This is a genomic window from Bifidobacterium catulorum (genome assembly GCF_003129925.1).
Lineage (GTDB): Bacteria > Actinomycetota > Actinomycetes > Actinomycetales > Bifidobacteriaceae > Galliscardovia > Galliscardovia catulorum.
The window spans coordinates 230685-282033 of sequence record NZ_QFFN01000001.1 but is presented as its reverse complement, the minus strand read 5'-3'; the positions used below and the strand labels follow the sequence as shown (position 1 = coordinate 282033).

Annotated in this window: 44 protein-coding genes, 1 tRNA gene and 1 pseudogene (1 of these 46 running past the window's edge); 27 read left to right on the top strand and 19 right to left on the bottom strand. The window is 63.9% G+C overall.

Annotation, left to right across the window (positions count from 1 at the left end):
• Window positions 1–212: 212 nt before the first annotated feature.
• Window positions 213–974 (top strand): L,D-transpeptidase, encoded by a 762-nt coding sequence (locus DF200_RS01195; RefSeq protein ID WP_146191973.1) that lies wholly within the window; start codon window positions 213–215, stop codon window positions 972–974.
• 31 nt (window positions 975–1005) lie between these two features.
• Here DF200_RS01195 and DF200_RS01190 read toward each other — a convergent pair whose 3' ends face one another.
• Window positions 1006–3063: an ATP-binding cassette domain-containing protein gene (locus DF200_RS01190; protein WP_158275738.1), complete on the bottom strand. Its 2058-nt coding sequence runs from the start codon at window positions 3061–3063 to the stop codon at window positions 1006–1008.
• A gap of 297 nt (window positions 3064–3360) precedes the next feature.
• Between DF200_RS01190 and DF200_RS01185 the strand changes: the two genes are divergently transcribed.
• From DF200_RS01185 to DF200_RS01135, 11 genes and pseudogenes are all read left to right on the top strand, one after another.
• The gene (locus tag DF200_RS01185; protein WP_109136454.1) at window positions 3361–6564 is read left to right on the top strand and encodes a UPF0182 family membrane protein; all 3204 of its coding nucleotides are present in this window, start codon (window positions 3361–3363) and stop codon (window positions 6562–6564) included.
• 134 nt (window positions 6565–6698) lie between these two features.
• Window positions 6699–7247 carry a GNAT family N-acetyltransferase gene (locus DF200_RS01180; RefSeq protein WP_241520071.1) on the top strand — a complete coding sequence of 183 codons (549 nt, stop codon included), beginning with the start codon at window positions 6699–6701 and terminating at the stop codon, window positions 7245–7247.
• A 3-nt stretch (window positions 7248–7250) separates the two neighbouring features.
• A complete protein-coding gene (gene pth / locus DF200_RS01175) occupies window positions 7251–7850 on the top strand; it encodes an aminoacyl-tRNA hydrolase (RefSeq protein WP_109136453.1) in 600 nt (199 codons plus the stop codon).
• A 133-nt stretch (window positions 7851–7983) separates the two neighbouring features.
• Window positions 7984–11403 (top strand): annotated as a pseudogene (gene mfd, locus DF200_RS01170) (transcription-repair coupling factor); the annotation flags it as partial.
• Window positions 11404–11841: 438 nt separating this feature from the next.
• Window positions 11842–12867 (top strand): anthranilate synthase component I family protein, encoded by a 1026-nt coding sequence (locus DF200_RS01165; protein WP_241520069.1) that lies wholly within the window; start codon window positions 11842–11844, stop codon window positions 12865–12867.
• Complete coding sequence (locus tag DF200_RS01160; protein ID WP_241520068.1) at window positions 12860–13699, top strand: aminotransferase class IV; 840 nt, start codon at window positions 12860–12862, stop codon at window positions 13697–13699. The genes DF200_RS01165 and DF200_RS01160 overlap by 8 nt, the downstream gene beginning before the upstream one ends.
• Before the next feature lie 146 nt (window positions 13700–13845).
• The gene (gene eno, locus DF200_RS01155; RefSeq protein WP_109136452.1) at window positions 13846–15144 is read left to right on the top strand and encodes a phosphopyruvate hydratase; all 1299 of its coding nucleotides are present in this window, start codon (window positions 13846–13848) and stop codon (window positions 15142–15144) included.
• Window positions 15145–15243: 99 nt separating this feature from the next.
• The gene (locus DF200_RS01150) at window positions 15244–15891 is read left to right on the top strand and encodes an FtsB family cell division protein (protein ID WP_109136481.1); all 648 of its coding nucleotides are present in this window, start codon (window positions 15244–15246) and stop codon (window positions 15889–15891) included.
• Window positions 15888–16505 carry a DUF501 domain-containing protein gene (locus DF200_RS01145; RefSeq protein ID WP_109136451.1) on the top strand — a complete coding sequence of 206 codons (618 nt, stop codon included), beginning with the start codon at window positions 15888–15890 and terminating at the stop codon, window positions 16503–16505. Before DF200_RS01150 ends, DF200_RS01145 begins: the two co-directional genes overlap by 4 nt.
• Window positions 16502–17515, top strand: coding sequence for a Ppx/GppA phosphatase family protein (locus DF200_RS01140; RefSeq protein ID WP_109136450.1), 1014 nt, complete (start codon window positions 16502–16504; stop codon window positions 17513–17515). The genes DF200_RS01145 and DF200_RS01140 overlap by 4 nt, the downstream gene beginning before the upstream one ends.
• A gap of 55 nt (window positions 17516–17570) precedes the next feature.
• Window positions 17571–17650: transfer RNA gene (locus DF200_RS01135), tRNA-Leu, on the top strand.
• 643 nt (window positions 17651–18293) lie between these two features.
• On the opposite strand, the gene DF200_RS01130 is transcribed toward DF200_RS01135, so the two are convergent.
• The 7 genes from DF200_RS01130 to DF200_RS11060 all read right to left on the bottom strand — a co-directional run bounded on the left by DF200_RS01130 (window position 18294) and on the right by DF200_RS11060 (window position 23710).
• Window positions 18294–18692, bottom strand: a complete 399-nt coding sequence (locus DF200_RS01130) for a hypothetical protein (protein ID WP_109136449.1) — start codon at window positions 18690–18692, stop codon at window positions 18294–18296.
• A gap of 91 nt (window positions 18693–18783) precedes the next feature.
• Window positions 18784–19032 carry a hypothetical protein gene (locus DF200_RS01125; RefSeq protein WP_109136448.1) on the bottom strand — a complete coding sequence of 83 codons (249 nt, stop codon included), beginning with the start codon at window positions 19030–19032 and terminating at the stop codon, window positions 18784–18786.
• Entirely contained in the window at window positions 19029–20249 is a 1221-nt protein-coding gene (locus tag DF200_RS01120; protein ID WP_439098301.1) for a VG15 protein, read from the bottom strand. Before DF200_RS01120 ends, DF200_RS01125 begins: the two co-directional genes overlap by 4 nt.
• On the bottom strand, window positions 20176–20463 hold the full coding sequence (locus DF200_RS01115; protein WP_146191972.1) for a hypothetical protein: 288 nt from the start codon (window positions 20461–20463) through the stop codon (window positions 20176–20178). The genes DF200_RS01120 and DF200_RS01115 overlap by 74 nt, the downstream gene beginning before the upstream one ends.
• Complete coding sequence (locus DF200_RS01110) at window positions 20448–21896, bottom strand: phage portal protein (RefSeq protein ID WP_109136445.1); 1449 nt, start codon at window positions 21894–21896, stop codon at window positions 20448–20450. The genes DF200_RS01115 and DF200_RS01110 overlap by 16 nt, the downstream gene beginning before the upstream one ends.
• Complete coding sequence (locus tag DF200_RS01105) at window positions 21878–22402, bottom strand: guided entry of tail-anchored proteins factor 1 (RefSeq protein WP_109136444.1); 525 nt, start codon at window positions 22400–22402, stop codon at window positions 21878–21880. Before DF200_RS01105 ends, DF200_RS01110 begins: the two co-directional genes overlap by 19 nt.
• A gap of 360 nt (window positions 22403–22762) precedes the next feature.
• The gene (locus DF200_RS11060; RefSeq protein ID WP_241520067.1) at window positions 22763–23710 is read right to left on the bottom strand and encodes a VG15 protein; all 948 of its coding nucleotides are present in this window, start codon (window positions 23708–23710) and stop codon (window positions 22763–22765) included.
• 68 nt (window positions 23711–23778) lie between these two features.
• Between DF200_RS11060 and DF200_RS11055 the strand changes: the two genes are divergently transcribed.
• The 4 genes from DF200_RS11055 (at window position 23779) to DF200_RS01075 (ending at window position 25872) form a co-directional block, all read left to right on the top strand.
• Window positions 23779–24111: a hypothetical protein gene (locus DF200_RS11055; protein WP_241520066.1), complete on the top strand. Its 333-nt coding sequence runs from the start codon at window positions 23779–23781 to the stop codon at window positions 24109–24111.
• A gap of 76 nt (window positions 24112–24187) precedes the next feature.
• The gene (locus DF200_RS01085) at window positions 24188–24787 is read left to right on the top strand and encodes a 4-hydroxybenzoate polyprenyltransferase (protein WP_146191971.1); all 600 of its coding nucleotides are present in this window, start codon (window positions 24188–24190) and stop codon (window positions 24785–24787) included.
• Between the two features lie 129 nt (window positions 24788–24916).
• Window positions 24917–25327, top strand: coding sequence for an FKBP-type peptidyl-prolyl cis-trans isomerase (locus DF200_RS01080; protein WP_109136441.1), 411 nt, complete (start codon window positions 24917–24919; stop codon window positions 25325–25327).
• Between the two features lie 56 nt (window positions 25328–25383).
• Window positions 25384–25872 carry a GreA/GreB family elongation factor gene (locus DF200_RS01075; protein WP_109136440.1) on the top strand — a complete coding sequence of 163 codons (489 nt, stop codon included), beginning with the start codon at window positions 25384–25386 and terminating at the stop codon, window positions 25870–25872.
• Between the two features lie 85 nt (window positions 25873–25957).
• On the opposite strand, the gene trhA is transcribed toward DF200_RS01075, so the two are convergent.
• The gene (gene trhA / locus DF200_RS01070) at window positions 25958–26854 is read right to left on the bottom strand and encodes a PAQR family membrane homeostasis protein TrhA (protein WP_109136439.1); all 897 of its coding nucleotides are present in this window, start codon (window positions 26852–26854) and stop codon (window positions 25958–25960) included.
• A gap of 172 nt (window positions 26855–27026) precedes the next feature.
• Here trhA and DF200_RS01065 point away from each other — a divergent pair, with 172 nt between their 5' ends.
• Window positions 27027–28511 carry a sensor histidine kinase gene (locus DF200_RS01065; RefSeq protein ID WP_109136438.1) on the top strand — a complete coding sequence of 495 codons (1485 nt, stop codon included), beginning with the start codon at window positions 27027–27029 and terminating at the stop codon, window positions 28509–28511.
• A gap of 139 nt (window positions 28512–28650) precedes the next feature.
• Here the strand turns inward: DF200_RS01065 and DF200_RS01060 are convergent, their stop codons facing one another.
• The 3 genes from DF200_RS01060 to DF200_RS01050 form a co-directional block, all read right to left on the bottom strand.
• Window positions 28651–28929: a WhiB family transcriptional regulator gene (locus DF200_RS01060; protein WP_093961469.1), complete on the bottom strand. Its 279-nt coding sequence runs from the start codon at window positions 28927–28929 to the stop codon at window positions 28651–28653.
• 66 nt (window positions 28930–28995) lie between these two features.
• Window positions 28996–30879: an FtsK/SpoIIIE domain-containing protein gene (locus DF200_RS01055; protein ID WP_241520065.1), complete on the bottom strand. Its 1884-nt coding sequence runs from the start codon at window positions 30877–30879 to the stop codon at window positions 28996–28998.
• Window positions 30880–30971: 92 nt separating this feature from the next.
• On the bottom strand, window positions 30972–32222 hold the full coding sequence (locus DF200_RS01050; RefSeq protein ID WP_109136437.1) for an LCP family protein: 1251 nt from the start codon (window positions 32220–32222) through the stop codon (window positions 30972–30974).
• 384 nt (window positions 32223–32606) lie between these two features.
• On the opposite strand from DF200_RS01050, the gene DF200_RS01045 reads away from it, so the two are divergent.
• From DF200_RS01045 to DF200_RS01035, 3 genes are all read left to right on the top strand, one after another.
• Entirely contained in the window at window positions 32607–32933 is a 327-nt protein-coding gene (locus tag DF200_RS01045) for a WhiB family transcriptional regulator (protein ID WP_109136478.1), read from the top strand.
• A 123-nt stretch (window positions 32934–33056) separates the two neighbouring features.
• A complete protein-coding gene (locus DF200_RS01040; protein WP_146191970.1) occupies window positions 33057–36104 on the top strand; it encodes a glycosyltransferase family 2 protein in 3048 nt (1015 codons plus the stop codon).
• Window positions 36101–37648: a DUF5719 family protein gene (locus tag DF200_RS01035; protein WP_109136435.1), complete on the top strand. Its 1548-nt coding sequence runs from the start codon at window positions 36101–36103 to the stop codon at window positions 37646–37648. Before DF200_RS01040 ends, DF200_RS01035 begins: the two co-directional genes overlap by 4 nt.
• Window positions 37649–37701: 53 nt before the next feature.
• On the opposite strand, the gene DF200_RS01030 is transcribed toward DF200_RS01035, so the two are convergent.
• The gene (locus tag DF200_RS01030; protein ID WP_109136434.1) at window positions 37702–38172 is read right to left on the bottom strand and encodes a metallopeptidase family protein; all 471 of its coding nucleotides are present in this window, start codon (window positions 38170–38172) and stop codon (window positions 37702–37704) included.
• A 177-nt stretch (window positions 38173–38349) separates the two neighbouring features.
• Between DF200_RS01030 and DF200_RS01025 the strand changes: the two genes are divergently transcribed.
• Together DF200_RS01025 and DF200_RS10750 are read left to right on the top strand one after the other, a co-directional pair.
• Window positions 38350–39168, top strand: a complete 819-nt coding sequence (locus tag DF200_RS01025; RefSeq protein ID WP_109136433.1) for an HAD-IIB family hydrolase — start codon at window positions 38350–38352, stop codon at window positions 39166–39168.
• Window positions 39169–39714: 546 nt separating this feature from the next.
• A complete protein-coding gene (locus DF200_RS10750) occupies window positions 39715–40008 on the top strand; it encodes a ComF family protein (protein WP_158275737.1) in 294 nt (97 codons plus the stop codon).
• Here the strand turns inward: DF200_RS10750 and DF200_RS01015 are convergent.
• The 3 genes from DF200_RS01015 to glgB form a co-directional block, all read right to left on the bottom strand.
• Window positions 39995–41071 carry a sensor histidine kinase gene (locus DF200_RS01015; RefSeq protein WP_241520064.1) on the bottom strand — a complete coding sequence of 359 codons (1077 nt, stop codon included), beginning with the start codon at window positions 41069–41071 and terminating at the stop codon, window positions 39995–39997. The genes DF200_RS10750 and DF200_RS01015 overlap by 14 nt on opposite strands.
• 3 nt (window positions 41072–41074) lie before the next feature.
• Complete coding sequence (locus tag DF200_RS01010; protein ID WP_109136431.1) at window positions 41075–41794, bottom strand: response regulator transcription factor; 720 nt, start codon at window positions 41792–41794, stop codon at window positions 41075–41077.
• A gap of 130 nt (window positions 41795–41924) precedes the next feature.
• Entirely contained in the window at window positions 41925–44174 is a 2250-nt protein-coding gene (gene glgB, locus DF200_RS01005) for a 1,4-alpha-glucan branching protein GlgB (RefSeq protein ID WP_109136430.1), read from the bottom strand.
• 193 nt (window positions 44175–44367) lie between these two features.
• On the opposite strand from glgB, the gene DF200_RS01000 reads away from it, so the two are divergent.
• On the top strand, window positions 44368–44991 hold the full coding sequence (locus DF200_RS01000) for a CarD family transcriptional regulator (protein ID WP_109136429.1): 624 nt from the start codon (window positions 44368–44370) through the stop codon (window positions 44989–44991).
• A 40-nt stretch (window positions 44992–45031) separates the two neighbouring features.
• The gene (gene ispF / locus DF200_RS00995; protein ID WP_109136428.1) at window positions 45032–45535 is read left to right on the top strand and encodes a 2-C-methyl-D-erythritol 2,4-cyclodiphosphate synthase; all 504 of its coding nucleotides are present in this window, start codon (window positions 45032–45034) and stop codon (window positions 45533–45535) included.
• A 5-nt stretch (window positions 45536–45540) separates the two neighbouring features.
• Here the strand turns inward: ispF and DF200_RS00990 are convergent, their stop codons facing one another.
• From DF200_RS00990 to DF200_RS00980, 3 genes are all read right to left on the bottom strand, one after another.
• A complete protein-coding gene (locus DF200_RS00990; RefSeq protein ID WP_109136427.1) occupies window positions 45541–46368 on the bottom strand; it encodes a metal ABC transporter permease in 828 nt (275 codons plus the stop codon).
• Window positions 46365–47246, bottom strand: a complete 882-nt coding sequence (locus DF200_RS00985; protein ID WP_109136426.1) for an ATP-binding cassette domain-containing protein — start codon at window positions 47244–47246, stop codon at window positions 46365–46367. Before DF200_RS00985 ends, DF200_RS00990 begins: the two co-directional genes overlap by 4 nt.
• Before the next feature lie 150 nt (window positions 47247–47396).
• On the bottom strand, window positions 47397–48365 hold the full coding sequence (locus DF200_RS00980) for a metal ABC transporter solute-binding protein, Zn/Mn family (protein ID WP_146191969.1): 969 nt from the start codon (window positions 48363–48365) through the stop codon (window positions 47397–47399).
• A gap of 150 nt (window positions 48366–48515) precedes the next feature.
• Here DF200_RS00980 and DF200_RS00975 point away from each other — a divergent pair, with 150 nt between their 5' ends.
• The 3 genes from DF200_RS00975 to coaE form a co-directional block, all read left to right on the top strand.
• The gene (locus tag DF200_RS00975; protein WP_109136424.1) at window positions 48516–49391 is read left to right on the top strand and encodes a bifunctional methylenetetrahydrofolate dehydrogenase/methenyltetrahydrofolate cyclohydrolase; all 876 of its coding nucleotides are present in this window, start codon (window positions 48516–48518) and stop codon (window positions 49389–49391) included.
• Window positions 49392–49573: 182 nt separating this feature from the next.
• Window positions 49574–51055, top strand: coding sequence for a 30S ribosomal protein S1 (rpsA, locus tag DF200_RS00970; RefSeq protein ID WP_109136423.1), 1482 nt, complete (start codon window positions 49574–49576; stop codon window positions 51053–51055).
• Between the two features lie 145 nt (window positions 51056–51200).
• Window positions 51201–51349, top strand: partial view of a dephospho-CoA kinase gene (gene coaE / locus DF200_RS00965; protein WP_109136422.1) — the start only. 508 nt of this gene lie beyond the right edge of the window; the window shows 149 of its 657 coding nt (coding positions 1–149); it begins with the start codon at window positions 51201–51203; its stop codon lies off the right edge, out of view.

The following is a 51349-nucleotide window of genomic DNA, read 5'->3' as shown; positions in this document are numbered from 1 at the left end:
AGGACCGGTACCGTTCGCGCTCATTTCCGATGAGGCACCACTAACCATTACGCGCTCAAAAAACATGAGTCACGTCGCTGGCGGGGACGCCATGTTATTCGGTGTTACCCTTGGAACCAGAGGATCATGGATGAGGGTCATGCGAGACCCCGTGTCTGGCCCATGGTTTGGATTCGCGCGTACCGCGCTCAGGGGATGCATGAGGTGATGAGATGATGATGCCGGGATTCGATCGTTTTCGTGCCAGCCATGCCGGGGAGACGAGGGGAGAGGCCCGGTTCCGGTCGTTGGGCAGCGTCCCGGGACTGGTGCTTTCGTTCCTCCGCCTGTTCGACAGGACGACGAGGATTCTCATCGTCGCCTGCCTGTCGGTCACCGTGGTGTCCCTGTGCGTGCTCATACCCCAGGGACCAGCCCCGCTGATGGGCGATCCGGACGGCGCCTCCCCGGCGGTCGCCGCCGCGGACGTCCGGGAGACGCCTGCGGCATCCACGAAGCGCGCCGAGGCCGTGCCTGCCCCCGGAAAGTCCCCGAGGACCACGTCGGCGCTGGACTGGCGATCGCCCACGGGCGGGCTGCATATCGATCTGGCCAAGGTGAAGGACCTGCATCTTGTGGTCTCCCTCGACCACCAGCGAGTCTACGTGATGAGCGGGCGTCGCGTCGTCTATACGATGGTCTGCTCCACCGGGATGGATGGTTCGACGCCAAGAGGCGACTACAGGATACAGAACCGCGGCGATGACTTCTTCAACGAGCACGAGAACATGGGCGCCAAGTACTGGGTCTCATGGGCGAACTACGGCGAATACCTGTTCCATACCGTGCCCACCGACCGCAGCGGCCGGTACATCGCGTCGGAGGCGGAGAAACTCGGACGTCCCGCATCGCATGGATGCGTGAGGCTCAGCGTCTCCGACGCGCAATGGCTGTACAGGCAGTTGCCGGAAGGCACCCCGGTTTCGATTCGATGATGCCCGGTCCCGACGGTGCCTGTCGATGCGCCTAGCCGCGTTGCGACTGCCGCATGCCCATGCGGATGCGCAACGCCACGGTGAGCGCCACCAGCATGACGCCGAGCACCGCCATGTCGACGCACCACTGGTGGGCGGAATGCGTCCACAGGGGATCGTCCTCGGCGGTGAGCACCGCCCATTTCAGGTCGACCGTCGACGCGGCGGCGGCGAACCCCCACCGTGCGGGGAACAGATAGGACGCCTGTTCGAGGCCGGCCCGATCCGTCACCGGAATCATGCCGCCCGAGAACACCAGCTGGGTCATGACCACGATCACCAGCAGGGGCATCGTCTGCTCGTTCGATCTGACCAGCGAGCTGCCCACGGCGCCGAGCATGGAGCACACCCACGCGGTGGCCCACACCACCAGCATCAATTCGATGACGCTGTGGCTCTTCCATATCGCCCCGTATTTCGGCATGTCCTTGCCGAACGCGACCACGGTCACCAGCAGCACGGACTGCAGCAGCGTCTCCATGCACAGCACGATGAGCTTCGATGCCGTATACGACGTCGGGGACAGTCCGACGGCGCGTTCGCGATAATAGATCGGGCGTTCGGAGACGATGTCGCGCACGGACAACGCGGCGCCCATGAAGCATGCGCCGAGAATCATCAGCACGAGCAGCTGGCTGGGTTCGGTGGGGGAGTCCTTCACGTCGGCGAGGCCGAGTCCATGGTCCCCGGGCACCACCAGAGAGAGCGCGCCGAGGATGAGCGGGAGCAGCAGCAGGAACACGAGCAGCCCCGGATCGGCCGCCACGAGATGAAGCTGGCGGACCACCAGCGTGGCCGTCTGGCTGAACCTGCGTGGCTTCGGGGGCTTCTCGCCGGTATGCGCATCCATCTTCGCTCCGGGAACGACCGGCGCCGTTCCGAACGTGTGCGTGGGGTGCTCGGCGACGTCGTTGAAGATGTCCGCCCATTGACGGCCCTTGAACGTCTCGTCCATCTGCTCGACCGAGCCGTAGAATGCGGGGCGTCCGCCGGGGGCGAGCATGAGCACGTTGTCGCATACGTCGCGGATGTACGACAGGGAGTGGGTGACGACCACGACCACGCGACCCGCGTCGGCCAGCTTGCGCAGCATGGTCATCACACGCAGATCCAGGGCCGGGTCCAGCCCCGATGTGGGCTCGTCGAGCACCAGCAGCTCCGGCTCGGTGAGCAGCTCGATGGCCGTCGACACGCGTTTGCGCTGGCCTCCGGAGAGCCTGTCGATGCGGGTGCCGCGATGGCGGGTGAGTTCAAGCTCGTCAAGCACCTTGTCGATCACCTTGGCCCGTTCCTCGGGCGAGGACCCGGGGAGCCGCAGCCTGGCGGCGTATCCGAGGGCGTCGTCGACCTTCAGCTTGTCGTGCACCACGTCGTCCTGCGGCACGAATCCGATTCGCGTGCGCAGCAGGGCGATGTCGCGTTGCACGTCATGGCCGTCGAAGACGACATGGCCCTCGGTTGGGGATTCCAATCCGGCGAGGATCTTCACGAACGTGGATTTGCCGGCGCCCGAGGGGCCGATGACTGCCGTGAGCGAGCCGACGTCGAAGTTCGCGTCGATGCCTTCGAGCAGGCGCTTCGCGTTGGCTCCCCTGCCGACGGTCAGCCCGATGCCCTCGCAGGAGACGCATTTCGTGCTCATGAACGATTTGCGCGACTGCAGCACCGATCCCCGGACGATGAGGTCGGTGTTGCCCAGGGTGACGATGTCGCCTTCCTGCAGCCAGACCTTGCCGACGCGCCGGCCGTTGACGTAGGTGCCGTTGGCGCTGCGCAGATCCGTCAGCTCGATGCCGTCCTTCGTGGCCTCCACCTTGCAGTGGCGGCGTGACACGAGCATGTCGCTGAGCACGATGGCGCACGCCGGGTCGCGTCCTATGAGTCCCCCGACGTTGCTGCGCGGGTCGAACAGGCCCTTGACGGTGTGCGGCATGGCCACGGATGCACGGTCGGCCACGACGCCGCTTCGGCGGCGCAGCATGGTCGTGCCCACTCCGGCGTTTCCAGTGGCCGGCGCCCCGCCGGTGGCGGACGCGGCCGCTCCACTCACGGCGGAGGGCTTGTCGGGGGCGCCGGGTATGCGGGGCGGCAGCGAGGGGACCCCGGATGGCCTCTCCGGTATGTCGAGGGTGCCTGCGTGGCCATCGCCTCCCTTCGTGCGAGGAGGCCGCGGCAAAGGGATGTCTGGTTTGTCGGGGGATTTGATCATGACGCTCTGGTTCCTTGCGGTGTCTTCAGCTCTTCCACATAATTCATTATCGGCCGGCATGTGACTTCCGTGTGTCGTCGCCCCGCTCTCCCACGGCGTATTCCGCCCCGGAGGGCGGTCGTACGGTAGGCTGGAGCCATGTCCCTATTTGATATGTTTGGTATTCCCGACCCCTTCGACCCCCGTGGCGGCCGCGGCCGGAACGGCAGGAACGCCGATGACGAGCCCGTCATCCTCGACGTCACCGCCGACGGTGACGCCGGGCGCCGAGACAAGGCGTCCGGCCATGGCGCCCCGCCCGGATCTCCCCGTATACCTCGCGCGGCGAAGCCCTCGCCCGCGCCGGGGGCGGGCCGCGGCAACAAGATCTTCATCGGCGTGGTGCTCACGCTGGTCATCGTCGTCGGTCTGGTGTTCGCTCTCTCGCGGTTCATCACCGAGGTCATGTGGTACACGCAGCTCGGTTTCGCCAGCGTGATCTGGACGACCTACGCGGTGCGCATCGGGCTGTGGCTCGCATACGCGCTAGTGGTGGCGCTCGTCGCCTACCTTGCCGCCATCCTGGCCATCCGGGCGAGGCCCGACTTCGAGGACGGCACCAAGATTCGCTTCCGCAACGGCGTCATGGAGATGGATGCCGGCGTCAGCTCCAAGCTCGCGCGCCGCGTCGCGTTCGGCGTCGCGCTCGTCGTCGGACTGGTGTTCGGGTTCCAGTTCAACGCCAACTGGTCGGAGATACTGCTGCTGTTCCACAACCAGCCCTTCGGCACGAAGGACGCCCAGTTCGGTCTGGACAACGGCTTCTATGTGTTCGTGCTCCCGGGGCTGCGTCTGGTGCTGTCCGCGGTGTTCACCATGCTGCTCATGGGGCTGGTGTTCTCCGTCGTCGCCCATCTGCTCATGGGAGGCATCCGATTCACCATGCCGACCGGCGGACGCTCCATATTCGACATCACCAAACGCGCCCGCCGCCAGGTGGCGGTCTGGCTCATCCTCTTCTTCCTCATCTGGGCGGTGCGCATCGCCGTGGGCGTGTTCGCCACGCTGACCCAGGAAGGCGACCGCATCACCGGCGCCGCATACTCCTCCGTCCATGCCACCATCCCCGTCACCTTCGCCATGGCGGTCGTGGTGGCCGTGCTCGGCATCGTGCTCGGGGTGTGGATGATGACCACCAGGACCCTGAGCAACGACACCCCGGCGGTGTCCGCCGGAGAGGCGCTGAGGGCATGGCGAGTCCTGGTCGTCGCCGTCGCCGTCGCCTTGGTGGCCTCCCTGGTGCTCACCGTGGTGTATCCGACGCTGCTGCAGCGGTTCAAGGTCAACCCGAACGCGCAGGAGCTGGAGTCCACGTACATCCAGCGCAACATCGACGCCACGACCGCCGCCTACGGGCTCGACAAGGTCAAGACGCAGAACTACGACGCCACTACCGCAGGCAAGTCCGGCGCGCTCGAATCCGACGCCGAGACCACGGCGCAGATCCGACTGCTCGACCCGCAGGTCGTGGCCCCGACGTTCCGCCAGCTGCAGCAGTCCAAGCAGTACTACACCTTCGCGGACACACTCGCCGTCGACAAGTACGAGATAGACGGCACCAGCCAGGACACGGTCATCGGCGTGCGCGACATCAACCTCGCCGGCAACGACAACCGGAACTGGGTCAACGACCACACCGTGTACACGCACGGCTACGGCGTCGTCGCCGCCTACGGCAACAAGGTCACCTCCGACGGGCAGCCGCAGTTCTTCGAACAGGGCATCCCCACGCAGGGCAAGCTCACCGAGTCACAGCACTACGAGCCGCGCATCTACTTCTCCCCGAACTCGCCCGACTACTCGATCGTCGGCGCGCCCAAGGGCACGGGCGCATGGGAGTTCGACTACCCGACGGGCTCGCAGGGAGCCACGACCACGTTCCAGGGGAACGGAGGCCCCGCCGTCGGCAACCTGTTCGCCCGCATCCTCTACGCCATCCGCTTCGGTTCCGACCAGATTCTCTTCTCCGACCGCGTGACCTCGGATTCGCAGATCCTCTACGACCGCGACCCGCAGACGCGCGTGGCGAAGGTCGCCCCCTATCTGACGCTCGACGGGCGCGTGTACCCCGCCGTCGTCGACGGGAGGGTCAAGTGGATCGTCGACGGATACACCACCTCCGACGCCTACCCCTACTCCCAGAAGACCGATCTCGGCTCGGCCACGACCGACTCGCTGACCGTCAGCTCCCAGACCGTCAAGGGGCTGGGAAGCCAGCAGGCCAACTACATCCGCAACTCGGTGAAGGCCACGGTCGACGCCTACGACGGCTCGGTCGACCTGTACGCGTGGGACGCCGACGACCCGGTGCTCAAGGCGTGGCAGGGCATCTTCCCGAACCAGTACAAGCCCATATCCGAGATCTCCGGCGACCTCATGAGCCACATGCGCTATCCGGAGAGCCTGTTCAAGGTGCAGCGCTCCCTGCTGAGCAGGTACCACGTCTCCAGCGCCAGCCAGTTCTTCTCCGGAGAGGATTTCTGGCAGACGCCGACCGACCCGACCGAGTCCCAGCAGGAGCAGAAGGAGGACATCAAGCAGCCTCCCTACTATCTGACCATGCAGACGCCGGGGACCAAGGAGCCGACGTTCTCGCTGACCTCCACGTACATCCCGGCCGGCGGACAGACCAGGGAGATCCTCACGGGATTCCTCTCCGTCGACTCCGATGCGGGCAACAGAAAGGGCGTGGTGGGGCCGAACTACGGCACCCTGAGGCTGCTGGAGCTGCCGAAGGACACCAACGTTCCCGGTCCGGGCCAGGCCCAGAACAACTTCAACTCCAACGCCGACGTGTCCAAGGAGCTCAACCTGCTCGAATCCGGCAGCACGAACGTGGAGCGTGGCAATCTGCTGACGCTTCCCATCGGCGGAGGCCTCGTCTACGTACAGCCGGTCTACATCAAGTCCAGCGGTGCCACCAGCTATCCGCTCCTCAAGAAGGTGCTGGTGGCGTTCGGCGACCAGGTCGGGTTCGCCGACACGCTCGACGAGGCCCTTGACCAGGTGTTCGGCGGCGACTCCGGCGCCTCCGCCGGGGATGCCGACAAGACCGGCCAAAGCCGGCAGACCTCCGGGGACGTCTCCAAGAAAACGGAAGACACATCCTCCACGAGCGGGAAGAAGACCGGCGGCGCCACGATGACGCCCGAGATGAAGCAGGCGCTGCAGGACGCGTCCCAGGCCATGAAGGACTCCGACTCCGCCATGAAGAACGGGGACTGGAGCGCCTACGGCAAAGCGCAGAAGCAGCTGCAGGACGCGCTGAACAAGGCCATGTCGCTCAGCGCCGACCAGCAGTAGCGCCTTCCGCACGGAACGGCCGATGCCAACGAGGGGGAGGATCCGGATCATTCGCGGATTCCTCCCCCTCACGCATACCGGGACGGAACGGGGCCGCGTCCGTATGGCGTCGTGCCGCGGTATACACTATTGCCGTGCAGTTATTGAAAGAAACCTATTCCACGACGTATTCCAACGGGCGGACCATCGTGATTCGGGACGCCGGGGACGAAGATCTGGACGACATCACCCGCATCTACAACATGGCCGTCGTCGTCGGAGGAAGCACGGCGGACCTCACGCCGCGAAACCTCGACCAACGGCGCGAATGGGTGTATTCGCACAACCCGCGGGACCAGTATCCCGTGGTCGTCGTCGAAGTGGACGGAAAGGTGGCCGGATTCGCGTCGCTGTCACGGTATCATGCGCGCGCAGGGTACTCCGACATCACGGAATTCAGCTACTACGTGGACAAGGCGTTCGCACGTCAGGGCCTCGGCAGCATGCTGGTCGAATGGCTCATCGAGGCGGCCACCCGCATCGGATTCCGCATCGCCGTATGCGTGGTGTTCGCCGACAACGCGGGGTCGACCGCGCTCATGCACCGATTCGGATTCGAGCGATACGGCTATCTGCCGAAGGCGTGCTGCAACGGAGACAGGCTGCTCGACGTGGCCTACTGGTACAAGGAATTGGGGAACTGACCGATGGCATCTGATTTCTGGCTTATCGTGGGATTGGGCAATCCCGGCGCGAAATACGAAGGTACCCGGCACAACATGGGATTCATGTGCGCCGACGTGCTCGCCGAACGCTGGTCGGTCGGCCTGTCCGACCACAAGGGGCTGGCGAAGCTCGGCAAGGGCGTCATGTCTCTTGGCGGGCAGCGCGTCAAGTTCTTCCTGGCCAAGCCGCTGACCTACATGAACGAGTCGGGCAACGCCGTCGCGTCCATCAGCGCATACTACGACATCCCCGCCGAACGCGTCGTCGTCATCCACGACGACATGGACCTCGACTTCGGCCGCATCAAGGTGAAGGCGGGAGGCTCCGCCGGCGGCCACAACGGCATCAAATCCATCGACCGGTCCCTAGGCACCAACAAGTATGCGCGCGTGCGCCTCGGGGTCGGACACGCCAGAAGGGGACCCAACGCGCACGACAACACCATCAACTGGGTTCTCGGAGGATTCTCCCCGCAGCAGCGCAAACAGCTCGACGAATTCCTCGCGGACGGCGCCGACGCGGCCGAGACCATCATCGTCGACGGCCTGAGCAAGGCCCAGGAGCGGTTCAATGGCCGATGAGCGGGAATCTCGCATGCCGGCGCGGGTCGCCGGCACCCTGCACGGCCGGCTGGCACGACTCGCCGGGGCCGCCGGCGTCCGGCGTCGGAGGGGCGGCGCGCCGCACAGCGGCGGAGGCTCCCGCCTGACCATCGGCGCGCCGGCCGGCATCCGGCCCGCGCTTGCCGTCGCCCTGGCCGAAAACGCACCGGACTCGACCGTGGTGATGGTGGTCCCCTCCGGCCGTGACGCCGAGGAACGCGTGCGGTCCCTGCGTTCATGGTACGGCGGCGACCCCGGCGACATCGCCATGCTGCAGGCGTGGGAGACGCTTCCCCACGAACGGCTCTCCCCGCGCTCCGACACCGTGGCAGGCCGGATGGCGGTCTTCCGCCGCCTCGCCCATCCCGAACCCGGCTCGCCGATGTTCGGTCCCGTCCGCATCCTCGTCATGCCGGTCCGCTCGCTGATACAGCCAGTGGTGCGGGGACTCGGGGACGTGGAGCCGCTCGTCTTCTCCTCCGGTGCGGAGATCTCCCTCGACGACGCGGTGCGCAGACTGGTGCGGAACGCCTACACGCGCGCCGAGCTGGTCATGGACCGCGGCGAGTTCGCCGTACGCGGCGGCATCCTGGACGTGTTCCCTCCCACGGCGGCGCATCCCGTGCGCATCGAGTTCTTCGGAGACGAGATCGACTCCATCAGGGAGTTCCACGCCTCCGACCAGCGCACCTACGGCGACGCCATCGGCACCGTCTGGGCGACACCCTGCCGGGAGCTCCAGCTGACCGACGAGGTGCGTGAACGCGCCGGACGGTTGGCCGACCGGATACCCAACGCGCACGACATGCTGGAATCCATCGCGCAGGGCATTCCCGTCGAAGGCATGGAATCGCTCATGCCCGCGCTCGTCGACGACCTTGTGCCGGTCGCCTCCATGCTGCCGAAACACTCCCTGGTGTTGCTGGACGAGCCCGAACGGCTGCGCCGGGTCAGCGAGGACCTCAACAGGACCGCGGACGAATTCCTCGCGGCCAGCTGGCATGTGGCGGCGTCGGGCCACGGCGAGGGCGCGCCCATCAGCTTCGACGGGGCGAGCTTCCTCGACTACGGACGGACCACGGGCTCCCTGGAATCCGGCTGCGACGCCGTGTGGAGGATCACCGGCTTCGGCGTGGACGACTCGATCGACGGCCATGTACAGCTCGGCGCCGTCGCCCCCGAGGAATACCGCGGCGTGGAGGACAAAGCGGCCAAAGGCATCCAGGGGCTGGTGTCCGCGGGACTGTCCGTGACGGTCACCGCGGCGGCCAACGGCACACTGTCGCGACTGCGCCGGGCGCTGTCGCAGATAGGCGTCTCCGACATACGGTATGTCCCGTCCTGTGCTTCGGACGGATTCGTCGACAAGGCCTCCGGCGTCGCATTGCTCACCGAACGGGACCTGACCGGAAAATCCGGCGTCGCCGTCCACACAAAGACGCCGAAACGCCGGCGCAGGGCCATCGACCTGGTGGAGCTCAAGGCCGGCGACTACATCGTCCACGACCAGCACGGCATCGGACGATTCGTCGAGATGCGGCAACGCGTCATCGGATCAGGCCCCGCGAAATCCCAGAGAGAATACCTGGTCGTCGAATACGCCCCGTCGAAACGAGGGGCACCGCCGGACAAGCTGTTTATCCCCACCGACCAGCTCGACAAGATCAGCAAATACGTGGGGGCCGACGTACCGAAGCTCAACAAGCTCGGCGGGTCCGACTGGGCCGCCACCAAGGCCAAGGCGCGCAAACACGTCAAACAGATCGCGCAGGACCTGGTCAAACTGTATTCCGCGCGGCAGCAGGCCAAAGGCTTCGCCTTCAGCCCCGACACCCCATGGCAGCACGAGCTGGAGGACGCCTTCCCCTACCAGGAGACCGCCGACCAGCTCACCACCATCGACGAGGTCAAGGCCGACATGGAGAAGCCCGTGCCGATGGACCGCCTCATCTGCGGAGACGTGGGCTTCGGCAAGACCGAAATCGCCCTGCGCGCGGCATTCAAGGCGGTGCAGGACTCCAAACAGGTGGCCGTGCTCGTGCCCACCACCCTGCTCGTGCAGCAGCATTACGAGACCTTCACTGAACGATTCGAAGGATTCCCCGTCAACGTGGCCGCCATGAGCCGCTTCCAGACGGCCAAGCAGATCAAGGAGACGACGGAAGGCCTCGCCGCAGGCACGGTCGACGTGGTGATCGGCACCCACAAACTGCTCAACCCGAAGATCAGGTTCAAGGACCTCGGACTCGTCATCATCGACGAGGAGCAGCGATTCGGCGTCGAACACAAGGAGACACTCAAGGCGCTGCGCACGAACGTCGACGTGCTCAGCCTTTCCGCCACCCCGATTCCACGAACCCTGGAAATGGCGGTCACCGGCATCAGGGAGATGTCCACGCTCGCCACGCCCCCCGAGGACCGTCTCCCCGTGCTCACCTATGTGGGCGCCTACGAGGACGCCCAGGTCAAGGCGGCCATCCGTCGGGAGATGCTCCGCGGAGGCCAGGTCTTCTACGTCCACAACCGTGTGGGCGACATCGAACGCGTCTCGGCGAAGATCAGGGAACTGGTGCCCGAGGCCCGCATCGGCGTGGCCCACGGGAAAATGGGGGAGAAGCAACTCGACTCCGTGATCCGGGACTTCTGGCACCGTGACATCGACGTGCTGCTGTGCACCACCATCATCGAAACCGGGCTGGATATCTCCAACGCCAACACGCTCATCGTCGACCACGCCGACAAATTCGGCCTCTCCCAGCTGCACCAGCTGCGGGGCAGGGTCGGCCGCGGCAGGGAACGCGCCTACGCGTACTTCCTCTACGACCCCTCCAAGACGATGACCCAGACCGCGCACGACCGGCTCGCCACCATCGCGCAGAACACCGCGCTCGGCTCCGGATACGACGTCGCCATGAAGGACCTCGAACTGCGAGGCACCGGCAACCTGCTCGGCGGCGAACAATCCGGCCACATCGAAGGCGTCGGATTCGACCTGTACGTGCGCATGGTCTCCGAAGCCGTGGCCGAATACAAGGAACCACAACGCACCGAACCCGTGTCCGTCACCATCGACCTGCCCGTCGACGCCTCCATACCCGAACCATACATCGACTCCGACAAACTCCGCCTCGAAGCCTACCGCAAAATGGCCGCAGCCCGGGACGAACACGATCTGAGAGAACTGCGGGACGAACTCACCGACCGGTACGGCAACCCGCCCAAGGAACTCGACACCCTGTTCGACGTGGCACGCCTCCGCGCACGCGCACGCTCACTGGGACTCAGCGAGATCGTGGCGCAGGGACGCAGCGTGCGCGTCGGCAAGATCGACCCGCCGGAATCCGTGGCCATGCGCCTCGAACGCATCTACAAAGGAATCCAATACCGTCCCGTCACCCACACCTATCTGATCCCCGCACCATTCCAAGGAACCATGGGGTCGGGCGCAATGGACTCGGACCGGATCGTCGACTGGACCAACCGGCTGCTCGACGACCTGGAATGGAAACACACACCCGGAAAACGACCATGACACACCACCTGACCACTGTGACCGAACTACGGCCATACCGTGCGCTCGCCGACGTCGCCGCAGCCTTTGACGCCGCCGGCGAGCCCATGATCCTCCTCGATTCGCAGACGGACGGACAATACTCCATACTCGGCGTCAATCCGTTCCGGCAACTGCTGCAATACGGCGACGCCGTCCACGAGTCACAATACGGCCCCAACGCGTGGAGGCACAAGGTCCATCCCCACGCAGACGCCCTGGACACCATCCGCTCATGGTCGGCGCAATCCCGCCGCCACGACGACGCCTCCGCACACGACGCATGCCGAACGGGGAACGAAGCCAGCCCCTCCGAATCACCCCCATTCACATCCGGCGTCATGGGGTTCCTCTCCTACAACGACTGCCTGAGACGCCACGGAATCCGGCCGCGTCACACCACAGGGGGGGGGACGGACCATGCCCGACGCCGCATGGTGGGACTTCGACGACGTCCTCATCGAGGACCGCCGCGACCACAGAACGCTGCTCGTCTCCCACCACCGGCGCGGCGGGCACGGAAGCATCCCCGCGATATGGCGCTCGCCGGCATCCACCGGCTCCGTCTGGACGAGCCGTCCCGACGAAGCCGTCTGGACGTGCGACCACGACAGGACATCCTACGTCCGTGGAGTGGAACACCTGCGAGACCATATGCGCGACGGCGACGCCTATGTGGCCAACTATTCGTTGCGCATGACTGTGACGAGCCCGACCACGCCACTCGAACTGTTCCTCCGCCTCGCACGGAGCAATCCGGCCCCGTTCGCCGGATACGTGAACGGAGGCGACTGGCAGATTGTCAGCTCCTCTCCCGAACGGTTCCTTCGCTGCCGCGACGGGCACGTCGTCACCGAGCCCATCAAAGGGACCAGACCCCGGGGCGCGGACCCGGCCCGGGACCGCCGGAATCGAACCGAGCTCGAACGATCCGGCAAGGACCACGGTGAACTGCTCATGGTCACCGATCTCGAACGCAACGACCTCAGCCGCGTCTGTATTCCCGGGACGCTGACCACTCCGGCCTTCGCGGAGATCCACAGCTTCGCCCACGTCCACCATCTCATCTCCACCGTCGAGGCCGATCTCTCCCCGAGGCATATGGTCGAGGACGCCATCGAGGCGATGTCCCCGGGAGGATCCATCACAGGCGCGCCGAAACTACGCGTCATGCAGCTCATCGACCGATACGAGCGGTCGGCGAGGGGCGCGTACACCGGCTCCCTCGGATACGTCGGCTTCGGCGGCGACTGCGACCTCAACATCCTCATACGGTCGGCGACCCATGCCGGCCCCTCCGACATGGGAGGGGAATACATCATCGGTGCCGGCGGCGGCATCACCATCGAATCCGACCCCGACGCCGAATACGACGAGGCGATGCAGAAGGCCGAGGCCCTCCTCGACGCCCTCGGATGCGACACGAAAGGCCGATGGCATGATTGACATGACGAAGCCTGACGGGCACGGCAACAGCGCTCCCGTCTTTCCCGGTGGGACCCCGGGAGAGGGTTACCAGTTCGGGCTCGGTGCGTTCGAGACCATCGCGGTCCGGAACGGACGCGCCGTCATGCTCGACAGACACATCGAGCGTCTCCATCGCGGATGCAGAGCGGTCGGCGCGCCCGAACCGGACGACAGGGACATCCTCGACCGCATCGACGGACGGTTGCGGCTCCTTCGGGACAAAGCCCCCGCGCTATGGGCGTCCTGCGCGCTGAAGGTCATCGCCTCGGACGGCGTCCTGACGCTGACGCATCGACCCAATCCCTACGACGCATGGCCGGACTGCCGGACGCTCAGACTCGGATGGTGCCGTGCATGGCGCAACGAGCGCTCCCCGCTCACCTTCCACAAGACCCTCAACCAGGGCGACAACATCCTCGAGACACGACGCGCCAAGGCAGCGGGTCTTGACGGCGCCGTATTCACGAACACGAGGGGCGAGATCTGCGAGACCACCAACGCCAACCTGTTCTTCGTCCGCGATGGGGCCATATACACACCGGCCGACGAATGCGGTCTGCTGCCCGGGACGGTACGGCATTGGGTGTGCGAACGACGGACGGTGGCCAGGACCCGCATAGAGGCTTCCGGCGTTCGCGGGGCAGCCTCCGACGGCGACGTCCCGCCCGCTCCGGAGCGGTGGGACGAGGTATTCGCCACCAACGCGCTGATGGGCGTTCGCCCGGTGACGGGCATCGGACCCGTCGGGTTTTCCGTCGGTCCGGTCTCGCGTCGGCTCATGGAGGAGTACGCGCGCTTCGCAAACGAATGATGTGAGCGCAAACATGAACAAACCGGTCACGGGGGATGAAATTGTCGGTTCTCTGGCGACACTTGCACGGCAAATCTGGGCGTCGTCCATAAAAGGCATTATTCTTATACTCTGTCAGCACAACACATTTGTCTTAAGGAGAAGTTGTGGCAGCAATTGAAAGCGTGTACGCACGCCAGATCCTTGATTCCCGTGGCAACCCGACCGTTGAGGTCGTCCTCGACACCGAGGACGGTGCCCAGGGTCTGGGCCTCGTTCCCTCCGGCGCCTCCACTGGCGAGGCCGAGGCTTGGGAGCGTCGTGACGGCGACAAGTCCGTCTACGGCGGCAAGGGCGTTCTCAACGCGGTCAAGGCCGTGAACGAGGTCATCGCTCCGAAGGTCATCGGCATGGATGCCTCCGATCAGCGCGCCCTCGACGATGTCATGATCGAACTCGACGGCACCCCGAACAAGGGCAAGCTCGGCGCCAACGCCATCCTCGGCGTCTCCTTGGCCGCCCTGTACGCCTCCGCGGAGTCCGCGGACCTGCCGCTGTACCGCTACATCGGCGGCACCAACGGCCACATCCTGCCGGTCCCGAACATGAACATCATGAACGGCGGCGCCCACGCCGACTTCGCCACCGACATCCAGGAGTACATGATCTCCCCGTACGGCTTCGACACCTACTCCGAGGCCCTGCAGGCCGGCGTCGAGGTCTACCACACCCTCAAGAACGTCCTGAAGAAGGAAGGCCTGAACACCGGCCTCGGCGACGAGGGCGGCTTCGCTCCGAAGATGAAGTCCAACAAGGACTCCCTGAACTACATCATGGACGCCATCTCCGCCGCCGGCTACGAGCCCGGCAAGCAGATCGGCATCTCCCTCGACGTCGCCTCCTCCGAGTTCTACAACAAGGAGACCGGCAAGTACCACTTCGAGGGTGACGACCGCGACGCCGAGTACATGCTCGACTTCTACGAGAAGCTCGTCGACGAGTACCCGATTGTCTCCATCGAGGACCCGTACCAGGAAGAGGGCTGGGAAGACTGGGCGAAGATCACCGCCAAGCTCGGCGACCGTCTGCAGTTCGTCGGCGACGACCTTCTCGTCACCAACCCGAAGCGCCTGCAGAAGGGCATCGATCTGGGCGCCGCCAACTCCCTGCTGGTCAAGCTCAACCAGATCGGCTCCGTCACCGAGACCCTCGACGCCATCGAGCTGGCCACCGCGAACGGCTTCACCTCCATGGTCTCCCACCGTTCCGGCGAGACCCCGGACACCACCATCGCCGACCTCGCCGTCGCCAAGAACACCCGTCAGATCAAGACCGGTGCCCCGGCCCGTGGCGAGCGCGTCGCCAAGTACAACCGCCTGCTTGAGATCGAGGAGGAGCTCGGCTCCACCGCTCAGTACGCCGGCTACAGCGCCTTCAAGGCCTGCAAGAAGTACATCGCCAAGTGAGCCCTTCCGGCGTCCGCCGGATGATGCCCGTTTGAACAAGCGGTGACGATACCCGTCATGTTCGCGATCAAGTCGAATGTGGCGGGTATTTTCATGTCTATGGGTACAAGGGATGCGAACGGCAAAGGCACCAAGAGAGCCAAGGGCGAGAGAGTCCGGAAGGGCGCTTCCGGTGCGGGAAAACCCTCGCGAAGGTCTGCGGGCTCCACGGTTCCCGCAAGATCGCGTCGTGCGTCCGTCGCCCCCATCACGTTCTTCGTTGCGTTGATCATCGTGGTGCTCGGCTCCATCCAGCTGATCTCCACGTTCCATACATATGCGTTGAACCTCGCTGAGCTTAATGCGTTGCGTAATCAGGAATCCCAGCTCATCGCAAAAAAAGCGAAGCTCGACAACGACATCGAACGGTGGGACGATGACGCCTATGTCACCGCCCAGGCGCGTGAACGTCTGGGATTCGTGTTCCCGGGGGAGCGGTCGGTGAGGATACTGCATCCGGAGGCCGTCACGGGCAAGACCACCGATGCCGAGAATCAGGGCGGGTCTTCTCCATCGAGCGAGCAGACGCTGCCCTGGTACAGGGATATGTTCTCCGCCTTCGGCAAGGCCGACAAGCGTCCTGCCGCGGCATCCGAAGACGGTTCTTCCCGCAGTGGCAAGACTGACGGCAACAGCGCGGAAGACAGCAATGGCGGCACCGCGGAAAACGGCGGCACCGCAAATACAGATACAAAGGAAGGTCAATGACCAACGACGACGATATCCGACTGATGCGCGACGTTCTGGACGAGCGGCTCGTCCGTCCACTTGACCAAGGCGATGTTGAGATCGTGCGCCGCGAGCTTGGCCGGTTCCCCCGCGGCATGGTGGCGGTGGGCGCGCGCTGCCCATGCGGAAACCCCCTTGCCGTGATCACCCGTCCTTTGGTGGATGGCAGGACGCCGTTCCCCACCACCTGCTATCTCACCAGTCCCGAGGCGGTCAAGGCCGTCTCCAGGCTGGAGGCCGCCGGGCGGATGGCGGAATACACGCGTCAGGTGCAGGAGGACAGTGGTCTTCGCTCCGCGTATGAGCGGGCTCATCGTCTGTATCTGGCGTTCCGCCATGCCCTTGCCGTGCGTCTGGGGGATTCGGAGGATCACATCGAGGGAATCAGTGCCGGAGGCATGCCGGTCAGGGTCAAATGCCTGCATGCCTTGGTCGGCCAGTCGCTGGTCATGGGGCGTGGAGTCAATCCCATCGGGGACGCCGTCCTCGACGAGATCGCCGGGGAGTTCGCCCCGAACATATGCCGATGCTCGATACGTCGTGATGAGATCGGGAATCCGGCCGGGGAATCAGGAAAGGGGAAGGTCGTATGACGTCGGTCACGGTTGCGGGAGTCGACTGCGGAACCAATTCTATTCGGCTCATGGTCGCCGAGGTGAACGAGTCGGGCATGACGGTTACGGTGCCGCGCATCATGCGCGTGGTTCGTCTTGGCCAGGACGTCGACAAGACGCATCGTTTCGATGATGAGGCCTTGGAACGCACCTACCGGGCCGTCGACGAATTCGCCGGCGTGTTGCGGGAGCATCCAGTGGATGCGCTGCGTTTCGTCGCCACGTCCGCTACTCGCGACGCCGAGAACCGGGAGGAGTTCGAAAACGAGATCGAACGGCGGCTGGGCGTGCGCCCCGACGTGATTCCCGGAACCGAGGAGGCGTCGTTGAGTTTCCTCGGCGCCACATCGGTGCTTGAATCGCAGAGGAGCTCCGATGCGATGCCACCCGCCCCGTACATGGTCGTCGACCTCGGCGGGGGATCGACGGAGATGGTAGTCGGAGGGGATGGCGAAGCGGTGCCGGTGGATCGGGTGTCTGCCGCGTTTTCCATGAACATCGGCTCGGTGCGTATGAGCGAACGGCATCTGACGTCCGATCCGCCGACCGATGAGCAGATAGCGCAGGCGTCGGAGGACATCGATCGGCATATCGACGAGGCGTTCGCAAAGGTCCCGGCCGGATTGACCGGCACCCTCATCGGTGTTTCCGGCACCGTTACGACCATGAGCGGCCTTTCGATGGGATTGAGGGAATACGACAGGGACGCCGTCGACGGCGCCGTCGTCGACATCGACGATGCGCGCGCCACCTGCGACCGCATACTGCGCATGACCCGCGCCGAACGGGCCGGATACCGGGTCATCCACCCGGGACGCATCGACGTGATCGGCGGGGGCGCCCTCGTCTGGGACCGGGTGCTCGACCGTGTTCGACAGTCGGTCCTCGAACGTTCCGGCCGACGTCTGCAATCCTACGTGACCAGCGAGCACGGGCTGCTTGACGGCATCGTCCTCGATCTGGGGCGGCGCACCATGGGACGGCGTTGATCGACGGACGGTCCCGGCTCATGGCATAATAGCCAGGTCGGCATTTCGCCGACATGCCTCCGTGGCGGAATTGGTATACGCAGCCGACTTAAAATCGGCCGCTTCGGCTTGTGGGTTCGAGTCCCACCGGGGGCACTTTTCGGGAATGGCTTGATATAGCAGAAAACGCCTACTGGCACAACGGTTTTCGGCTTATTCGTCAATAGGATTCATTATGGCTAATCATGGGTGATTATGGCTGATTCTGATAAAATCGTGCCCAAAAAATGCCCACGGATCCCGGCACGAACGCTTACTCTCCCAAGCGTTCCACCCTCACACCGATACCCGGAAACGTTGAAATTCTAATGACAATGCAAAGAATGCATATTCTCTCTCTAAAGAGTCCTACGAGAGGTCACGGATTTCATGGTACCTGTGTGGTATCTGGCGTTATGCCGCAATACCGATAATATCGAGGTTGCCGTGAGCGGTGCGGATGTCCCCAATCGTCGCTATTTCCGCTGGTCACGTCAACCGTGGTGTTCGGCACGATGGCTGGTTTCCGTGTGGTGGTTGGGTGGGGCCTGTACGGAATGGAACAGGGATGTACAGGCCCCCTGCCGGAAGCCTCGGTGCTGCGCGCCTGATCAAGCCGGGCGTACGGACGGAAGACCTGCATCGGCGTGCTTGGCGCGTTCCCGTGCCAGACGCTCCTTGACGATGCGGTTCACGTCCTCCTCGGAATATGAGCGCGGTCGCTGACTTGAATAATCAGGCGTGGAAGTGGGAGGCGGTATCAGGTCGAGCGGTGATCGAGTGAAGTCGTGCGCGCGCATGGCCTTGACGCGGTTCGCCCGCCAGAGGCCGTATCGGAGACAGTTGTCCTTCGTGAACTTCGTATCATTCTTGAACACGCCGCCCATTCGGCATGCTGCCTCTCCGCCTTCATGGCCGCGTTCTCGGACTCAAGGGCCTTGAGGCGCTTGGCCGTCCTCTCCGCTTCGCTCAGGCTTGATTCCTTGAGCTTCTCCAGTTCCGCGGCGGCAGCGCTGTTGTCCTTGGCACGCTGCTCCCACTTGCGTGAATGGGCCAGCGTCTCGCGGTACTTCGCCTCCCAATCCGTAGGCTGCTGCTCGCCGTGCGGCTTCGGCGCGTCCTGCGACTGGTCGGCGTTGCTGTTGGCTTCCTCGGCCATATGGTTCCTCCTAATGGTTGATGATGGGGCCCGTTCCGGGCATAAAAAAACCACCCATGCGGGTGGTTAAAAACCTGGAGCGCAGTTGACGTTATAGCTTTCCCTGCGCTTTGAGCCGATCATATTCATCGGCCAGATCGAAAGTGGACACCGGAAGTCCTTGGCGATACCGAGCCTTACCCTCTTCGCTTATCCATGCTTGTTTTTCCTCCGGGTATGGATAAATGCCGGTTTTCTCGCATAGGGAAGCAACCTCCTCAGGATCGGTCACCTCAATCAGGTCTCCGGGGTGGAATACAAAACGGTCGTATTCCTCATCATCGAAAGGGTTGCTGCTCATAACGCCCAGTCTACCAGTCGGACGAACACCATAGGTCCCTGCTTCGTGATTTCCACTCCTTCTATTTGCAGCCGGCCCTTCCGGGCGAGAAGCACTTCCTCCTGTCGCTTCTTCGCCTTGCTGATTGGCTGGAGATAGACTGCGCTGCTACCGGGCGGGACAAGGATACGGGTGGCGATCCGGTCAAGACTCCGGTCTGCGAGTACACCTCCGTCAAGCAGTGACGTAGCCATGTATCCGGGATGGTTATAGACCTTTCCTGTCACGAGGTCGAAAGCATCTTCGACGGTTGACAACTCGAACGTGCTCAATGGCATGAGTCGGTCAACAGTGAATTGTCTCTGTGTCCAGTGGTCGCTCATGGCCTCGTCCAGGATGTCTATGCGTTCCCGGATGGTGTCGGTCATAGGAATCTGACCGTATAAGGCCTTGTTGGTTTCCTTGAATGTGCCGTCCGTCCACCCGCGTAGCGCTTTCCGCTTCTGTTCGGGTGTGTACGTGTCCCATGGCATACGCACAGTGAAGTCGGACAGCCTCGCCAGTTCGTCGGCGGTGGGTCTGATGGTCTTGTGGCTCCATCGGATGTTGGGAACAGGCGTGACGCCGTCGCTGAGCCTGTCGGCGTAGAGGCGGCGCATGGCGGCGAGCAGCTGGCTGTAGTATTCCTTGCTTTTGCCTTTTCTCTTGGCCGTCGTGCCCATCGCCTTGACGGAATCCTTGTACATGGTCTTCCATTGGGCTTGTTTGGCGAGGATGGTCTCGTCCCTGCCCCAGCTGGGCACGACCGTGCAGTGGCAGTGGCCGTCGTGGAAACCACTGCCGAAGTCGGCGGTCTCCTGGCTGTTGTAGGCGAAGCCTCGGGATGCGAGCATGACGCAGAACGCGCACGGTTTCGCGGATCCGCACACGCGCGCCCATTTCGGCCGGGTGGGGTCGAGTTTGATGTTGCGTTGCATGGTGAGACGCCCGGCCGTGTGGATCATGTCGGCGATGAACTGCTGCGCATCATCCACGTTCGACAGATCCGGCCACAGGTCGTCGATGGTCACGCCGGACCGGGCGCGGCCTTCCATGACCTGCTTGTAGGTCAGGCCGTTGAAGTCCGTGTTGCCGAACCCGTGCTCGACCTGCCAGAGCACACGCTCAGGGTCGACCAGCTTGTCGTGCAGGAACTCGGGCATCGGTTCGCTGGACTGTTCCGCCCACAGGCCGCGCAATTGGTCGTAGTAGTCGTTCGCCAGCTGGCTGGCGTCGCGCGTACTCGCTGACGAGCTCCTTGAGATCGATGTCGCCGCGCTGGATGGTGGTCTCGATCTCGTCGGTGGCCGCGTCGGTCAGGTTAGTCAGGTTGTCCTGGTAGTCCTTCTGCGCCTGTTCCAGCAGCCGTTTGAGGTCCCGGCCGGCCGGCAGATCGTTCATTGCTGTCGCCATTCGCGGTCACCTCCGACTGTTGCTGCTGGGGTTGCAGTGTGCGAGCCTTGAGCGGCCTCGATGCTGCGTTGCGCCTTCATGCGCTGCTGGTAGGCGCGGAAGCTCCTGAGCTCGTCGGCGCTCAGGCCGAGTTTGCTCAACCCCACGTCGCTGTCGGCCCACGCGGGATTGGCTCCGGCGACCTTCGTGTAGTAGTCGGCGCGCGCTGCCTCGGACACGACGCGGGTGGGAGCCCACAATGGCCGTATGCCCGACAGGTCGGGCGGGTCGGGCGTGTTGTCGCGCAGCTGGACGGCCATGCTCATCGCGTTCATCAGCTGGACGCCGAACGCGCGGTTCTGCCGGTCCGCGATCCGGGTCAGCTGGTCCTCGGCCGCGGCCAATGCCTCCGCGCTGGTCGGGTTGGTCAGGCGGATGCCGAGCTGTTCGGCCGGGATGCCGGTTTCGGCGCTGGCAAGCATGGCGATGGTCTCGAGCATGTCGCCGTGCGGCTGCATGCTCGCCTGCGTGACCTGCTGGAGCGAGGGGACGTCCCCGTTCTCGTCGCGGCTCACGGCGTTGATGCTCGACACGAGACTGCTCCACGTGTCCTTGCTGAACGCGTCCCTGTTGAGGCCGAGGAACCAGATCTTCGGCACCGAGTAGAACTCGGCGGACGCCTCCATGCGCACCATGGTGCGCATGGCCATGTCGGTCAGGTTCATCAGCGTGCGGTTGATACGGCTGTGGCCGAACGGCCGGTCGCCCCGGTCGTGGACGATGGGCACCACCGAGACCCGGTCCAGCCGGTTGTCCTGACGCTCCGCCTTCCAGCCGCCCGCCTCATGCCGGCATGCGTAGTTGCGGCCGGGAAGCCACGCGTTGAACGCGGTCATGTTCCCGTACTGGTCGTTGTCGGTGATGGTCAGGGCCGCGGCGATCCGGTGGCGCGTGTTGTCCCATATCGCGCTCGACCAGTCCGCCGAACGCGGGGTGACGAGGATGCGTTCGCCCGACGGGTCGTCGGGGTCGTAGTCGATGGTCAGGAACGAGCAGGAGTGCTTGTAGCAGCTGATGATGGCCTCGCCCATCGTGTCGGTCAGCGCGTTGTCCGTAACGATTCGGCCGATGCCGTCCGGGTCGCCGTCGGGCGTCTCGAACCCCTCGAACACGCTTTTGTCCGCCAGGGCGCGCACGCTTTTCTGCGGCCAGCCGACCACGACGCCGGCCTTGGCCGCCACGACGTTCGGGATGGATATGCCCAGGTTGTTGAACCGTTGCTTGCCGTCGTAGAACGCGCTGCGCAGGAGGTTGCGCGCGTAGTGGTCGCGCCACACCTTCAACAGACGGCGGATGGTACGCATGTCGTCGTCCGGCACGCCCCTGATGCGGCCGATCCGGGAGACGGCGGTGTTGAGGCAGGGGGTGCCGGACGCTATCGAGTAGTCGGCCATGTCAGACCATCACCTCCTGTCGTCTGTTGGGGTTGCGTTTCGTGACGATCACCCGCACGTGCCGCGTCCGCCGGGTCCTGCACGGGGATGCGTGCCGCGAGCTTCGCGGCCTTGGATGCGATCTCGTCCGGCGTGCCTGCGCCGATGAGGTCGAGGTCCTCGTCCGTCAGTTGCGGATACTTCGCGCGGGCCTCGGCCCACGCCTTCGCGGTGCTGACGGATGCGAGCTGTTCGCGCGTCTCTTTCAGGTCGCGCTGCAGCTTTTCCTGTTCGGTGAGTTTCGCGTCCTCGAACTCGCGCAGCCTGGTGTTGGCTGTTTCGTTCGCGGTCCTGAGCTTCGTATTGTCGGCGCGAAGGTTCTCGATGAGCTTCCACGCCTTCTCCGGGTTGAACTCCTCGCCGTCGCGCTCCCACGGCGGCTTCTGCCCGCCGTCCGCGTCGGACGGCATATTCTCGCCGGTATCGCCGTTTTCCTGGTTCTGGTCTTCGATGTTCTCGTCGGCCATGATGGTGTTCCTTTCCGCCCGTCCTGCGGGCATAAGAAAAGCCACCCACGGATGTGGATGGCTTTACACAAAAAGAAAGAATGGTGATGTCGGATTTTGACTAGTCAGGGACAGGGCTAAGGGATGCATAGAAGGAGCGAAGCTCCATCTCTTCTTGCTCGTCGCGGTTGCATGGACGTGCCTTTCCCGTCTCCATATCCACGGCATAGCCATAGGGGGAACCCATGAAGCCTCCGTCGAGGTGATGCCAAGTGGCGTCGAAGTAGAGAAGACCATTGCGTACGCCAAGCGGCTTGCCGATACGATCTCCGTGTGATCTGGCGGATGCTTCCGCGGACTCAACCAGTTGGGACAGAGACTTCATGGTGTCCTCGCTCTCATGAGGCTGGCCGCTGCGTTGGCTTCCAGTTCCAGATTGTCGATTCTGTAGATGCCTAGCGTCGAGTAGTCGATGTCTCTGCCATGAAGATACTCATGGAGTTTCCATATACGACCCTTCTGCGAATCTACGACGATTATAGGTGAACCTTTTGTCGGGACGCGCTCCACAACCACGATATGCCCATTATTCTTGCCTTTCCAACCAAAGTGCATGGCGTAGCGTTGTCCCGGCTTGATGCGTCCGGCAATGCGTCGCTCGGTGGAGGTGGCGTCGCGTCCATGCATGTGGAAGAGCGTGGGGTGGCGGCCGGTGTCGGGGTTACGCCAGGTAAGGGTCGTGTCCGATCGAATCGCCATTTGTGTGGAGTTATCTTCGGATAGAGGCAGCGCGATAACGTCATAGCCACGACGGCGCATCTCGTAGGCAGGTACACATGACTGGCAGTTCCTGCCATACTCGCCGTTGCCGGACCAATAACCGGGATTCGCATTGCCGCGGTCCGCGTCTTCGATACCCATGGGGGCTCCTCTACTGCCCAACGCCTCGGCGAGGGTGGCTGCGCGTTTCCGGTCGATCTCCGCCTTCTTCTCGGCGTATGCCTTGCGACGTTCGCCGAGCGCTTCGGGCGTGCTCCGCCGGGTCTTGGAGTCGCGGAACGCCCCGTTGCGCCGCAGGATGGGCAAGACGGTCTCCTGCGTGCGCGGCTCGCCCTTGGGCAGGCTTTCGGCGGCCCGGTAGTAGTCGTCGATCCACTGCCGTTCCTTCTCGGTGGGCCGCCAATCGTCGTACACGACCTCGACGGTGCACCCGCAATGCGGATGGTACTTCTTGCCGGTCCTGGCGCTCAACCCCGCTTTCGCGGCGCTCGTGTACACGGGGCCGCGGGTGACGAGCATCGCACAGAACGCGCAGGGACGCGCCGCCATCCGATGGCCCGCGTGTCCTTCTCGGCCCAATGCTCGATGGTCGTGCGTCCGCCGGTCAGCACGGCCTCGTGGAAGACACCGAGGAACAGGCCACGCGCCGCCTCATAGGCCGCACCCATGGTGTCACCCATGGCGATGTGCCACAGCACATTCGTCGCGCCCAGCCAGTCGAAACGCTCCCCCGCCTGCCGACGGTCGAAGCGCGGCACTCCCACCTCGATGCCGCCGGCGTCGCCGATCTCCGCCTCACGGAAGCGAGGCAGGTATTCGCCCGCGGCACGGGCGACTGCTCCGAATACCGTTTCGGCTGCCCGACCCTGCCTTCCGGCAGTACACGGCCGGTACCGTTCGCGCTCATTTCCGATGAGGCACCATCAACCATTACGCGCCCAAAAACGTGAGTCACGTCGTTCCGTCTCTGTCCGACCCGGGATATCGGTAACATCGATTTTCGAAACCCGTGGCATGATGATGCGCATGACTCAAGACAACCATATGAATCATGAGACCAGGGCCGTCACGGATGCCTCGACCATGCGGGAGGATTCCGGAACGGTGCCGCTGATGGCGGCTCAGGGCGTCGTCATGGCCGTGACGATGTGCGTCTGCGAGATCGTCTGCGCGCCCATGGTCATCAGCCTGTCGGGCGGGGCATTCGCCCTCGTCCCGTGGGCGATGCTCGCATGCCTGCTGGCGGTGGTGTTCGTCCTCATACTGGGTTTCGCGTTCCTGTGGCTCGCCGACAATCTATCCCACAACTTCTCGGGGAGGCTGGTGCCACTCACGTATGGCGTCGTCGGCGCCGCATCGTTCGGTGTCTGGGGCGGCCTGCTGTATCCGACGTTCATGAACTCCATCCTCGGTCCGGCGAAGCTCGCCTTGCTGACGTCCGGGGATGTGTGGGCCATTGGCTTCAACTGCGCGGTCATCGGAATGGTGTCGTTCCTGCTCGCCGTGATCTGCGGTCCGCAGTTGGCGAGGCGCCGCACCGTATGCGTCGTCCTGGCCGTCGTCGTCTTCGTCCTCGCCGCGTTCGGCGCGTTCTTCCTCTGGCAGTTCTATGCGCGTCTGCATTAGAATCGTATGGTCGCGTTGCGTGAACATGGCTTGAAACTGTCGCAAGGAACGTATAAATTTAAACGTCATATGTGCCTGTCGGGCGTAACCGTTCGCCAGACGTAACCAACCATGATGTGAGGAGTGCTGATGAGCGAATCGACCATGCCTTCGGTCAATGCCGAGTTCGGGGCCGCGCCGCGGATCGAGTTCCCGACCCCCGAGGCTCCGAAGGGCCTGAAAAGCGTTGAGATCGTGGAGGGAGACGGTCCCGTCGTCCGTAAGGGGGATACGGTCACCGTGAACTACCATGGTGTGGTCTGGGGCAAGCAGACGCCGTTCGACTCCAGTTTCGAGCGTCACAGCCCGGCCAGCTTCGGCATCGGCGTCGGCCAGGTCATCAAGGGTTGGGACCAGACCGTTCCCGGGCACAATGTCGGCTCCCGTCTGGTGGTCTCAATCCCGCCGGAATACGGCTATGGCTCCCGCGGCGTTCCGCAGGCCGGCATCGGAGGCACGGATACGCTGGTGTTCGTCATCGATATCATTTCCACCCGCTGAGACGGGTTTTCCAACGATTCGGGAATGTGGACCATTCCCGCTTATAGGAGGTCATAATGGCTGAAGAGAAGCCGCTGTTGCTGACCCAAGAGGCCTACAACGAGCTGAAAAGCGAACTTGAGCGCCGTCAGGGGCCGATTCGCGAGGAGATCATCGCCAAGGTCGCGGCCGCCCGCGCGGAGGGGGATCTGAGCGAGAACGGCGGATACCAGGCCGCCCGCGAGGCCCAGCGAAAGAACCAGGGCCGTATCGACGAACTGACCGTCAAGCTCCGTCGCGCCAAGATCCTGCAGGCGCCCCCCGCCGGCGAGGTCGGCAACGGCTCGCTGGTCACGCTTGACGTGATGGGCAACGAGATGCAGTATGTGCTCGGGCCGCGTGACCTGTCCGTCGCCACGCATTACGAGATCATCAGCCCTGAGTCCCCGATCGGTGCCGCGATCCTCGGTGCCAAACAAGGCGACACGGTGAGCTACAAGGCCCCCAACGGCCGTGATATTCAGGTGACCGTCAAGGAGGCGGAGCCGTTGCCGTCCGAATCGTGAATCGGTTCGTGATCGTGAATGCATGAAGAAGGCCGGTGCATGGGAGAAAACCCATGCACCGGCCTTCTGCCGCATACGCGGGGCCTCAGGCTGCGGACGAGGTCATCAGGCTGACGATGACGAAGTAGATCGCGACCATGTGGCAGGCGTAGCCGGCGACAGTGCCGCAATGGAAGATCTCGTGGAATCCGAACACCCTGGGCCAGGGGTCCGGCCTGCGCAGTCCGTAGACTATGGCGCCCGCGATGTAGCAGATGCCTCCGGCGACGATCAGCCACACCACTACTGGTCCTGCGGAGGGCGATTCCCAGAACAGGCCGAGATAGGCCGCACCGGAGACCCCGAACACGATGTAGACGATGGTGTACAGCCAGCGCGGCGCGGTGATCCAGAACACGTGGATCAGAAGCGCGATGAGGGTGCAGACCCATATGCCGGTGAGGATGATGTTTCTCCAGAACGGTTCGAGCGCGAACGACACCGGTGTGTATGTGCCGGCGATGAGCAGGAATATGTTCACATGGTCTATGCGACGCAGTACGTCGGTCACCTTGGGGGACCAGTCCCCGAGATGATAGCAGGCGGAGTTGCCGAAGAGGATCAGGGAGCATGTCATGAATGCGGCGCACGCCCATTTGAGCTGGGCGGTGGGGGAGAGGCAGATGAGCACGATGCCGGCGGCCAGGGCGAGCGGGGTCGCGACGGCGTGTATCCATCCGCGCAGCAGTGGTTTCGGACGCCCATGCACGTCCAGCCGCACCCGGCGTATGCCCAGAGCCTTGTTCTCGACCTGTCGGGCCCTGAGCTCCCCGCGGGCGATCACGCGCTCCGCCTTGGCCTTGGCATGGGCCCGTATCTCGTCCGCCTTGGCCTGACGGTCCTTGAGATAGGCTTTCCGGACTGCCTGCCGGGTCTTTTCCAACTGCGCCGCCTGCTGGTTGTCGGTCGTCTTCACGGGACCGGCTGTGGGGGATTCCGTCATGCGATCACCTCTTTGTCGTGAAATGCGGCGTATAGTCTCGGGCGGCGGACGAACCGCTATGCCTACGTTACCGTAACTTACGCTTCCGTAGCAACGGTGTCAATTGATGGGCGTCATAGCGCCCCCGTGTCGCGGGCCGATGTTTTTCCGTTCCAACCGCTAGCATAAAACCATGGCTGATTTTTCTCATCTCGTAGCGGATAATCCTGATTTCGATGACGTGGATCGCGAATGGCTTCATCATCTCGTTGCCGACTGGCAGGTCATCGCCGACCTGAGCTTCGCCGACCTGATGCTGGTTCTGCCGTCCCCCTCGGGCGAATTCGTCGTGGCTGGGCAGTGCCGTCCGTCCACGGTGATGTCGGTGCGCTTCGACGACATGGTCGGCACCGTCGTGGAAGGGGAGGACGCCCGTGCCATCTCCAAGACCATGAGTGAGCAGCGCATCTCCCGCCTCGACCACTACCGCGCGGTCGGCAACACCACGGTATGCGACGTGTACGCCCCCGTGCGCCGCAACGGCAAGGTCCTCGGCGTTGTGGTGCGGGAGACGAACATGGCGACGCGTATGCTGAACGGCCGTTTCGAATCCGAAAGCATCGCGGCCGGCAAGAAGCTGTTCGAGATGATTCCCGCTGGCACGTTCCCGTATCATGACGCGATCCTCAACCAGCGGCACAACGCCCGCGTGTCCGACGGATTCATCGTCCTGTCCGAGGACGGTGTGGTGGAGTATGCCTCGCCGAACGCCATCAGCTGCTTCCGCCGTCTTGGCTCGGTCGAGGTGATGGAAGGCAAGTACCTTTCCGAAATCGGCACGTCGCTGATCCACGAGAACGACATCCTGCCGGAGACCCTGCCTCTCGTGCTGGCCGGCAAGGCCGCCGTGGACTCCGAGATCAACGCCGACCGGTCCACGGTGTCGATGCGGTCGCTGCCGTTCTACGACGACCACGGACGACGCACCGGCGCCGTCGTGCTGTGTCGCGACGTGACCGAGCTGTGCAGGCGCGAGAAGGAGCTGGAGACCAAGGACGTCGCCATCGCCGAGATCCATCATCGTGTGAAGAACAACCTGCAGGCGGTTTCGGCCCTGCTCCGCCTCCAGGCCCGTCGTACGAAATCCCCGGAGGTCAAGGCGGAACTCGAAGAGGCCATGCGCCGTGTGGAGACCATCGCCGTCGTTCATGAGGGACTGAGCCAGACCGCAGACGAGATCGTGGACTTCGACAAGGTCATCTCCGACCTGCTGCGCATGAGCGTGGATTTGGCGACCAGCAAGGAGCAGCATATCCACATCTCGTATCTGGGCAAGTTCGGCATGATGCCGGCGCAGGACGCCACGCCCCTGTCCCTGGTGCTCACCGAACTGGTCACCAACGCCGTGGAGCATGGATTCCAGGGGAGGACCGAGGGCAACGTGTGGATTTCCGTCGGCCGCGGCGGCAACAACCTCAACGTGGTCGTGGAGGACGACGGCATCGGGTACACGTCGGAGTCCGATCAGGGCATGGCCCGCTCCAGCGGCTCCGGGCTGGGAACGCAGATCATCAACACCTTCGTGACCAACGATTTCGGCGGCTCCGTGCGATGGGAGCCCCGCCGGGACGGCGGCACCAGGGTGGTGCTCGACATGAAGCTTCGCGCCGCGCAATGACGCCACCGGCCAGACGGCCTAAAACAATGAAAGAGGGTCCGACGACATCCTTGCCGTCGGACCCTCTTTCGTCGGTGCATGACGCGCCGTCACGAACGAATCCCGCCAATGGCCCGCTGCCCATGACGGGCATCGGGGTTCACGCCTGCATCTGCAATGCGGCCGAGCGCCTCGCCCTCATCGCGCGACGCTTCAGGGCGCGACGCTCATCCTCGCTGAGGCCGCCCCATACGCCATAATCCTGATTGGTGTCCATGGCGCACTTCAGGCATGCGTCAATGACCTTGCAGGTTCTGCAGACGGCCTTGGCCTCCTCGATCTGCTGATATGCGGCACCGGTGTTGCCCACGGGGAAGAACAGCTCCGGGTCCTTGTCCCGGCAAGCCGCCTTCGCGCGCCAATCATATGCACTGCTCATATGTGTCCTCGATCCCAGATGAAATACAACTCTTATGTAAGAGCAAACCACGAATACCACGACTTTTCAAGAGGTAATTTCCCCGTCACCAACGGGATCGCCGTCGGGTGGCGCATAGCATTGGATAGGGAACGCCCTCGAATGCGCGAGCATCACCGCCCGACCGGGGATGGAGGCATCGTCCACGCCCAGCATCGACAACGTCGACGATGGGATTCCGGCCATCATATCGGCGGTGCGGTCTCCCGTCGGGAACACGATGCGCACGGCGCAATGCTCGGGAAATCGCAGATGTCGCGATGAGCCGAGGGCGAACACCGTCAGGCACCTCGGGGAGCCTACGGCTTCCATGAAATCCGCATGCAGGGGGTCGTCGCACAACGGATCAAGCAGATCGTCCGCATCGTCCACAAGCCATATGCGGCGCGGCGCGGCCGGGGGGACGCCGGCGGTCATCGCGTCCGAAGGCCGGGCGGCAGTGACGGTGGTGTTCTTCCGATAGCCTCCTCCGGGCATTCTTACGACCCATGTGATCTCCGCTCCCATACGGCTTCGCAGCTGATCGCCGATCAGACGTAGTATGGAGGTCTTCCCCCGTCCCACGGCCCCGACGATGGCCACGTTGCCCAAATGCAGCGAAAGTTCCAGCGGAAGCGTACGGACCCCTGAATCCATGAGCCCGAGCGGGACCGCATCCAACGGGTCGCGGACATGACGGTCGGTCATGTCCGCAGCCGGTATCGGCGCATGTCGTGGCAGCGGAGGAGAGAACAGCGGCTCGACGGCGGACTGCCCGAGGAACCTCGCCGCACGCACGCATCCCGTCGTCAACGTGGTGGCGGAACGCGGCGGCGAGCAGCGGAACACGGTGCGCGCCTCGCCGTCATGGACGTATCCCACGCCTGGATGACCGGGACTGATCGACGCCGCGTCCGCGGTTCCGAGCAGTTCCGACGATTGCAGGGAGTCACGAACCCTCAGGCATATGTTGAGCCCGATGTTCGCCTTCATGTCGTTGCCGACCTGCCCCATGGGGTTCTGCGTGCACGCGATGAGGTGCATGCCCAGCGACCTGCCGAGCGACGCCAGAGCCACCAGCTGCGTCATATAGTCCGGCAGCTGCTGACGAAGCGCGTGGAACTCGTCGATGACCACGATGAGCCGTGGAGGGGGCTCCGGCAGCCCGTCGGTGTCCGCCGCATGGTGCATCGCCACCAGATGCTCGCGGCGTTTCAGCTCCAGCTCTATGGACCGGAGGGCGCGCACCGCGTGGTCCAGACTGAGGTCGGAGACGAAGCCCACGGTGTGGGGGAGCCGATGAAGGGGTTGGAACGCCGCCCCTCCCTTGAAATCCAGGAAGACGAAGTTCACCATGCTCGGAGGAAACCGGAGGGCGAGGGCCAGACACCAGGACTGCAGGAATACGGATTTGCCGGACCCCGTGGTTCCCGCCACCAGCGCATGGGGGCCGGAACGTGGAAGATCGATGGCCGTCGGACGCCCGCCGGGGCCGATGCCGACCGGTATCTCATGGAGGGATGGGCCGCTCCCACGCCCCGGGCCCGACCGCGTCTCCATGGTCCGGTCCCATCGTCGTGAGACGACGCGCCATATATCGCCGGCGTCGTATGTCGCGAGGCCGAGCAGGTGTTCTAGGGAGATGGCATCCTCGGCGTACAGGGCCTGGCGTTCCCTCTCCCTCTCATGTGAATCCATGTCCGTCGACGGCGCCGTCCCACTGGGGTCCGGAGGTCGGCCGTCACGCCGTCTCGCCGAGACCGCGCCGATTGCCGACGCCAGACAGCCGATGAGTCCCGGGACTATCAGGCCGATGAACATCCATCGGCGTTCCGCGAGCATGAACAGCAGCATCATCGCCTGCCCGGCCACCGGTGCGGCCATGGATATGAGAAACAGCGTCGTTCCGTCCGGATGTCGTTTCGTCGTCATGCCTCCAGTGTGGAGTCGTGGACGGGATCCCCGCAAGCCATGGCGGGAATGTGGACGGATGGGGACGCCGTCCACATCCCCGCCGTATGCCGTTACATGCCGCCGACGGTGCCGGGATCATGCGTGCCGGCCTCAAGCTGGTCGAACAATTGCGTGTTGCGCACGCCATCGAGCAGGATGGTCGAACCGATTCCGGACGGCGGATAATAGTTGGGGTTCTGGTAATAGACGCTTCCCGTCACGCCATCGGCGCCCGTGGCGTTCCTGAAGGCGAGGGCCATGCCTACCATGTCGAAGGCGCCGGTCTTCTCGTCCACCGTGAGCGACGACAATCCGGCCTCCATGAGCTTCTTCATCGTTGCGGGATTCATCAGCACGGAGGGGGAAGACGCCTTCTTCGCCACCGCGGAGATAACCTGACGCTGCCGTTTCGCACGACCGATGTCACCCGTCGGATCCGAGTAGCGCATCCGGGAGAATGCGAGGGCGGTCTTGCCGTCGGCGGTATGGCATCCCGCCTTCCAGTTCATGCCCGAGCGAACGTCGTTGACGGTCCTGTCATAGCAGAGCTCCACGCCGCCCAAGGCGTCGACCACCTTTTCCACGCCGCCGAATCCCACGATCACCACATGGTCGATCTTCATGCCGGTGATGCTTTCCACCTCGCCGGTCAGCGCGGGGTATCCTGCCATCGTGGACACGGCGTTGATCTTCATGTCCTGGTTCCGTACGTTGACCAGCGAATCACGCGGGATGGAGATCAGGGAGCTGTTGCCGCTCCGCGGTTTGGTGAGCACGAGGATGGAGTCGGTGCGTGAGCCGGGGATGTCGACACTGCTTCCGGTGCCCGCGGTGCCGTCGCGTTCGTCGGTGCCCAGTATCAGCCATGTGGAGGCGGGTGTGTTCGCCGCCGATGTCAGCATCTGTTTATGGGTCAGCTGCCCGTTGACCCAGCCGGTAACGCCGAACGCCGCCGCGAGCAATGCCGCCAACAGCGCGGCGATGACGACGGGTACGCGTCTTCGCACGCTGCGTCGGGCCGTCGTGGCCTTGGGTCGGGGACGGTGCCGGACGTGGCCGGAACCGGTGGGCGTCCGTCCCATCCGGGGGGAACGTCGTTCCTCGGCGGGGAGGCTGCGACCGGTTCCGCCGCCGTCGGAGCGTATGCGGGACGCATGGAATCCGGAATCGCCGGCGACATGCCCGGTGGACCTTCCCGAGGAGGATGGCGAGAAGCTCGGCGGTGCGGCCGTGGCGCGCGGGGCGTCCGTCTGGTGCGATGAAGCGTTCTGCGCGGATCTTGTCCTATGGCTTCTCGGCTGGAAGGCCTGCGGCCCTTCCATGGGACGTGGGGAACCGGACCGGGGTCGCCGACGTTCCCCGGAGGGTATGAAGCTGGGCGGTTTGCTCCCTGACCGGTTGCCGAGAGGGTCAAGAGGCTCCTGTCCCATATCGTTCTCCTTCGTGTCCGGATATCTGCTGAAACGACTATGGCGCACTTTGCCGCAGGACGGTGGGGAACCGCGCAATCCTTCTCAGGAACGGCACAGAACGAGCGCCTGCGTTGACGTCCGTCGTGAAGACCGCATACCATAGCACCGTTGGTCTCGGAATGCGGTAACGACACTCATGAGACTTGACAAACCGTGAATGACAAGTGTGTAATTTAGGGCAGATTGATTGAGGCCCGAGGGGTTCTCGCGGATAGTGATTTGGGAGGTTGCGGCATGTGGGGGGTGTTCGGCGATTCCCAAGATCAACCGGATGGGCGGGAGTCCGAGAGTGGCCTATTGGAGCTATGGGGGCTGTTCAATCCGGACGGGGACGTCTCGTGGCAGCACAAGGCTCTTTGCGCGCAGACCGACCCCGAGGCGTTCTTCCCCGAGAAGGGGGGCTCCACCCGGGACGCCAAACGCGTGTGCGCCCAGTGCGAGGTGCGGGATCAGTGCCTGAAATGGGCCATCGAGCACGATGAGCGTTTCGGCATCTGGGGTGGTATGAGCGAAAGGGAGCGCCGTCGTTATAAGAAAGAGCATGGTAAAGAACAGGCCTGACGAATACGGTCATATCGGAGTGATTGTTCTACAGTGGAGAAGATGAATCCTGTTATTGAGGCACCAGATGTGCAAGAGCTCGTGGGCGATGTAATGGCCGGATGCCGCATATCACCCGAACAGATGGTGGAACCTGCAGTCGTCGCCGTCGTCAGTGTCGAGAAGGACCTCCGATATCTTTCCCGCACGTTGCAATCCCTGTTCTCGCAGAGCGTGATGCCTTCGGCCGTCATCGTGGCCGATTGCACCGGGGGAACGCGGTCGACCATGACCTCGACGCTGCGCGCCGAGCCCGTCGGAGAGGGGGGATTGCATCGCCAGACGGCGGTGCGGCGGGTCGAGGTGCGGATCGTCGACGCCGCTGGGGCGTCCTCGTTCGGCGACAGCATCGACAAGGCTCTGGAGCAGGCGCATATCAGCGTGCGTGCGAGAGCGCTGTGGCTGTTGCACGACGACTCCCGCCCCAATGACGACCGGTGCCTCGAATCCATGCTGGAGGCATGGCGCAACGCGTCATCGGCATCGGTGTTGGGAGGCAAACAGCTCGGCTGGGACGGCAAGACCCTCCACGACGTCGGCTGCTACGCAACGTCATCGCACGGCATCGCGTCATTGGTCGTCGATGGGGAACCGGACCAGGAGCAATATGATGCGCGCCAGGACGTCTACATGGTCGATCTCGCCGGGGCGCTGGTGTCCCTGCCCGTCTGGAGGTCTCTCGGCGGGACGACCCCGGGCATGGGGGGCTTCGCCGAATCGGCCGATTTCTGCAGAAGGGTGAATCTCTCCGGAGGCAGGGTGCTTGTGGTCCCGAAAAGCGCGATCGCCCATGAGCGCGCCCGATTCGAGGGACTGCGCTCATCACGGGGAACGGAGGCGGAAGACAGGCGTCCGGCCCCGTACGCGGCGATCATCGATGCCCGGGAACGGTTCCGCTTCACCGACATCCGCGTCGTCGCATGGCCCCTGATGTGGCTATGGCGTCTTTTCATATCCCTCCTGCTGTTCTTCAGGGAGCTCGCTCGTAAACAGCCGTACAAAGCGGCCTGTGAGCTCGGCGCGCCTTGGCGTCTGCTCGCATGGATGATCCCGCACGGGTTGACGGCGCGACGGCGCGTCGCCAACCAGTCCAAGACCAGCCTGCGGCAGCTGTCCGTGCTGGTGGCAAGGCGCGATCAGCTGTCGCAGTGGCGGGAACGGAGCGAGGCGTTCACCCGTTCGCGAAGCACCAGGCTGCTCAGCCCCCTCGCGGTCATGCATCTGCGGTCGCAGCGACGCCGGCGTGCGGTCTGGGCGGCGGTCATGGCCGTTCTCGCCTTTGCCGCGGGCATCGCCATCAACGTTGACGCCTGGAGCGCGACGGTGACCGGCGGAGGTTTCCATTCGGCGACACTGGTGCCGTCCGCCGCATCCCTCCGGCAGATCTTCGAAGCTGCGACGACGGTATACACCTATGCCACAGGACTGGGCACCCCGGCCCCTCCCGCTCCGTTCCTGCTGGTCCTCCTTCCTTTGTCCGCCATCACCGGAGGCCACGTCACGGCGGCCATGGCGGTGATCGTGTTCGGTGCGGCGCCCTTGTCCGCACTGTCGTTCTGGGCCCTCGCAGGCGTCTTCACCCGATCCAATCCGGTACGTGTGGTCAGCGGACTGCTGTGGTGTTCGTTCGGAGCGGTCCTCGGACTGTATGCGCAGGGCAATCTGCCCATGCTCGTCGTGATGTCCTTCCTGCCGGCGGGACTGGCGTTCATCTTCCGTTCGGTCGGTATGTATCGGACCGAGGACGCCGACGAACCCACCCCGTCGGCGCAACAGGCGGCGCTGGCCGCGTTGTGTCTTGCGGTGGTCGTGGCGGCCGAGCCGCAGCTCGTCCTCCCGTTGCTCGTCATGTTCCTGGCCTTCCTCCCGCTGGTGCGCTCCCACCGCCCGATGCTGCTGCTGATCCCCGTTCCCGCGATGTTCATGCTGGCGCCCACGCTGCTGAACATGGTGTTCAATCTCGATGCCGGCTCGTACCGCCAGCTGTTCGCCGACATGATGCGTCCCACGGTCTCGGTGAACGGCCCGGTCGGTCCGGCATCCCTGCCGTCCATACTCATGCATGGTTTCGGTCTGCCGTTCGACGGCAACGTCTCGTCTCCGTCCGCGAACCTCGGAACCCTTCTGGCGCTGGCCAGCCTGTCGGTGCTGGCTCTCATCGCGGCCGTGTCCCTGTTCCTTCCGTTCGCCCTGCGTGTATCCCGAATGATGTGGGTCATCATAATCTCCGGGGCGGGGACCGCCATGCTGGCACCGCGTATCGCCATTGCGCCCGGGGTCTCCGGGAACGTCGCCGGCACCGCATTGCCGGGATTGGCGATAGCCATGGCCGGGCTCCTGTCCTGTGTCTGCATCGTCGCGGGACGCGCGGCCCGTCCGTTCTCCCCACTGGTGTCCCGTCCGTCCGAAAACGGCAGGAAAGGGCTCAAGGCCATCGCCGCCGCCAATAGGGGTCATTACGCCCGTCGTAGGACGATCATCGTCGCACGTGCCGCACTCGTGATGCTGCTGACCCTTTGTCTGGCACTGTGGGGTTCCGTATGCGGTGTCCGTGCAAGCGAGGGGGAGCGTCTCGCCGTTCAGGGGCATGATATCCCCCTGATAGCCCAGGATTATCTGGCGGCCAACGCCAATCACCGCGTTCTGGCGATGCGTGCCAATTCGCCTACCTCGGTCGAGTTCTCCGTGTTGCGCACGGCACAGGGCGATTTCATCGACGGTTCGCCGGCGATGAACGCCACACTGGTGACGGCGGGCATGGATGAAGTCACGCGGACCATGGCCGACGCCTCCGCCTCACTGCTGCAGAACAATGACAACGATGCCGTAAATGCTCTGGCCAAGCTTGGCATAGGCGGCATCTACATCCCCTATTCGCCGGATTCGGCCAGCCGATCGCTGGTCTCCAATATCCTGGCGAGCGACGGCACACAGTCGGTGGTCAGCAATGAGTCCGGCACATACATTCGTCTCACCGCCGATGAGGCCGCCATCGGCATCGATGGCACCGGTGCGGACCGCGCCCTGCATGATTCATGGAGGACGGCATGGCTGTGGTGCATGGCCATCGTCCTCGCGCTGTATTGTGTCGTCGCGTTCCCACGTGTACGCCGAAATGAGGTGAAAGCATGAGCAGAGCATCCCGTCATGGCGTGCCCCGCGGCAGAAGGTCCAAAGGCGCCATCGCGGCCAAGGCGCTGGCATCCATCGTCACGTCGATTGCGATACTGGGAATATTCCTAGCCATGGTCGTCACCGTGCCGTTGCCCGGATTGGCGGATGACGCATCGGGGCGAACTCCCCATACCGTGGCTGTCAGCCAGACCGCCCTGCAGACGGTTTGCCCCGCGCGTATGCAGCTGGCCGATACCGGATCGTATGGCGACTCCGCATACCGCGTGTCCGAAGGGGACATCACCGGCCAGACTCGCTTCTCGGCCTTCGGCTCGCTGTATGATGCAACGGTTTCCGGCATCGACGGCACGGGGGAGCAGAAGACCGCCGACATTGACACCACCCAATCCGACAAGGCGTTCGTGCACACGACCGGGGCCGGCAAATCATCGTTGTTGGGCACCACGCGGGTGCTTGAGGCGAACGCCGGCTCCGGTTCGGCGTCGTCCACCGCATCCTGGGCCACCAAGGGCGACCTGCGGGGAGTGTCCGCCGCCAGATGCGTGACTCCTCAGCTCACGCAATCGTTGCTGCTTCCCCCCACGCAGACGGGCTGGACCCAGCAGCTCGTCATCTCCAACCCCACGGACAAGGCGACCGCGGTATCGATCAGGGCATGGGGAACCAAGGACTCCAACCCGGTCACGTTGTCCACGGACAGCAAGGTGACGGTGCCGGGACGAGGGGAGAGCGTCGTCAGCATTTCCGCGGCGGCACCCGCGCAGGACGGGGTGTTCGTGAACCTGTCCAGCGAGACGACGCAGGTCACCGCCATCGTACGCGTCGTCCATATGGATGGCCTGACCGACCGAGGATCCGACTTCGCGGTCCCCGTCGGCTCGCCCGCGAAATCCCTCGTCCTGCCCGCCATAGCCGGAGGCACCGACGTCAACGTGCTTGGATTCTCCGAGACATCGGGAAGGATTGAAATCTCGTGGATGACCAAGTCCGGCGTCAAACGGGCCAAGACGGTGAATCTCTCCGCGAACAGGGTGCAATCCATAGCACTCGGCAAGGCCCCCGCCGATGCGACGGCGATACGCGTCGATGCCGATATGAATACGTATGCCGCGGCGATGTGCACCGACAGCGGGGCCGACCAGTCGGACTTCTCCCTCGTGTATGCCCAGGAGCCGCAGCGTTCAAGCGCCATCGCCATCCCGGACAAGACCGGGGTGTCGTTCGCACTCGCGAACACCTCGGGGCGCAAGACCACGGTTACGTTGACAGGCTACGATAACAGCGGCGCTCAGACAGGGCAGAAGGAACTCACCATTGACGCGGGCAGGGCAATCCGTGTGCCGATAACGGATATCGCCAAGAACGGTGCCGCCGCCGTACGCCTCGACGATTCCGACACGGCCGTGGCATGGGGCGGAACCGTAGCCGTGGACGCGGTCTCCAAGGCCAAGGTCAAGGGAATCGCATCCATCGGCGCCGTCAGTCTTATGCCGGTCAAGGCCATGATCCGTTCCGGCCAGACGCTGGACATCGTCCATTGATCCATTGATCCATGTTCTGTGAGCCCATCCTGCGACGGGTCCGTCGGCCGGGCTCACAGCCCCCAGTCGGGATCGATGTCTTCGGGGTGCTTCCCCGTCAGATCGGCCAGACAGGACACCAGTTCGTCGCGAATCAGAAGCTGAAGGTCGGTGCGTCCAAGGGCCCGTTGCTCGATCGGGCGGCGATACAGCACGATACGTGCGGGAATGCCATGGTTCGCGGGGAAGCTCTGCGACAGGAACGCCCGTTTTGCCTCCCAAGACACCGGATCCGAAGGCGGCACGTCCTCGACGGCGCACTCCACGTTGGCCAGCAGCTGCGGCCAGGCTGCGTTCAGGCGTTTCATCTGCGCCACCACCATGCCGTCGAACATGCCCGACTTGGTCCGATAACGCGGCATACGGATGCCGAACATGGCCTGACGCGCCCCCCGGCCATGACGGTCGCGGTAGATTTTGCGTTCCCAGGGCAGCACGGCGGCCGTCGAACGGGCCAGCGGTCGTTTGGTGAAATCATCGGTCATGTCCTCCAGATTATCCATGGCCGTGACGTTTCCCGCAGGAGACGTCACGACGACGGACGGAACCGGTTGTACGGATGTGCGATAATGCAGTAGAAAAACCATGGCTGCATGAAAAACCATGTGTGGAAAGCCTTGATTTACTGAGCAGCATGTTGTCGAGGCGTGGAAGGAAAGCGGATGAGCGAAGCGACCATTCATGATTGGAACGATGTCGATTACGACGTCCTGGGGGCACATATCGATCTCATCGGCTTCGATCTGGACACCACGCTTGCCGTATCGAAGACCCCGATGACCGAAGACATGGCAGCGGAGTTCGGGGAACTGACGCGTCGCATCCCCGTGGCCGTGGTCTCGGGCGGAAAGTATACGCTGTTCGAAAGGCAGATCCTCGCCATGCTGGGAGACAACGCCGACAAAGGCAATCTTCATCTCATGCCGACCAGCGGAACCCGGTACTATTCGTGGAACGGAGAGACCTGGGAATGCCGATACGCCCACGATCTGTCCCCGGAGGACCGCGACGCCGCTGTGGAATCGCTTACCCGGCATGCCAAGAAACAGGGGCTATGGCTTCCCGACGACGCCGTCTGGGGCGATCGCCTTGAGGACCGCGGCAGTCAGATAACGTTCTCCGCATTGGGACAGATGGCACCGCCCGAGGCGAAGTCGGCCTGGGACCCCGACCGGTCGAAGAAGAACCGTCTTGCCGCCGCCGTCGCCGCCGACCTTCCCGGGCTGACCGTGCGTTCCGGCGGATCCACCAGCGTCGACGTCGTGGCGAAGGGCATTGACAAATCCTATGCGATGAGGCGACTTGCGGAATTGTTCTCCACGGGGATCGACCGTATCGCCTTCGTGGGGGACCGCATGGATCCGGACGGCAACGACTATCCGGCGGCCGTGGCCGGCGCATACGCCATCCGCGTCCATGAACCCGGCGATACGCTGCGAATCATCCGCCGGCTCAATGCGTTGCTTCCCATCATCGGCTAGCCTGGAAGGAAGGGCCAACCGCGTGAATCCCGCGTGATATGCGGCGTGTCCCATATCCGTCAACATCGGCGGAATCCCGGGCTCTCGCCGGCGGCACCGGTATATCGTGGAATCATGAGATACCTGACGTCACGAGAAACGTTCGCCGCACTGTTCCGTGAGATATGCGATGTGGTGATTCCCCGTGGGTGTGCGGGATGCGATAGGCCGGACGAGACCCTATGCGATGAATGCCGTCTCCGTTTTTCACAGTGTCTTGTGCGGAGCATACCCGGGATCGATAGGGGCGTGTTCTCGGCCGGCAGGTATGGCGCCGAGACGCGCCGGGCTATCCTGCAGTGGAAGGACCATGGCGACGAGGAGGTCACCGCCGATATGTGCGACATCATATGCCGGTGCGTGCGTGACAGCGGATTGGCGTCGCGGCTTCACGTGGGCGGGAACGGATCCGGACGTATCGTGGTGGTTCCCGTGCCGTCCACGCCAGCCTCGTTGCATCGACGCGGTCGGCGGCATGTCCTGCCTTTGGCGAAAGCCATCCGTACCATGCTGCGGAACGGGGGAGTGGCCGCCGACGTGGACCAGATCCTATCGATTGCCGGCAGACTCGGAAAATCGGTGCAGCAATCCGGCGTCGCCGGCCGTCTGGGACGTCTTGAGGGGCATATACGGGTCTGCGGCAGACCACCGGACGATGGCGGGGTGGTCCTCGTGGACGACATCATCACCACCGGTTCCACGATGAGGCAATGCGTCCGTGCGTTACGGGAGCATGGCATACCTGTCGTGGCGGCGTATACGTTGGCGAGCGTGACCCGTCGTGCCGTCAGTCGTCCATGATGTGGTATTTCGGCAGCGAGATCTCGAAGTTCGCGCCCCGGTCGTCGGGAACGACCTTCACCGTGCCGCCATGCAGTCCGGCCGCCCAACGGGCGATCGACAGCCCGAGCCCGGTCCCTCCCGAGCCGGTTCCGGTGCGGCCGACGCCTTTGACGTATCGTCGGAAGATGTCGTTGCGCGCCTCTTTGGGAATCTGCGATCCGTAGTTGATGACGTTGGTCACGATGGTTCCCAGATCGGGGTCCTCATGCACCTCCACGAGGACGGCCGTGCCGTCGGGGGAGTGTTTGAGGGCGTTGGCGATGATGTTGGTGAACAGCTGACTGAGACGGTCGGGATCTCCCTCCATCATCACATGATCGGGGACGACGAGATGAATATCGTGGTTATGGCCTCCGTCGGCGATTTCCAACGGCTTGATGGTTTCGTCGAGAAAGTCGCCGAAGTCGAACTTCTCGACCTCAAGGCTTGCGGCGCCGGCCTCGACCCGTGACATGTCCAGCAGGAATGCGATCAGGTCGGATAGCTTGTGCGTCTGGTTGAGGATGCCTTCGAGATTGGCCGGCGTGGGATCGACCACGCCGTCGGCCATGTTCTCGACCAGGGCCTGCAGGGCGGATACCGGGGTGCGCAGCTCATGGCTGACGTTGGCCACCATATCCCGCCGCATCTGGTCGGCGTGCTGCAGCTCACCGGCCATCTCGTTGAACGAGCGGGCGAGCTGCCCGACCTCGTCACGGGAATCGGCGGCCTCCTCCACCCGTACGGTGTAGTCCCCCTCCGCCATGGCCTCCGCCGCGTCGCGCATCTGGCGAAGCGGCGAGGTCAGTCCGTGGGCGAAGAAATAGGTGATGCCCAGCGCCACGGCCAGCGTCAACGGCATGGCGAGCCAGCCGCTCCATCCCCATTTGAGGAACTGCCAGGCCAGTACGAATGCGATCGCCGTGGCGATGACGATCAGCACGCTGAGCTCCGCCTTCAGCGAGGAGAGCATGCCGATCGGCCTGTCCCGTATGGAGCGGCGCTTGAGCGGCATCCGCTTCGTCTTGCGGTTGTCTCCCATCGCTTACTTGTCTTCCGGGGGTTCGAACGCGTATCCGACTCCGTGCACGGTGCGGATCAGCTGCGGTCCGAGCTTGTGGCGCAGGGCCTTGACATGCGAGTCGACGGTACGGGTGCCCGAGGCGTCGACCCAGTCCCAGACCTCCTCCAGAAGCTTTTCGCGGGTGAGCACGGACTTCGGTCGGCGGGCGAGCGTGGCCAGCAGGTCGAATTCGGTGGGGGTCAGATGCACCTCGTTGCCGCGGAGCGTGACGATGCGCTGCGCCGGGTCGATGACCAGTGTGCCGAAGTCCAGCAGCTTCTCGTTCTCCGAGTTCTTGGCGATGACCTTGGCCCGTTCCACACGACGCAGCAGCGCCTTGCAGCGGGCGATGAGCTCGCGCATGGAGAACGGCTTGGTCATGTAGTCGTCCGCGCCGGCTCCAAGACCGATGACCTTGTCGGCCTCGTCGTCTCGGGCGGTGAGGATCAGCACCGGGACGGGGCGACTGGCGACGATGCGCTTGGTGGCCTCAAGACCGTCCATCACCGGCAGCATGATGTCCATGATGACCAGATCCGGCTTCAGCTGGGATGCGGCCTGCACCGCGCTGGCGCCGTCACCGGCCACTCTGGCCGTCCATCCTTCGGCCGTCAGCCGCTGGGCTATGGCCGTGGCGAGCGTCGGCTCGTCCTCCACGACAAGAATCGTGCGCTGGGGTGTGTGTGTATCAATGCTGTTCATCGCCTAATCCCTTGTATCCGACATGTTTCTTCCGTTTTTTTCTTCCGTATATCATACGTAAGGCCAGGAATCGAACCTGGCCTTACTCTACACCACGCGGGATGAGGCGCGGATTCCTCCCCCTACGGGTTTACCGTTCGGGGCGCAGGAACAGGGCCCCAAGCGCCGGCACGGTGATCTTCACGGAATACGGGCGGGAATGGTATTCCTCCTCGTCCGCCGCGATATCGGTGTTGGCGATGCCGGAGCCGCCGTATTCCTCGGCGTCGGTGTTGAGGATCTCCTTCCACCTGCCGCCGCTCGGCAACGGCACCTGATAGTCCTGCCATGCGGATCCGGAGAAGTTGACGACCACCACGATCGGGTTGCCCTCCTTGTCCAGACGCATGAAGCTCAGCACGTTATGGTCGGCGTCGTCGCTGGTCAGCCATTGGAATCCGGCGGGGTCGAAGTCCTGGCTCCAGAACTCGGGGCTGTCCTTGTACAGCTCGTTGAGGTCCTTCACCAGCTTCTGCACGCCCTGATGGTCGGGCCAGTTCAAGGCGTTCCAGTCCACGGACGACTTGTAGTCCCATTCGCCGTATTGGGCGATCTCGTTGCCCATGAACGTGAGGTTCTTGCCCGGATGCGCCCATTGGTAGGCGAACAGCGCACGCACGCCGGCATAGCGCTGCCAGTCGTCGCCCGGCATCTTGCCGAACAGCGCGCCCTTGCCGTAGACGACCTCGTCATGGCTGATCGGCAGCACGTAGTGCTCCGAATAGGCGTACATCATCGAGAACGTGATCTCCCCATGATGCCACTTGCGGTTGATGGGCGCCTCATGCAGGTATTCGAGCGTATCGTGCATCCAACCCATGTTCCACTTGAGCCCGAAGCCGAGTCCGCCTTCGCTGGTGGGCGCGGTGACGCCCGGCCAGGCGGTGGACTCCTCGGCGATCATCATGATGCCGGGATTGCGCCCGTAGGCCGTCGCGGTGGCCTCCTTGAGGAAGTCGATGGCTTCGAGGTTCTCGCGCCCGCCGTACTTGTTCGGACGCCACTGGCCGTTCTCGCGGCTGTAGTCGAGATACAGCATGGAGGATACGGCGTCCACGCGCAGACCGTCCACGTGGAACTCGTCGAGCCAGTAGCATGCGTTCGCCACGAGGAAGTTGCGCACCTCGTTGCGTCCGAAGTTGAACACATAGGTGCCCCAGTCCGGATGCTCGCCGCGCAACGGGTCCGGGTCCTCATACAGCGGCGTGCCGTCGAATCGGGCCAGTGCGAAGTCGTCCTTCGGGAAGTGGGCGGGCACCCAATCCACGATCACGCCGATGCCGGCCTGATGGAAAGCATCGATGAGGGCCTTGAGGTCGTCGGGGTGTCCGAGCCGGGACTGCGGCGCGTAGTAGCCCGTGACCTGATATCCCCATGATCCTGTGAACGGGTGTTCGGCGAGCGGCATGAACTCCACGTGGGTGAACCCCATCTTCTTCACATAGGGGACCAGCTCCTCGGCGAGCTTCGTGTAGTCCATGCCGACCTTCCAGCTGCCGGCGTGGACCTCGTAGATGCTGATGGGGCCGGCGTGGGGATCGGTGTTGCGGCGATGGTCCATCCACGCCTGGTCGTTCCACACATGCTTGGAGTCCACCACCACGGAAGCGGTGTCCGGCGGGATCTGATGGAGGTTCTCCATAGGGTCCGCCTTCTGCTTCCATTCGTTGTTGGCGTTGAGGATCTCGTATTTGTAGAGCTCCCCGGCGCCGACCCCGGGGATGAAGATCTCCCAGATGCCGGAGGACCCCAGTTCGCGCATGGCGTGCTGGCGTCCGGACCAGCAGTTGAAATCGCCCACCACGCGCACGGCGTGCGCGTTCGGCGCCCATACGGCGAACGAGGTGCCGCTCACGGTGTCGGGGGAGGACCCGTCCGGATCCCCGAGGACGCTGTCGTAGGTGCGCACATGGGCGCCCAGCACCTCCCAGAGGCGTTCGTGGCGTCCTTCGCCGAAGAGGTACATGTCCATATCGCCCACGGTCGGCATATAGCGGTAGGGGTCGTCCACGAGCGCGGTGTCGCCGCCTTCATAGGCGACGCGGATGCGGTAGTCGGGGACGCCGTAGCCGTCCTTCGACTTCGTGGCCGGCACCACGGCCGTGAAGACGCCGTTCCATTCGTGCGTGGCGGCGTACTCGCCGCTTTCGGTCACGATGGAGACGTGCTTGGCTAGAGGGCGGAGCACGCGGACGGTGACGTACCCTCCGCCGTGCTCGTCGTTGAGATGCGGTCCAAGAACGGTGTGAGGGTCGTAGTAGACGCCGTTGCTGACATCATCCAGAACCGTATGGTCGACGCTGACCGGTTGCGGAATGCTTTTATCCTGTGTATTTGCCATACCATGAGTCTACGCAATAATCAGGTCAAAACGCTGAACGCCACGTCGAATCTTTGAACGTTCACAGCGCGGGGCTGATTCCCCCGGCCGTCCCATGGGACGTGGCCCCATACGGAGAGGTGGGGAGCGGCATCGAGGTCCACCCTTGATGCAATGATGAAATGTCTTCTTATATCGTTGGAGGGGCTTTTACATGACATATCAGGTTGGCGATACCGTTGTCTATCCGCGCCATGGCGCCGCGAAGATCGAAGCGATCACCGAGCGCGAGATGAACGGCGTCAAACGCACGTATCTGAAGCTTTCCGTGTTGTCCTCCGATGGTCTGGTCATCCAGATTCCGGCGGAGAACGTCAAGAAGGTGGGCGTCCGCGACGTGGTCGACGCCAAGGCCGTCTCCAAGGTGTTCGAGATACTGCGTACGCCCATCGTCGAGGAGAAGACGAACTGGTCCCGCCGCTACAAGCTGAACGTGGAGAAGATCGCCACCGGCGACGTGAACAAGATTGCCGAGGTCGTGCGCGACCTCGCCCAACGCGACGACGACGAGCATGGTCTGTCGGCGGGCGAGAAGCGCATGCTGACGAAGGCCCGCAACATACTGACCTCCGAGATCTCGCTGAGCGAGAAGATCAGCGAGGAGGAGACGCAGCGTCTGCTCGACGTCAATCTCGGCTACCGTGAGCCGCAGCCGGGCGACGACAAGCACCACACCAAGATGCCGAAGGAACCGGCCAGCGAGACGCTGAACCGCATCGAAGCCGAGGCCAAGGCGTCCAAGGCCAAGAAGAAGACCTCCCGTAAGTCGGCGAAATAACAGCCGCGAGGGGGCTTTCCCGATTATGGAGACGTTGTCCATGGATGCGGTGCGTGTCGGTCAGGGGTTCGACGCGCACCGTTTCGCTCCCGATGGCACGCATCGCGAACTGTGGGTCGCATGCCTGCGGTGGACCGATGACGAAAGCCGCGGCGCAGAGGGTATCGCGGGTGATTCCGACGGCGATGTGGCCGTGCATGCCGTCATCGACGCCGTGTTGTCCGCGAGCGGACTGGGAGACATAGGCACGCTGTTCGGTGTGGGAAGCGCCAGCCGGGGTGCGGGCATGCATGGTGACGCCATGCTCCGCATCGTTCGCGACCACCTATCCGACAACGGCTGGAGAACCGTCAACGCCAGCGTCGTCATCGTCGGCAACGCACCCCGGATCAGCGTCAGAAGAAGCGAGGCCGCGGCCGCCATGAGCGCGGCCCTGGGCGCCCCGGTCACGGTCGGCGCCACGACAACGGACGGCATGGGATTCACCGGTGACGGCGAAGGCATCGCGGCGATCGCCAGCGCCATGGTCGTCCGTGACCGGTGACGGTCTCAGCGTTCCCTGCAGACGAGTTTGGCGACCGCCCACAGCAGCGTGCTCAACGTGACTATGACGAAGCTCGGCGGGGTCGGAAACATGGATGACAGCACCAGACCTCCCCAGATGCTGACGAGGCATAGCGCGCACGATACGGCGATGGCGGCGAACGGCGACTTCGTCAGCATGGAGGCCGTGGCCGCCGGCGTGACCACGAGGGCGAAGATCAGCAATGTCCCCACAGCGGGTACCGCGATGGTGATGACACCCGCCATGATGGCCATGAACAGCACGTTCATCAGGGTGATGGGCACGCCTTTGGCGCGGGCCACCTGCTCGTCCAGCGAGCTGAAGAGCAGCGGCCTGTAGATGACGGCCAGCACCAGCAGCAGCACGGCGTCGAACACGGCGAACCCCATGATCTGCGCGTCGGTGATGGTGAGTATGGAACCGAACAGTATGGATTGCATCTGCTGGGATGCGCTGGACGACAGACGCGCGAAGAACAATCCGAGGCCGGTGGCGAAGGCCAGCACGGTTCCGGTGGCGATGTCGCGGTCCGCCACGCGTTTGCCCAGCGCGCCGATGACCAGCGCCCCGCCAAGCGCGAACGCCCCCAGTCCAAGGGATACCGGCAGCCCAAGCAGCACGGCGCCGGTGGCCCCGGGCAATCCGATATGCGCGAGGGCGTGGGCGGCGAACGTGGAGTGGCGGCTGATGGTGAAGTATCCCATGATTCCGGCGGCCAGGGAGATGAGCAGCCCGGCCTGTATGGCGTTGATCATGAACGGTGCGGTGAGCACGGAGACCCATTCGGGGTCGAAGGCGAATTGGATGGTCATCGTTCCTCCCCGTTGTCGGATTCGTCGTCGTGATGATGGAACAGGGCGGCCTCGTGCACGTCGTGCGTGTCCTGTTCACGCCCTTCCGGCTCCAGCCGCATGTTGGGCGTCACGAACATGTCTCCCTGGGGGGTCGTGACCACCTCGACCCGTGTGCCGTAGAGATGGGTGAGGAGTTTGGAATCCAGCACCGAATTCATGGACGAGTAATGCGGGTGCCCGTCGAGCAGGTAGACGGCACCGGTAAGGATCGGCAGCAGCATGTTCAGGTCATGCGCCACCACTTGGATGGTCATATCCCATTCCCGGTTCAATCGGGCGAGCAGCTCGACCACTGCACGCTGGCTGGCGATGTCGAGGTTCGCCAGCGGCTCGTCGAGCAGCAGCAGCTCCGGTCCACCGACCAACGCCTGGGCGATGGCGGCACGTTGCCGGAGACCTCCGGAAAGCTCGTTGAGCCGGTAGTCGGCCTTGTCCGTAAGACCTACGAAATCAAGCACCTCGTCGGCCCGGTCGCGTTCCTCGCGGGTGACGAAATGGATGCCGAACCTTGTTCCCGTCAGCCCGAGCACCACCGACTGCCGCGCCGTGATCGTCGAGTCCAGCCCTGAAATATAGGACTGCGGTACGAATCCGATGCGGCGGTTGCTCTGTCCCGCCGGCCTGCCAAGGACCTCGATCGTTCCCGACGACAGGGGCACGAGGCCGAGTTCCGCGTCGAGCAGCGTGGTCTTGCCGGCCCCGTTCGTGCCGACGATGGCGGTCACGGTGCCTCGTGGAATGGAGAAGTCGCCGTGGGACCATATGGTTCGTCCTCCACGTCGCACCGCGGCGTTGCGGAGTATGACGGCGTCGCCGTCCGTTGCAGTGGTTCCCATGATTCCTTCCCGGTCATCGATATTGCTAATGAGAATAGTAATCAATACTTATCGTTTTCGTCCAATTCGTCGTGTTGCAAGTCCGATGCGGCTCCGAAAAGGAGATGCCGCGGCCCCCGGAGGGAGGGGCCGCGGCATCTGCGGGGAGGTCTATTTTGACGGCGACTGCGACGATTGGGGCTGTGGGAGTTCGGCGCTTTCGTCCAACGCCTTGTCCATCTCGGATATCAGCGAGGTCATCCAGTCCACCAGCGTCTTCTGGCCTTCCGGCACCTGCTCGGAGACGTCCACCACCGGCACGTCGGACTTGTGTGCGGTTCCCGTAACGAGGTTGGTCATGTCGGAGGCCTCCTGCGGATTGTTGACCACCAATCCGGCCTTATGTCCCTCGATGAGCGATTGCAGCGACTGGACATCCGCGGGGGCGGGCTCTCCGTCGTTCAGCGACGCCTGCGTGTATTGCTCGGGGGTGACATCCCGGACCTTGAGGTCGCTCATGAGGTAATGGGCAACGGATTCGGTCGCCGCGTAGGTGGCGTTCCGATGCCGTTCGGCGAAGTCGTCCATCGTGGACTCAAGTCCCGCCTCGCTTTTGCTCCAATCCTCCAGACGGTCGGAGAAATACCGCCCCTCGTCCGGCTTTGTCTTGGCGAAGGCGTCGGAAAGCTCCCGGGCCATGGCCTTGCGGGCGTCCTTGGAGAACCACAGATGCGGGTTGTCTCCGTCGGAGGCGCCCACGGCGTCGGCCGCGGAGACGATCGTCGTGTCGCCGGTGACGGCCTTGGTGGCCCAGTCGTCGTATCCGGCGCCGTTCGCCACCAGGATGCGCGCCTTCGATATCGTGGCGATGTCGCTGGTTCGCGGCTCGAAATCATGGGCGTCCACATTCGTAGAGCCGAGGATCGACGTGACTTTCACCTGATCGCCGCCGAGCTCCTTGGCGAGGATGCCCCACTGGTTGATGGAGGAGACCACGACGATCGGGTCGAACTGCGTGCTCGCATCCGGGTCCTGTCCCGACCCCTGGGAGCCTCCGCATCCCGCCAGCCCGACGACCATGGCCACACACGTCACCGCCGCCGCACCCACGCGCAGCATCCCTCTCGTCGATCCCTGCATACGTCATCGCCGCCTTCCGTGTTTCTGATACGTTCGGGCGTCCTCGCCGACGCGCCGAAATCCCATTCCATGGACTGTTTTCACGATAGCTTAAGATGCGGAGTAACGTGATTCCGGCACACGGAAGGAACAGGAAGGAACATACGTCATATGGCACAGCGTTTGGACGGCCGGCAGGCCGCGGCGGCGATCAAGGATGACCTCGCGCGGCGGGTGGAACGTCTCAGGGAGCGTGGCGTCACGCCCGGATTGGGCACCCTGCTGGTGGGGGACGACGCCGGGTCGGTGAAATACGTCGCCGGCAAGCACCGCGACTGCTCCGAGGTGGGCATCGCGTCCATCGCCGAGAAGCTGCCCGCGAACGCCGGATACGAGGCCATAGCCGACGCCGTGCGCAGGCTGAACGACAATCCCGCGTGCACGGGGTTCATCGTGCAGCTGCCCCTGCCCGATGACGTCGACGAGAACAAGGTCATCGACCTGATCGATCCCGCCAAGGACGCCGACGGCATGCATCCCTACAATCTCGGCGAGCTCGTGCTGCACCCGCGCGGGGAGCTGACGACCCCGTTGCCGTGCACCCCGCGCGGCGTGGTGGAGCTGCTCGCCATGAACGGCATCGAACTGGACGGCAAGCACGTGGTCGTGCTCGGCCGCGGCATCACCATCGGCCGCACCATCGGGCTGCTCATCGGCCGTAGGGAGATCAATGCGACGGTCACGCTGTGCCATACAGGAACGAGGAACGTGCACGAGCTCATGCGGCAGGCCGACGTGATCGTGGCCGCCATGGGCAGCGCGCACTTCGTCAAACCCGACGACGTCAAGCCGGGGGCGGTGCTGGTCGACGTCGGCGTGAGCCGCGTCGTCGACCCCGTGACGGGCAGGTCCCGCATCCTCGGCGACATCGATCCCGCGGCGCACGAGGTGTGCGGCGCCTATACACCGAACCCGGGCGGCGTGGGGCCCATGACCCGCGCCATGCTGCTGCGCAACGTGGTCGAGATCGCCGAGCGGTCGCTGTAGCGCGACGGGCCGGGCGGCGCTGGCCATCGGCGGGTGCTCCGCCCCGGGCGACACGCCCGGATTTTCCCGGCCGCATTTGACCATGGATTCGACTACACTGGTTCGGGTGCGCCCGCGAGGGCGTGCCCGATAACTGAATAACGATATTATCCACCCAACTATTCAAGAAACCATACATTTACATGGCAGAGAACAACACTGAAGTCACCAAGGTCGCCATCAACGACATCGGCACCGAAGAGGACTTCATCAAGGCAGTCGATTCCACCATCAAGAACTTCGATGATGGTGATCTGGTCGAAGGTACCGTCGTTAAGATCGATCGCGACGAGGTGCTCCTGGATATCGGCTACAAGACCGAGGGTGTGATTCCCTCCCGCGAGCTTTCCATCAAGAAGGACGTCGATCCGGACGATGTCGTCGAGGTCGGCGACACCGTCGAGGCCCTTGTCATCACCAAGGAAGACAAGGAAGGACGTCTGATTCTGTCCAAGAAGCGTGCCCAGTACGAGCGCGCCTGGGGCGATGTCGAGAAGATCAAGGAAGCCGATGGCGTCGTCGAAGGCACCGTCATCGAAGCCGTCAAGGGCGGCCTCATCGTGGACATCGGTCTGCGTGGCTTCCTTCCCGCCTCCCTCGTCGAGATGCGCCGCGTGCGCGATCTCGCCCCGTACATCGGCCAGAAGATCCAGGCCAAGATCCTGGAGCTCGACAAGAACCGCAACAACGTGGTCCTGTCCCGTCGCCAGTACCTTGAGGAGACCCAGTCCGAGGTTCGCGAGACCTTCCTCTCGCAGCTCAAGAAGGGCCAGATCCGCGAGGGTGTCATCAGCTCCATCGTCAACTTCGGCGCCTTCGTCGATCTCGGTGGCGTTGACGGCCTGATCCACGTCTCCGAGCTGTCCTGGAAGCACATCGACCACCCGTCCGAGGTCGTCAAGGTCGGCGACAAGGTCACCGTCGAGGTGCTCGACGTCGATCTCGACCGCGAGCGCATCTCCCTGTCGCTCAAGGCCACCCAGGAGGATCCGTGGCAGCGGTTCGCCCGCACCCACGTCCCCGGACAGATCGTCAAGGGCAAGGTCACCAAGATCGTCCAGTTCGGTGTGTTCATCTCCGTGGACGACGGCATCGAGGGTCTGGTGCACATCTCCGAGCTGGCCAACCGCCACGTGGAGAACCCGGAGACCGTCGTCAAGCCGGGCGAAGAGGTGTTCGTCAAGGTGATCGACGTCGATCTCGACCGTCGCCGCATCTCCCTGTCCCTCAAGCAGGCCAACGACTCCGTCGACATCTCCTCCGAGGACTTCGATCCGGCGCTGTACGGCATGCCCGCCGAGTACGACGAGCAGGGCAACTACAAGTACCCCGAAGGCTTCGATCCGGAGACCAACGAGTGGATTGCCGGCTACGAGAAGCAGCGCGAGGAGTGGGAGTCCCAGTACGCGGCCGCCCACGACCTGTGGGAGCAGCACAAGGAGTTCGTGGCCAAGGAGCTTGAGAACGCCGAAGCCTCCGCCGCCGCCGACGGCCAGGGCGAGTCGAAGCAGGAGAAGGTCGAGGAGACCTCGAACTACTCCTCCGAGTCCTCCTCCGAAGGCACCCTCGCCGATTCCGATCAGCTTGCCGCTCTGCGTGAGCAGCTGCTCAACGAGAAGAAGTGACATCGATCGGCGTTAGCTGATTGAAAGGAACCCGGTCGTCAATACCATCGGCGACCGGGTTCCTTCGTATACTGGAGAGAGTGCGGTGGAGCCCGGTGCAGGGTGCGGCCGTGCCGGTGAGACGGTGGCGAGGAGGCCCCTCATCATGTCGGAGCGGAACGAGGAGGATTGCGCGGTGTTCACACGGGTCGGGCTGACCGGGGGCATAGCCGCCGGCAAAAGCACTGTGGCCAGACGGTTCGTCGAACTCGGGGCGTTCGTCATCGATTATGATTCCCTTGCCCGTGACGCCGT

Excerpts from the sequence above, each read along its gene's own strand:
- DF200_RS01160 (WP_241520068.1), top strand. The coding sequence starts at position 12,860 with ATGATTGACATGACGAAGCCTGACGGGCACGGCAACAGCGCTCCCGTC.
- DF200_RS01035 (WP_109136435.1), top strand. The coding sequence starts at position 36,101 with ATGAGCAGAGCATCCCGTCATGGCGTGCCCCGCGGCAGAAGGTCCAAA.
- DF200_RS01080 (WP_109136441.1), top strand. The coding sequence starts at position 24,917 with ATGAGCGAATCGACCATGCCTTCGGTCAATGCCGAGTTCGGGGCCGCG.
- pth (WP_109136453.1), top strand. The coding sequence starts at position 7,251 with ATGGCATCTGATTTCTGGCTTATCGTGGGATTGGGCAATCCCGGCGCG.
- DF200_RS01150 (WP_109136481.1), top strand. The coding sequence starts at position 15,244 with ATGGGTACAAGGGATGCGAACGGCAAAGGCACCAAGAGAGCCAAGGGC.
- DF200_RS01085 (WP_146191971.1), top strand. The coding sequence starts at position 24,188 with ATGACTCAAGACAACCATATGAATCATGAGACCAGGGCCGTCACGGAT.
- DF200_RS01125 (WP_109136448.1), bottom strand. The coding sequence starts at position 19,032 with ATGAGCAGCAACCCTTTCGATGATGAGGAATACGACCGTTTTGTATTC.
- DF200_RS01050 (WP_109136437.1), bottom strand. The coding sequence starts at position 32,222 with ATGGAAGGGCCGCAGGCCTTCCAGCCGAGAAGCCATAGGACAAGATCC.
- DF200_RS01195 (WP_146191973.1), top strand. The coding sequence starts at position 213 with ATGATGATGCCGGGATTCGATCGTTTTCGTGCCAGCCATGCCGGGGAG.
- DF200_RS01165 (WP_241520069.1), top strand. The coding sequence starts at position 11,842 with ATGCCCGACGCCGCATGGTGGGACTTCGACGACGTCCTCATCGAGGAC.
- DF200_RS01075 (WP_109136440.1), top strand. The coding sequence starts at position 25,384 with ATGGCTGAAGAGAAGCCGCTGTTGCTGACCCAAGAGGCCTACAACGAG.
- DF200_RS00990 (WP_109136427.1), bottom strand. The coding sequence starts at position 46,368 with ATGACCATCCAATTCGCCTTCGACCCCGAATGGGTCTCCGTGCTCACC.
- DF200_RS01130 (WP_109136449.1), bottom strand. The coding sequence starts at position 18,692 with ATGGCCGAGGAAGCCAACAGCAACGCCGACCAGTCGCAGGACGCGCCG.
- DF200_RS01055 (WP_241520065.1), bottom strand. The coding sequence starts at position 30,879 with ATGACGACGAAACGACATCCGGACGGAACGACGCTGTTTCTCATATCC.
- DF200_RS11060 (WP_241520067.1), bottom strand. The coding sequence starts at position 23,710 with ATGGCGGCGCGTCCCTGCGCGTTCTGTGCGATGCTCGTCACCCGCGGC.
- DF200_RS01145 (WP_109136451.1), top strand. The coding sequence starts at position 15,888 with ATGACCAACGACGACGATATCCGACTGATGCGCGACGTTCTGGACGAG.
- DF200_RS00980 (WP_146191969.1), bottom strand. The coding sequence starts at position 48,365 with ATGCAGGGATCGACGAGAGGGATGCTGCGCGTGGGTGCGGCGGCGGTG.
- DF200_RS01185 (WP_109136454.1), top strand. The coding sequence starts at position 3,361 with ATGTCCCTATTTGATATGTTTGGTATTCCCGACCCCTTCGACCCCCGT.
- DF200_RS01065 (WP_109136438.1), top strand. The coding sequence starts at position 27,027 with ATGGCTGATTTTTCTCATCTCGTAGCGGATAATCCTGATTTCGATGAC.
- rpsA (WP_109136423.1), top strand. The coding sequence starts at position 49,574 with ATGGCAGAGAACAACACTGAAGTCACCAAGGTCGCCATCAACGACATC.
- DF200_RS01025 (WP_109136433.1), top strand. The coding sequence starts at position 38,350 with ATGAGCGAAGCGACCATTCATGATTGGAACGATGTCGATTACGACGTC.
- DF200_RS01010 (WP_109136431.1), bottom strand. The coding sequence starts at position 41,794 with ATGAACAGCATTGATACACACACACCCCAGCGCACGATTCTTGTCGTG.
- DF200_RS01015 (WP_241520064.1), bottom strand. The coding sequence starts at position 41,071 with ATGGGAGACAACCGCAAGACGAAGCGGATGCCGCTCAAGCGCCGCTCC.
- DF200_RS01060 (WP_093961469.1), bottom strand. The coding sequence starts at position 28,929 with ATGAGCAGTGCATATGATTGGCGCGCGAAGGCGGCTTGCCGGGACAAG.
- DF200_RS00985 (WP_109136426.1), bottom strand. The coding sequence starts at position 47,246 with ATGGGAACCACTGCAACGGACGGCGACGCCGTCATACTCCGCAACGCC.
- DF200_RS01030 (WP_109136434.1), bottom strand. The coding sequence starts at position 38,172 with ATGACCGATGATTTCACCAAACGACCGCTGGCCCGTTCGACGGCCGCC.
- DF200_RS01040 (WP_146191970.1), top strand. The coding sequence starts at position 33,057 with ATGGTGGAACCTGCAGTCGTCGCCGTCGTCAGTGTCGAGAAGGACCTC.
- DF200_RS00975 (WP_109136424.1), top strand. The coding sequence starts at position 48,516 with ATGGCACAGCGTTTGGACGGCCGGCAGGCCGCGGCGGCGATCAAGGAT.
- glgB (WP_109136430.1), bottom strand. The coding sequence starts at position 44,174 with ATGGCAAATACACAGGATAAAAGCATTCCGCAACCGGTCAGCGTCGAC.
- DF200_RS01140 (WP_109136450.1), top strand. The coding sequence starts at position 16,502 with ATGACGTCGGTCACGGTTGCGGGAGTCGACTGCGGAACCAATTCTATT.
- DF200_RS01110 (WP_109136445.1), bottom strand. The coding sequence starts at position 21,896 with ATGGCCGACTACTCGATAGCGTCCGGCACCCCCTGCCTCAACACCGCC.
- DF200_RS01045 (WP_109136478.1), top strand. The coding sequence starts at position 32,607 with ATGTGGGGGGTGTTCGGCGATTCCCAAGATCAACCGGATGGGCGGGAG.
- DF200_RS01000 (WP_109136429.1), top strand. The coding sequence starts at position 44,368 with ATGACATATCAGGTTGGCGATACCGTTGTCTATCCGCGCCATGGCGCC.
- trhA (WP_109136439.1), bottom strand. The coding sequence starts at position 26,854 with ATGACGGAATCCCCCACAGCCGGTCCCGTGAAGACGACCGACAACCAG.
- DF200_RS01115 (WP_146191972.1), bottom strand. The coding sequence starts at position 20,463 with ATGGCGACAGCAATGAACGATCTGCCGGCCGGCCGGGACCTCAAACGG.
- DF200_RS10750 (WP_158275737.1), top strand. The coding sequence starts at position 39,715 with ATGCTGCGGAACGGGGGAGTGGCCGCCGACGTGGACCAGATCCTATCG.
- DF200_RS01105 (WP_109136444.1), bottom strand. The coding sequence starts at position 22,402 with ATGGCCGACGAGAACATCGAAGACCAGAACCAGGAAAACGGCGATACC.
- ispF (WP_109136428.1), top strand. The coding sequence starts at position 45,032 with ATGGATGCGGTGCGTGTCGGTCAGGGGTTCGACGCGCACCGTTTCGCT.